This is a genomic window from Paenibacillus tepidiphilus, from assembly GCF_008635795.1.
GTDB classification, from domain to species: domain Bacteria; phylum Bacillota; class Bacilli; order Paenibacillales; family Paenibacillaceae; genus Paenibacillus_AQ; species Paenibacillus_AQ tepidiphilus.
In genome coordinates, this window is sequence record NZ_VWRQ01000004.1 from 1 (window position 1) to 57,533 (window position 57,533).

Here is a 57,533-nt window from a genome sequence, read left to right on the forward strand (position 1 = left end):
CACGTCCGTAAATTTATCCGGCGACTAAACCGCTCTTCCCATGAGGTCATTGATCGATTATGCGTGCGGTTTTAATCTTTTGTTCAACTTATATAGGTCTATGATTATGCTCCATATAGGTTGAATTAAGTAGCGATTTTCCAACTACAGTCTGCGAACAGGGGGCTGCTTATCGTTCATCATAATTATACAAATCTGGCCCCCAGCGGATTGTATAGCATTTAGCGGTATTCATCCGGTGATCGGGAGAGGGCAGCGGACAGAATTCCATAAATTTACTGAAGTCACTTTTCGACCTTATCCAGCTAATCTTAATTTCAACTTATATAGATACATTTTCTCCTGTAGATCCTGTACAGATCTGCTGAATTTATATTCAGTTTAAAAATGGCCGTTACTATTCGGGATATAAACAGTTTGTGTAGGAGGAATAGAGAATGAAGCAACCATTATCGGCGTCACGGCCGAAAGGGGAATGGGCTATCGAAGCCCGCGGGCTGGTAAAAGTGTTCGGGGACAACAAGGCGGTCGACGGGGTGGACCTGCAAGTGGGCACGGGTAAAATCTATGGGGTGCTCGGCCCGAACGGAGCGGGTAAGACGACGACGATCCGCATGCTGGCAACGCTGCTTCAGCCGGATCAGGGTACAGCAACGATCTTCGGACATAACATTGCCAAGGAGCCGCATGTTGTCCGTCAGCTGATCGGCGTGACCGGGCAGTACGCCTCGGTGGATGAATCGCTCAGTGCGACGGAGAATCTCGTCATTTTCTCCCGGCTGCTCGGGCTCGGACGCGCCGATGCGCGGCGCAAAGCGGCGGAGCTGCTGGAGGAATTCGGATTGGCCGAGGCAGCGAAGCGGCCGCTCAAGGCTTTCTCCGGCGGGATGCGCCGGCGGCTGGATCTGGCCGCAAGCCTGATTGCCCAGCCGCCGCTGATCTTCCTCGACGAACCGACAACGGGACTTGATCCGCGCACGCGTAATCAAATGTGGGATACGATCCGGCGTCTGGTGAGTACGGGATCTACCGTGCTTCTGACGACGCAGTATCTCGAAGAAGCCGACCAGCTCGCCGACCGCGTCGCCGTCATTGACCGCGGCAAGGTCGTGGCCGAAGGGACCGTCGACGAGCTGAAGGCCTCCGTCGGCACCTCATCGCTGCACTTGCGGGTGAAGCATCCGCAGCAGCTGGAACAGGCCCGCCGGACGGTGGAAGCCGTGCTCCGGGCACCGGCAGGCATCTCGGCGGAAGCCGCGAAGATCACTGCCCCGATGGGGGATGCCGATCAGGTGGCCGATCTGCTGATCGCCCTGCGCGAAGCGGGCATCTCCCTGGCCGAGATGAGCGTGCAGAAGCCGACGCTTGACGAGGTGTTCCTGACGATTACCGGCCATGGCGTGGAACATAATCAGGCACCGGATGCCGGTGCAGCAAGCACACTGGAGGGACAATACGTATGAGTACAATGATTACACCCGGTACCGAGCGCCGGCTCAAGAACCGCTCAGGCTTCGGCCAAACTGTGCGCAATTCACTGACGATGGCTTACCGCGGGCTTTTAAAAATGAAACGCACGCCGGAACAGCTGTTTGACGTCATCTTTCAGCCCATTGTCTTTACACTAATGTTCACATATATCTTCGGCGGGGCCATATCGGGCGATGTGCAGAGCTATCTCCCGCTGATCATTCCCGGCATTCTTGTGCAGACGGTCATTACCACTTCCATTGTCACCGGCGTCCAGCTCCGTGAGGATATGGAGAAGGGCGTATTCGACCGGTTCAAATCGCTGCCCATTGCGCGGATTGCCCCGCTGGCGGGAGCGCTGCTGGCCGATACGGTCCGCTATACGATTGCCACGACGCTTACCTTCGCCATGGGCTATGCGATGGGTCTTCGCCCCGAAGGCGGTCTCGGCTATGTTGTCCTGGCCGGCCTGCTCGTCATCGGCTGCGCCTGGGCGATCAGCTGGATCTTCGCTTTCTTCGGCGTCATCGCCCGCACCGCTTCCAGTGTCCAAGGGATCTCGATGATTGTCCTGTTCCCGCTCACCTTCCTCTCCAATGCTTATGTGCCGGTGGATACACTGCCGGGCTGGCTGCAGTGGTTCGCCAAGATCAATCCGATCTCGCATCTGGTGACCGCCGTCCGGGATTTGGTCAACCATGGAACAGCAGGAAGCGACCTGGTGATCTCCTTGATCGGTGCCGCCGTCATCGTGGCGATATTTGCGCCGATTACGGTGCGGGCTTACATGCGGCGGACGTAATGAGATATAGAGTTGTGGTTATAAAGAAATAACAGAGTCCCCACAAGCCAAGAGCCGCCGCCAAGCGGCTCTTGGCTTGTTGCCGTTTTCCGTAATTATTGGGGTAATTACTTTACTGTGCACCTGATGCGGCCCGGGTATTGTCTGCTAGAATATAGAGGATGCCGGTCATTCCGGCGAACCGGTATACTTGTAAGCGAATACATTTCGGAAGAAGGTTGTCTCAGATGGAAGAGAACGTCAAAGGTACAATGCTGGAGTCAGATCAGGAGTCAGCACAGGAGTCAGCAGCGGGTCCGGCTGCCCCTACAGACCCTGAAGAGCGGCGCAGCGGCTTCTATCTGCTCTATGAAGCGGATATTGAAGCCACCTCACGCGGCGAGGGGAGCCCGTCGCAGGAGGTCTATCTAGATAACGGTCGGCTGGCGGACAAAGCGAGATATACCGGCGCTGTCGGAGATGAAGGAATTTTGCAACTGCTCGGTAGCTGCGCGGGCCTGCGGGAGCTGGTGCACAGCATCGGGATAAGCGTCAGAGCGGACACAGCGGTCACCTTTGTGCTGCATAACTGGGGCAAGACGCAGATTTACGAAACAGGCACCCGTCTCGGCATCTCCTGTCCAGGGGATGGCACAGAGGTTATCATCAGACTGGCGGATATCCGCTGGTCGGAGGACGATGATGTTCCGGGGAAGCTGGGCTTCGAGTTTGAGCAGGCGGGTCAGTTAGGGACAGCCAGCGTGATCTTCTACTTGAACGACGGCTACGAGGTGCCTGTTCTGGAGAAGGAGCCGCCTGTGCCGTTCGGCTCGCCGGAATATCAGGCGATGATTGCGAAATCCCTGCTGCATGCGGGTAACAACCGCCGCCTAAAGCTGGCGCTGGACAAGGCGGACCGCGGCGAAGAGATGACGATCGCCTATATCGGCGGCTCAATTACCCAAGGGGCGGGAGCCAAGCCGATTCATACGGGCTGCTATGCTTACCAATCCTATTCGCGGCTGAAGGAGATGTTCGATCCTGAGGGCCGGGATCATATACGGTTCGTGAAAGCCGGTGTAGGCGGAACGCCATCGGAGCTTGGGGTGATCCGCTATGAACGGGACATTACGCGGGATGGAGCGATTACGCCGGATATTGTGGTGGTGGAGTTCGCAGTGAACGATGCAGGCGATGAAACGAAGGGCAACTGCTATGAAAGCCTGTGTCTCAAAATCCTGTCCGCAGCCCACCAGCCTGCCGTGATTCTGCTGTTCAGTGTGTTTGTGAACGACTGGAACCTGCAGGAGCGGCTGTCTCCCGTCGGGTATCATTACCAGCTGCCCATGGTGAGCATCAAGGATGCGGTAACACCGCAGTTCCGGTTATCGAAGCAGGAAGGCAATCTCATTTCCAAAAGACAGTTCTTCTACGACAGCTATCATCCCACTACGGACGGTCACCGGGTGATGGCTGATTGCCTGGTCCACCTGTTCACCGAAGCCGCCAAATGGCCGCTGGATGAGCAGGATATCCGTCTGGACCAGGAGCCGGTAATCGGCAATGATTACGCCGGTATCCGCCTGATCGACCGTAGAGATACCGGCAGCTGCGCCGTGATAGATTCGGGAGGATTCACGGAAACCGATGCGGAGCTGCAGATGGTGGAAATGGACGATCATCCGGACGGCACGCCGCAATTTCCGTATAACTGGATGCATACCCCCGTCTCCGGCCGTGACAGCTTCAAGCTGACGATTTCCGCGCGAAATCTGGTTCTGGTCTACAAAGATTCCGGAAGCACAGCCTTCGGACGGGCGGACATCTACGTGGACGGTGTTTTGTTTAGAACTGCGGATCCCCACGAGAACAACTGGACCCACTGCAATCCGCTCATTCTCTTTCAGCATAAGGAGCGGAGGGAGCACCGGATTGAGATCCGCATGGCGCCCGGCGAAGAGGAGAAATGCTTTACGATTCTGGGCTTCGGGTATACGGAATAACGTTTCATTATATAAATCGTGCTCTTCACATCAAGACGCGTTCCCCAGCAACGGGGAACGCGTCTTTGTATGGCTTAAGTACTTCCGGTTCCCAAGGAACAGTAGCTTAATTCACGCCCACTGCGGTATAAGCCTTGGTGATTGCAGTGACCTGGGCCGATCCGGCACCGTACAGCTCGGTTGCCGACTGGATCAGCGCCGTCCGTGCCGCCGAGAAATTGGATGAAGTGGTGAGGTAGTTAACGAGTGCATTGTAATAGATTTGTACCGCAGCGTCGCGGCCGATGCCGGTAATCGTCTGGCCGTTAAAAGTGCCGCCCTGGACTACCAGATAGAATGCCTTGTTGTTGATACCGCTGTTGGTATGCACGCCGCCGTTGTCGCTGGAGCCGGTGTAACGGTTGGCATACTTGTCAGGCTGGCCGTACAGCGTCGGATTGGACAGCGAACGCAGTGCGTCTCCCGCTACGCCCGGTGTGTAAATGTCATCCCCGACCAGCCAGCTGTCGGCTTCAATCGAATTACCGATAATGTCGGAGAAGGATTCGTTAAGTGCTCCCGGCTCGCCGTAGTATTCGAGATTGGCGGTATATTCTGTAACCCCGTGGGTCAGCTCATGGCCGACTACATCAAGATCGCCCGAGAGCGGTGCGAAGGTTACGCCGTCTCCGTCGCCGAAGACGATCTGGGTACCGTTCCAGAAGGCATTATTATACTTGGTATAGTAATGAACCGTCGATTTGATCTGCAGCCCGTTGCCGTCCAGGCTGTTGCGCCCGAACTTGCTCAGGTAATAGTCATACACCCGCTCTGCATACGTATGGGCATCCACTGCGGCGCCATCGGTCCAGGTATTATTGGTGCTGGTCAGCAGTGTGCCCGGTAAAGAGGTCTTGTTCTTGGCTGTATAAGTGACGATACCTTTGCCACGGGTGCTGTCATAGAGCTGGTAGGTGGAGCCGGATAACCGGGTCTGGAAGGTCTTGGTGTCGCCGAACACCCCGGGACCCGTAGCCGTTACATCCTGCAGGATGTTGTATTTGAACAGGACGCTGCCATCCTCGGCGGAGATGAAGTAGCGGATACGCAGCGGAAGAGGTTCCAGAACGTTTACTTCCGTTTTGTAGGCCAGCTTAGGGATATCATCCTGTACAAAATAATACAGATCCGCGCTTGGTGCCACCTGCGGCTCGCCAAGTGCGCCGTATTCCAGGGTGGCATCCGCAGCGGCGGCGGCGATCGCATCTGCGCCGGTCAGCAGGCTGATCTTGGCGAAGGTCTGCGGAATGTTCTGGTATACATCTTGTACAACGCTGCCCAGCAGGGAGGTAACGTTGCCGTTCTTGTCTACATGGAGGGTCTGGTCAGCGCCGTAGACCGGGATACCGCCGATGGTCTGGGCCAGCCGGTAATGCTTGGTGCCGGTAGCCTGATTGGTCTTCTGCTCTTTGATTTTGAATTGGCTGCGGACATTGTCCTGGGCGCTGACCTTAAGGTTCCCTTTCACACTCTCCAGATAAGTCCAGACCGTCTCGTCCGAACTGACGCCTGCCGGTGTTTTCCAGGATTGGCCCGTAATAGAGATAGGAGCGGATTCGGTGAACAGCTCAGCGGGAGCGTTCAGATCCTCGGTTTCGGCCGCAGTTCCGATGGATGCGAATGATCCAAAGGCCAAAATGCCTGCAAGAAGAGAAGCTACTTTCTTTTTCATAAATAATATTCCTCCGATCGAAATAGTTGGGATTAAACATAAAAAATTCTTGTAGGCATTAACTCTGACTGAGCCTGGGGAGCAATCTTTGGTGGCGGCTGGGCGACAGGACAACGGTTTACTTGCACTCTGAGGGCTGCGGAAAGCATCACTCCCTTCAAGGAATTGGATAATAATGTATAATAGCTCTATTAATTTGCTATTCTACTATCATTGTTTTGGTTTGTGAAGATAGATTCGCCAAAAATGTAAATAAATTCTATATAAATATGATCGTTTCGTGAATACTTCCATGCCATGGAATGAGCACAGGTGGAATAGCAGAGGGAAATGCTCTCTTTTACCGGCCTGCTCACTGGTATAATAGAGGAGTCATAAGGTTGATGAGGAGGAAATAATGTGGAGAGAAATCTACAATTGAAAACGCATGCATTATCCGGACTTACGAATTTGAAGGTTCACGGCAGAACGACGGCCAGCCGCAGTCCCCTGACATTGTTCTGGACCGGCAGTGCGCTGGAGATGAATGTGACCGGAAGCGAGCTGTGGATCGAAATAGAGGCGGACTATGATCTCTACGAGCCGTGGATCAGCGTTCTGGTTAACGCTGTACCTGTAAGCAGACAAATGCTGCCTGCCGGACGGTACTGGATCTGCGTATTCCGCGGGATGAATCCTGACGTGCCGAAGAATATACGCATTGTAAAAGATGTGCAGCCGATGAGCGCCGATCCCGTATGCTCGCTGCAAATTCATGCCGTGAAGTCAGATGGAGAATTCCTCCCGGTTACGGATAAGCCCTGCAAAATCGAATTTATCGGTGACAGCATTACCTCAGGGGAGGGAGCCATCGGCGCTTCCGTGGAAGAGGATTGGATTCCGATGTGGTTCAGCGCCATACATAACTACACCGCGATGACAGCGGAAGCCCTGAATGCCGATTACCGGGTCATCTCGCAGAGCGGCTGGGGGGTGCTGACTAGCTGGGACAACAACCCGCACGGCAACATTCCGGAGGGCTACGGAAAGGTATGCGGTCTGCTTACCGGCGAGAAGCATAAGGCGCTTGGGGCACATGAAGAGAATGATTTTGACGCCTGGCAGCCTGATGTGGTAGTGGTCAATCTGGGGACCAATGACGGAGGGGCTTTCTATTCACCGGCGTGGAAGGATGAAATCACCGGGGAGACGCACAAACAGCGGCTGAATGAAGACGGTTCGTTCCATCCGGCAGATTTGGCGGCGTTCGAAGCTGCTGCGGTGCGGTTCCTGCATCAGCTTCGGCAATATAACAGCCGCGCGCAGATCATCTGGGCTTACGGCATGCTGGGACTTCCCATGATGCCGGCGATCTACCGGGCTGTCGACGCTTACATCAGAGAGTCTGGGGACAAGAAGGTTACGGTGTTCCAGCTTCCCAATATGACCGCAGATACGGCAGGAGCGCGGAGTCATCCGGGTGTCCGGGCCCACCGGAAGACGGCGGATGAGCTGGCAGAGTATATCCGGGGAATCATTGGCGGCAGCGCCATTTCCTAGCTTGTTGAGTAAAATATTCGGCATTTCGCCCCTCTGGATTGTAAAGCATGCATAAAAATGATTAGAGCATAGTAAAAAATAGTAAAAATCTATATTCTTCCAAATGTTTCTATGTTATTCTTTGCTCAGCTTAGCTGACCAATTCATAGAAAGAGTGGAGGAATGAACATGGCTCATCGCTCACGCCCGTTACGTACAATCTGGTGGAGCTTGGGGATTGCGGCAATGCTGATCACCTCAGTTGGATTACCGCCGGCGCAGGTCAGTGCGGAGGGGCCGGCCGACCCGGCGCCCAGCATAACACCGTCTGTCCCGAACGGCAAAAAGATTCTGTTCGACAACACCCATGCGCAAACCGCCGGGGCGGCGGATTGGGTCATCGACGGCGCTTTCTCGGATTTCGCGAACGGACTGGCTTCCATCGGCTATTATGTAAAAGAGCTGCGCAAGAGCACCCCGATAACGTTGGCAGACTTGAGCGGGTATGACGTCTTCATCCTTCCGGAAGCGAACATTCCGTACAAGACCTCGGAGCAGTCTGCGCTGCTGAGCTATGTCCAGTCCGGCGGCAGTCTCTTCTTCATCAGCGACCATTACAATGCCGACCGGAATAAGAACCGCTGGGACGCTTCGGAGGTCTTCAACGGCTACCGCCGGGGAGCCTGGGCGAATCCGGCGCTGGGGATGAGCAGTGAGGAAGCCGGTTCCGGTGCATTGTCCGGTGTGGCCAGCTCCGATTGGCTTGCGGCGAATTTCGGCGTGCGCTTCCGTTACAATGCCATCGGGGATGTTACGGCCAATACTATCGTCACCCCGGCGCAGGCCTTTAACATTACCAGCGGCGTATCGTCCGTCGCTATGCATGCCGGTTCGACTCTGGCGATTACGAACCCGGCGAAGGCGAAGGGAATTGTCTATTTGCCGGCGACGACGGCTGCCTGGGCCAACGCCGTGGACCAGGGCGTATATAACGGCGGCGGAGTAGCGGAAGGCCCTTATGTGGCTATTGCCAAGGTAGGCGCCGGAAAGGCCGGCTTCATCGGCGATTCCTCCCCCGTTGAGGATGCCACACCGAAGTACAAGCGGGAAGAAACCGGTGGCACCAAAACGACATACGACGGCTATGAAGAGGCGGACGATGCCACACTGCTGCTGAATCTGGTCCATTGGCTGGCAACCCCGGAGAGCTATACCTCGCTATCCGCCGTTTCCGGTCTGACACTGGATACGGCGACCCCGCTCTACAGCTGGGAAACGCCGGCCAGCTCCGCCGAACCGCAGCCGGAACCCTGGGCTGCACCGGCGAGCGGGTACAAGTGGTATGAGCCGTCCACCTTCAAGACCGGCTCTTATGGTGCTGTTACAGCTCCGGGGCCGTTCACCTTCATTCACCAGGCCACGCTGCCTAATCAATACGAATTCACCGTGGAGGTTGTTGTTACCGGCTTGACGGCGGGCCAGACCACCTCCGGTTACAGCCTGGGCGTTTACACCTCATCGGGCACCCAGGTGGCCAAGGTACGTAACAGCGACGGTTCGTGGCCCGCTTCTTATGGCTACAGTTCAAGCTTTGCCTTAACGGCCAATGCGAGCGGCGTAGCTTCCCGGGTCCTGACAGTCAAGCTGAATCCAGGCGTCTCCGGCGCCGCCAGCATGCGCTTGCGGCTGAACAGCACCGCCAAATATACCAAGGCTGTGACGATTGGCAACGTGCCGGTAGAGTAACGTGAGATATACTATTTGAAACTCAATGGAAGGGTGATAACGATGATGCAGACCCAAACTATTATTATTAGTGCTGCTGCTAAATTCAACACAGGGAGGCACCTGGCGTAAACCTCCCGATCTAACTGGAGGGAACAAGTTGAAGCAAGATTATGATCAGAATTACTATATTAAGCGTTGGTATGCCGAAATTTACGAGCAGAAAGAGATTCAGACCGATGATGTAGCGTTTATCGTCAAGGCGCTGGGCGAGCGCCCGCTGAAGGTGCTTGAAGTGTGCTGCGGCGGGGGACGGATTGCCATTCCGCTGGCCGAAGCGGGGCATAGGGTAACGGGATTTGATGGAGATCAGGCGATGCTTGAGCGGCTCTCCATCCGTGCAGAGACCTTGGACAATCTAAACAGTTATCACGCTGACGCCGTTCTGGCGGATTGGGGAAGCGGGTATGAGGCCGTTATTCTGGCCGGCAACATCATGATTAACATTGAGACGGAGCTGGATTACCAGGAGGCGCAGCGGCTCTTCCTGCAGAAAGCGGCAGCCTGCCTGGTGCCGGGCGGGATGCTCTTACTCGACTTTAATCTGTTCGCCGATCCTGTCAGCGCCTTTACCCGCAAGGGCGAGCGGGTCCAATTCGAGGGTACAGGCAGTCTCGGCACCTACGGACGGATAACCGCACTGGATTCGGTATACGATTCCGGTTCACAGGTCGCGTCCGGAAAGAGTCGCACCGAGCTGCTGTTCAGCAGCGGTGAGCGATATGTAGCGGAGCGCTCCTGGAGCAAGCATATTCCGACGCTTGCCCAGGTGGAAGGCTGGCTGAGCGATGCCGGCTTCACCGGAGTGACGGTCTATGGGGATTATGAAGGCAACCCGGTCGGCAACGGGACACATCGGGCTGTAATCCTGGCCTGTCGAGGACAGTAGAAGGCATAGCAAATCATAGGAGATGTCAGATCATGCGCTGAGTCCCGCTGGAATATGCGTTGTCTCTGGTCCCGATTCCTGATATGGTAGGTATGCTGAGGCCGTCTGTGCGAGCAGACGGCAAATACATATTATGGAGTGATTGCGAAGATGCCGATGCTGGACATGCCGTTACACGAACTGAAAGCCTATCAGGGCCGTAATCCGCGGCCGGCGGATTACGATGCTTACTGGGAAGCCGCGCTGGAGGAGATGAGAGCAACCGACCCGCAGGTGGAGCTGATTCCGTCCGAATTTCAGGCGCCGTATGCGGAATGCTTTGATTTATATTTTACCGGGGTGCGGGGGGCACGGGTGCATGCCAAGTATATCCGTCCGAAGGGGACGGCTGCCCCTCATCCGGCGGTGCTGCAATTCCACGGCTACAGCGGGGATTCAGGGGATTGGCAGGACAAACTTCAATTTGCCGCCCTCGGGTTCTCCTATGCTGCGCTGGATGTGCGCGGACAAGGAGGTTTGTCTGAGGACAGCGGCGGCCATAAAGGCAATACGTTCCAGGGGCATTTCATCCGTGGCCTGGACGATGCGGCGGACAATCTGCTCATGCGCCATGTATTCCTGGATACCGCACAATTGGCTGCAATCGTCATGGGCTTTGAAGAGGTGGACGAGAACCGCGTCGGTGCGACGGGCTGGTCCCAGGGCGGTGCGCTGACGATTGCCTGCGCGGCGCTGGAGCCGCGAATCAAACGGGCGGCAACGGTGTACCCGTTCCTGAGTGACTACAAGCGTGTGTGGGAAATGGATCTGGCCAAGGATGCATACGGAGAGCTGCGGGAGTATTTCCGGAAGTTTGATCCGCAGCATAAGCGGGAGAAAGAAGTGTTTACGAAGCTGGGGTATGTCGACATCCAGCATCTGGCGCCGCGAATTCGCGCCGAAGTGCTGTATGGAGTCGGGCTGATGGACAGTATCTGTCCGCCGTCTACCCAATTTGCTGCCGTCAACAAGATTGAATCGCCGGTTCAAACCGAGGTGTATCCCGACTTCGGGCATGAAGGGCTGCCGGGTCTGCCGGACCGGATTTTCCAGTTCCTGAGTGAGCTGTAAACGAACTCATCACATCGTTCTTTTAGATGGGGCTGTCCCAAAAAGCCATGAAATGGCTGCTTGGGACGGCTCTTTTATTGGAGTAGGATCAACGTGAGCGCTTGGGTGGATGCTGCGTGAATGGACCGTCGTACCAATCGCTGTGCTCTCCAGATGAGACAAAGACGAACGCTGCCGCTTTAACGCGGGTCGTTCTGTCCTCTCCGCTTGGTCAAGCTCCTTGCCAGCGTGTCCCGAACAGAGCCAGAGGAGCCGGAAGTCCCGGCTCCTCTGGCATTTCTCGGGGGCAGTACATCGTACGGCGGCTGATGAAGTGACTATTGTACGGTTATGCTGTCCACATAAATAGCGGATTGCCCGCTGCTGCCGGCGGAGCCCCGGAACTCCACCCCGATCTCCTTGACATCGGAGAGACTTTGGATCGCGCCCAGGGACAGCGTCAATGTGGTGCCGCCCGAGGCGCCAATCGGAGTTGCCCCGCTGTCATACCAGGTCCATCCGGAGCCGGTCTTCACGTACAGCTTGGCTGAAAGTCCGCTTCCGAAGCTGCCCCAGCTCGCATGCTTTACCGCTGCTTTCAGCGTGCTTTTGCCGGATAGATTATGGTTGGCTGTTAAGAACAGGCTATGAGCAGAGTTGGCAGATAGCTGGATATCCGCTTTCAAAGCGGCTGCACCTGTGGATTTCCATTCGCCAGTGGTCCAGGGTCCGCCGGAAATGCCGCTTCCTGACCAGCTTTGCGTACCCGCTTCGAAATCGTACAGCGTCGTTGCCGTACCACCCGAACCGTTACCCGGATTCGAGCCACCCCCGCCAAAGACGCCGGATAATACAGAAGTCGCTTTGATGCCATTGCTGCCGTTCACGACGGCGTTACCGAAGGTGGTCAGTGAGCTGCCTGCCCAATCATTGGCCATATCGAGATAAGCCAGATCGCTGCTGTTGCCCTTCCAGGACCAGGCCAGCCAGCCGACGGCCTTCTCCCTGGAATAACTCATAATGGTGGCTTCGTCCACGTCGCCGTTTGTGTGCTGCCCGCCGAATTCACCGATGACCAGCGCCAGGTTCTTGTTCAGTACGCCGTCGATATTGGCTTTGACAGTAGCGGCATTCCCGCCGGCATATTCGTACATATGAATCGAGAACATCGTGTTCTTGAGCGTGTCGGCATTCAGCACCTCCGGGCCATAATTGATGACGGAAGCGGGATACTGTCCCCAGCCTGCCGAATCCACCATCAGTGTATGCGTGAGCCCGGCATTCCGCAGCTTCGGTATAGCCTGCTTATAACCGCTGGCCCAGGTTGCCCCGTCCCAGGTGCCATACCATTCGTTGGCGATATTGATGATGACACGGTCTTCTTTGCCGATCAGTGCGCTCTTAATACTGATCCAGTAATTCACAGCAGCGTCCAGATCGGAGAGACTGTCGCTGCCTGTGGCGTCATGCACTTCCAGGACGGCGATTAATTTGTTCTGCTCGCAGAGGCTGATAATATTCTTGACGGCATTCACATCATCCAGGGACCATTTCTTGCCGTTCGCGAGCACAATCCGGACCGTATTGGCTCCAGTCTTGGCGATGGCAGGAATGGCTGTAGCCAGCTGATCCTTATACCAGGTGTGAGCGTGGTTCACACCGCGCATCACGAATGCTTTTCCCGTAGCATCCATCAGCTTGGTTCCGCTTACATAAAAACCGCTTGCCGCTTGTGCCCTGTCCGGAACCCATCCAACTGCCGAGAACGCCAGGAAGAATACTGCCAATACCATCGACCACTTGCGCAATTTCACCAAATACCACCCCATCTTGATTAGTTTTATGTAAACCCCTGTCCTCCGGAAATTGCTTGCATCCACCTCCTTATACCGGGAAGATCAGGAGAAACATATATGTTCGCGCTTTCAATTATCGTTATTATATTAGCATTTAGTTAGGGCGAATAAGTATAACTATTTTATACAATTTAGCGATAAGTACATAAAATGGCATGAAAATTGATCAAATCCTTTGTATTTATGAAAAATAGGGTGGATTGCAATGCTAATTATATAATTAAATTATCAAAATGTTATTTTTATTAGGGTCATCTGTTGCTTGGAGATGACATAGAAGAGCTGTTTGAACTGTTATTCAGATTATCAACCGCAGTAGAAATAAAACAAGCCAGTCCGCCTCCTCGAGAGGTCTGGACTGGCTTGTTGATATGACTTTCGTCTCAGGTGATTGCAGCTTACTCTTCCGGCATTTCCCGGTCCGGCAATTGCGTGACATAGCTGTCGGAGAGGCGGAGCAGCTCCAGCGCCCGGTTGAATTCATCTTCGGTGGATTGCAGCGGCCCCTCACCGTCGCCGGACAGGGTGTAATGCTGGCCGTCCTCGAAGCCGCTGCCGGACAGGAACAGCTCTTCGTTGTTGACGAAGGAGCCGGTCGGCAGATAGTAACGCTGAGGCAGCAGGTTGTACGAAGTCTGGTTCAATAAATCCTGGCCAAAGTGGATATGGTTATCCAGCGAAACACCCAGCAGATTGGCAACTGTCGGCAGAATGTCGACCTGACCGCCCAGTGAATTCTGCACACTCGGGGTCTGGGCACCTGCCGAAGCGATGATCAGCGGAATGTTGATCAGATCGCGCTCCGTGTATTCATGCCCCAGAATTTCCTCCAGCAGCACCTTATCGTCATCCTTCAGCGAGAAGATCGGCAGTCCGCGATGATCGCCGTACAGCACGACCAGGCTGTTGTCCCATACGCCGTTCTCCTTGAGTTCGGCAATAAATTGCCCCAGGGCGTAATCGGCATAATTCTGGGCACGGATGTAATTCCCTACGAAGGTACCTTCATATCGCTCCGGCAGCGTCATCTGGTACTTATTCTCCGGAATGGTGAACGGGTTATGTGCCGACATGGAGATAACGTGAGAGTAGAAAGGGTTGCTTGCCGCATCCATCCGGGCCAGCTCGCCCGCCGTCTTCCGGTACAGCACTTCGTCGGAAGCGCCATAGAAGATGGTGTCGTCTTCGCCATAGTAGGCTTTGTCGTAAAATTGGTTAAAACCTACCGCCTTATACAGCTCCCCGCGGTTCCAGAAGTCCACTTCGTTCGTGTGGAAGGTGGCGGTATCATAGCCCTCGGCTTCCAGCAGCTTCGGTAAGCTCGGCAGCTCTTTGCCGGCGTAAATATCGGTGGCCGGGCCATCCGGCGGAACATAGAAGGATGTGTTAACAATAAACTCCGCATCGGAAGTATTGCCTTGGCCGACCTGCTGGAAGAAGCGCGGGAAGTACATGCTGCTGTCCGCCAGCTTGTTCAGATTGGGCGTAATTTCCTTGCCGTCGATCGACAGATGAAGCAGGAAGTTCTGAAAGGATTCCAACTGGATAATCACCAGATTCTTGCCTTTGGCGCTGCCGAACAGGACCGGACTAACCTGCGGCTGTATGCCCTTGGTGTCATTGATGAGCGTCTGCGTAATCTCGGAGAATTCGACAGGCTCTTCCTCGTCGTCCGCTAGCAGGGCGTAGGCTTCGTAGTTCAGAATGCCCATTTGCTCGGCCTGGACGGTCTCGTTCATACTGGCCTTGTTCGGAAAAATATTCATCATGCAGATGGCCAGTGAGATACAAAAGAGGGCGGCGACCACTCTGCGGTTGCTTGGGCGGGACATCGCTTTCTTCCAGCCAAGCGCCTTCTTGCGGCTGAACATAATGAGGCTCATTACAACAATATCCACAAACAGCAGCAGATACTGCGGATGTACGACGGCGAATATACTCTTTTTCACAGCGCCGACCTGCTTCGCCTGACCAATGACCTGCGACGTGGCAATAATGCCGAAATGGTTGTGATAGATAATCAAGGAGAAGAACAGAATGGTAATTAATAGATTGACCAGCATGTAAATATGAATCTTCCGTTTCGGAGCGAACCACTCGATCAGACAGAAGATAATGAGCACAAAAGGAATCTCCTTCAGCCACGTGCTCCAGGTGGGTCCGTCTTCAAACAGGTAGTACCAGGCAAAATAACTTTTCACCAGCATAATGACAGAAAAAAACAGTATTGCGGCTCCTCTCTTACCGAGAGTCCGTACATCCTTCAACCCCATTTGGTATGCGCATCCTTTTCTATATTTTTCTCTATTTAATTTATTCATTTTATTACAATCCGGCTTCCAGAATCAACTACATAAGATTACCCCTGATTCCTGCAAATAGCACCTCTCCGGGAGACCTAATTATATTATGAAAATCGGTTCATAGATTCCCTGGATAAACGTGCGTTTATGCAAGTTTGGGACCGTTAAGCGTGTGTGCACTAATTATCCCATGTAAGCTTCATATAATTCTTCAAAAGAATCGTAACGTACCGCCTCACGCCCGACCTTCTTATACTCTTCCAGATATCTCTCCATGATCTCCATAAAGCGGTCCCGGAAGGTGTCCAGATCATCGGCGGCAAAATGCTGCATGACATCGAATCGCGGGGTTCCCTTGTATAGCTGCATCTCATCCAGAAACTCCTGCCCGCTGACGGCGGTGAGGAAGGCATAGGATTTGTCCTTGATCCGTGTGCTATTGATGACTTTATTGCGCACATTGCTCCACAGCTCTTCATAAGTGCCCTTCAGATTGTCATAGGTGGGGATTGGATGCTCTACCAGTTCAGTATCCATTTGCGTATAAAGGGTGACGGCACCTTTCAATAATACCAGAGCAGCGCTTCTGATCGCATCGGCCGACTGGGCGTTTACGATGTCCATATAAGTCTTTTCAAATTCCTCCGGTACAAATGTCAGCGGCCGCAGCTCTTCGAGATACCGCTTGTAGCCGTGCTGAAAGCAGCTGTTGTTCAGGCAGTTTATAGCGTTCATTACTTCAAAAGAAAGCTTTCCCGCCGCATAGCGAACCGCGCCGAGTTCATCCGCCAGCATGGCATCCGCATAGAATTGTTTAGCGTTGTTGATGAAGGGCAGGGCTCTTTCCAGTGAGGCGGCGCCCACAGGCTTGGACAGTTCATTCAGGGCCTGCTGCTGGTAGGCCTTGAGCCGCTCCAAATCCTCCGGCTTGGCACTGTACAGAATCTTCATATTCGTCAGACTGGATACCATCGGGCTTTCGAGTCTTGCCTGTGCTTCAATGCGCGAATCCCACGGCGTACAGTAAATATCGTAACCGACATCCTCCAGGATAAAGCCGGCGGAGATGTTCCAGCCGTTGTCTGTATTGTTGATGATAATCAGATCCAGATCGCTTTTCTCATGATAATCACCCGTTGCGAACGAGCCGGTCAGCCCGATGATGGCAATATCCTCCGGGAAATCGCGTTTTGCCCGCTCGATGACCATGTTGATGAATTGTTCGTTCTTCCGGTTCAATTGCTTCACTATGCTTTCATTCACAGGTATTCCTCCTCAATACTAACGTCTGAATAGCCGCAACACGGCTTTATTATTCAATTTACCAGTAAACTGGAAGGGGGTGTAGTGGAAGAACAGTTTAAATAATTTTTGGTATGAATTATAATCCAATTAATTACATTAGGAGGGTGGAGGGCGGTTCTGGTTCTGATTTTATTTCTCTTAGTATTCATAATTGTTGGTCCATTGGCTATCGAAGGTGCGCTTAAAAAACAGCTGAAGAAAGATGAGGAAGTGATCCTCCGGCTGGACATAATTATCGACGAGTTGAAAAAGACAAGCCGTGACGTGCACTGATCACTCCTTAGATTTCCGCATGCCGGACATTTTTTACAAACATCGCGAAGTGTCCGCTACTTCAGGTCTTATACTACCTGTATGGATCTACGGTAAAAGTAAGAATTCATACAGGAGGACTAGCTGATGCGCAGTACCTATTCGAAAGAAGAAAAAAGCTGGATGATGTACGACTGGGGCCATTCGGCCTATTCTATCGTCATTTCGACGGCAGTGTTTCCGCTCTTTTATAAGGCGGCGGCTGAAGGAGCAGGGGTGAACGCTGCAGATTCTACGGCCTATCTCGGTTATGCCGTGGCGGTTTCAACCTTTATTCTCGCTATGCTGGGTCCGATTCTGGGCACAATAGCCGATTATCAAGGGTTCAAAAAAAGCTTCTTCGCCTTCTTCAGCCTGCTTGGCGTTACCGCTACTGCGCTGCTTACGTTTATTCCGCATGATAATTGGCAGCTGCTGCTCGCCGGTTATATGCTCATCGCCATCGGGTCGGCGGGCTCGAATGTGTTCTACGACGCCTTTCTCGTGGATGTCACCGACGATTCGCGGATGAATAAGGTGTCCGCCCGCGGCTTTGCTATCGGATATATCGGAAGCACGATTCCGTTTATGATCAGTATCGCGGTTATTCTGCTGGCGCAGCAGGAGGTGCTGCCGATCTCCGTCACGGCGGCGAGCCGGATTGCCTTCTTCATCACGGCCGTCTGGTGGGGGATCTTCACTCTGCCGATGCTGTACAATGTGCGCCAAACGCATTATATGAAGCGCGAGCCGCGGATTGTGGCGAACAGCTTCAGGAGCCTTATCGACACGCTGAAGCAAATCCGGCGGCACCGCACGATCTTCCTGTTCCTGCTGGCATACTTCTTCTACATCGACGGCGTCGGAACAATCATCACGATGTCCACCGCCTATGGAACGGATTTGGGGATCGGCTCGACGGACCTGCTCATTATTCTGTTCGTCACCCAGGTTGTCGCCGCCCCGTTTGCCATTCTGTACGGACGTTTGGCTGACCGGTTCTCAGGCAAAACCATGCTGTACGTCGGGATCAGCGTGTATATCGTCGTCTGTATCTACGCCTACTTCATGAAGTCTACATTCGACTTCTGGGTGCTGGCCATGCTGGTCGCCACTTCGCAGGGCGGCATACAGGCGCTGAGCCGGGCTTATTTCGCGCGGCTCGTACCCAAGGAGAATGCGAACCGGTTCTTCGGGTTCTATAACATCTTTGACAAATTCGCTTCGATTCTGGGGCCGCTGCTGGTCGGATTAACGGCGCAGCTCACCGGCAATACCAGTATCGGCGTCTTCAGTCTAATCATCCTGTTCGTAATCGGCCTTGTTCTGCTTATGAGAGTGCCGGGGCCGGAGGCGGAACAGAAGGCCGGCCTGGGCGGGGCACCGGCGGGTAAATCCGGCGTGTTGAACTAGACCGGGGAATACTCGGCGTTCCGGGTACCGGAAGCGCCGGAAGCGCCGGAAGCACCGGAAGCACCGGAAGCACCGGAAGCACCGGATATTCTCCTAATCGGCCGGAGGACACAGACCGGTGTAACAGCGGAAGTCCAGGACCATTGTTTGGTTCAAGGCTGCCGCTGTTTCTATATGCAGAGCGGGCAGGGCTTTGGTCATTTTTAATTTATAAGCGTTTGTTCCCTCGCGGCTGTCTTCCAATTAATTGTATAATATTAACTTATAGGGCTAATGTCTCGCCGTTAAAGATATCGTACCCGTGATTTTTTGTGATGAAGGAGATGAATTTATGACAGCCAATACCACTGTGGATCTGATCCGCATAGTAGAATACGATCCATCCTACGCCGGGGCGGTCGCAGAGATGTGGAACCGCAGCAGCGAGAGCTGGGGCGGCGGTACCGGACAACGAACGGAAGACAGCGTACGCCGGGAGATGGAGACCACCTCCAATCTGCATGTGTTTCTCGCCGTCGCCGGGCAAGATGTGGTCGGCTTTTGCAGCTTTGCCCATTACCGCCAGGATGAAGGCGCGCTATATGTCCCGCTCTTGAATGTCCGGCCCGATTACCACGGCCACAAGGTAGGCCGCAACCTGATTCTGCATGCCGTCCGCACTACCGTTGAAGCAGGCTGGCCGCGGCTTGACCTGTTCACCTGGGCAGGCAATACCAAGGCGGTGCCCATGTATAAGAAGTGCGGATTCTTCTGGGAAAAGAATGACAGCTATGTTCATCTGATGAACTTTATTCCTACCGTGCTGCAGACGGAAGCGCTGGCTCCTTATTTCACGGAGCTGGACTGGTATGCCGACAGCACACGCGAGGTGCCCATCCAGCCGGATGGCCGCCGGGAGCGGGGCTTTGATTTCCTCGACTACACTTGGCGCAAGGGAGATTTGGCTGTACGGGCGGAGTTCGAGAAGAGCGGCCGCGGACTGACTGCGCTCGATACGCCGGATTTTGAAATCTCCACAGAGATTGACGAACATGATCTGGTGTTCGGCTCCAACTATGAGGTGCGCTATCGCATCAAGAACCGCTCTGCGGCAGAGCTGCCGATTGCGATCCAGGGGGAGAACGACAAGAATATCCGGTTTGAGCTGTCGGTTGCTTATACGCTGGCACCCGGAGAATCACTGCTTGTGGAGGGTTCGTTTGAACTTGATCCGGTAACCGAGGAGCCGAATGAGAAGAAGACCCATCCGGTGGTCAAGAGTAATTGGCTTATTGGCGGCAGGCAGGCGCAGTTCCGGATCGGGGTGGCTCCGAAATTCCCGCTTAAGATGACGATGGAACTGCCGGTAAGGGAGCAGTATCCGGGTATTCCGGCGGAACTGTACCTGAATGTGGAGAATAATTTCGCATGGGATGCGGAATTTACCTTTGAACTGCCGGAGGAAGAGTTCGTGCAGTGGGGAAGCCGGTCCGTAAGCTTTACGCTTCCGGCTCAGGGCAAAATGTCTCTTCCTGTTCCCTACACACTGCGGACCTTCGGCCTCTACTCCAGAGAGGTTACGGTGACAGCCGTTCCTTCCGGTCAGAAGCCGTTCACGTTCACCAGCAAGCTGTCGGTGCTGATGAAAGGCATGCTCGGCCGCTTCGGCGGGGAACACGGTGACCAATGGGTCGCCGTTAATGGCGCTTACTCGCTGCATATGAGCAAGCTCGATAACGGGATGTGGATCGAATATCCCGGCTCCGGCCATAGCTTCTGGTGGGCGTTTCCGCGGCTGGGCAAGCCGTTCGCCGAAGAATTCTCCAAGAAGCGGGCCAAGGAAGTGCGGATCTATACCGAAGGAGAGGACCAGCTGCTTACAGCCCTCTATGAATCAGAAGAATTCCCGGGACTTACACTCAAGTCCGTGGTTGCGCTCTCTGCAAATGGAATTGTCAGGTTCCATAATGAAGTTTGCAATACCGGCGCTGCGGCTACGCACGGGCAAGTGTATACGATGATGAACTTCGGCTTCTTCGGCAAAAGGCTGATCCTGCCCTACCAGGACCGTTTCGTGGACATGGAGGATGCCTATGCCGGCCATCCGGAATTCTGGGACAGCAGCCAGCTGACGGAGAACTGGCTGTTCACGAAGGAAGAGAACCATACCTGCGGAATTTGCTGGGACGCTTCACTGCAGCTGCGGCGGCCGGAATACACGTTTGGGCTGGAGCATCCGCTCGGGGTGATTCCTGCCGGAGAAACTGTGCGGACCACGCCCGTGGTGTTTGCACTGAACACCTTCCGAGCATGGCCTGATTTCCGCGCCTTCGCCCGGCAACGGCAGGAGAAGGTCATTCCGGTGCTGGACGATCACCTGGAATTAATGTTGGGGGGCGGCAATCTGTTCGCGCCTGGGGGATTGGTTGCAGAGCTGAAGGATCGGAAGGTGCCTTCGCTTGCGGGAAGAGTCGAGCTGTATGTGCAAAAGGGCGGCGGCCCGGAGCAGCTGGCTGCTGAGCTTGAGCTGACCCGGGAGCAGGATACGCACACGGCGGGATTTAAGCTTCCAGCCGAAGCTGCGGACCTGGCAGACGCCGCAGGTTCCGGCGGGAAGGTCCGGGCTGTCTATAGAGGAGAGGACCGGATTCAGGAACGCACTGGGCTGTGGTTCCCGCAATCTGCATCCGCCGTCGAATATCGGATGGAAGAAGGTCCTGCGGGCACCGTCTACACGGTTAGCAACGGAGTGCTATCCATTGCGGCTGCACCGGAATTCGGAGCGGCGCTATATTCCCTGAAGCATCAAGGGGAAGAATGGCTGGACAGCTCCTATCCGGAGCCGGCTCCGCGATCCTGGTGGAATCCCTGGCTTGGCGGACTCGGCGCGGGCATTCCCGGACTGGGCGGCTTCAGCCGGCAGCAGGAGCCAAGAAGCGCAGCCTGGGTGAAGAAGCCGGATGCCCTCGGCAATGTCTGGGAAGGTCTGCAGATTACGCTCGCGGTCGAGAATAATGAAGCGAACAAAGGGATTACCGTTCACCAGCACTATCTCATGCTGCCCGGCGTTCCGGTGCTCTGTGTGCTGCATTCGGTGAGCAATGGCAGCGGGAAGACGCTGCCTCATTATTCGCTGCTCTCGGACAGTTACTTCCGTCCATCGCCGGTCTTCTCCGAAGGCTGGATGGAGCTTCCGAAGGAAGGCAGCTATGTTCTTGGAACGGTTGAGGCGGAATTTGAGCCTGTAAGTATCCTGCGGACCGGAGCGGTATCGCGGAAGGATATGCTGCATATGGTGAACAGCTATCCGAACCAGCACGCTTCCGTATATGTGAACAACCAAATATTCGAGCACAGCATCGATCACCGGCTTTCCATACGGGACGGAGAAACCGTCTGGACGCAGCCGTCCTTCCTGATCCTGGGAGAGAACCGGCTGAATTCGGAGGATGTACAGAGCCTCTTGAAGCTAAGCTTCGAACATAAGACTGACAATACTAACGACGATAAGGAGCCCGGCCATGCCGATCATTGATATTCACATTCATCTGTCAGACATCGACAGCTTCCACAAGACTGCTGCAGAGCTGTCCAAGGTTGATTACAGTGCAGCCGGCCTTCAGGTCGAATTTGCCCGGAATGATGTAGTCCTCGGAATCGGTATGGGGGTGACGGAGCAGACGAAGGGGGCTTTCCCCGACTCTGCTTCCCCCAATCCGATGGGACTCGACCTTGAAGAGACCGTTCCGCCGTTTCTCATGGAATGCGTCGGCATCAATCCGAACCAGCTCTCAGGAATTGGGGCCACGGCTGAGCTGGACCGGATTGAAGCACGGCTGCAGGCGCCGGAGGTGGCGGGCATCAAGCTGTATGCCGGGTATTATCACCATTTCGTGTACGATGCGATTTACGGGCCCGTGTATGAGCTGGCCGCCAAATACGGCGTGCCGGTAGTCATTCATACAGGCGATACGTATTCCATGAACGGCTTGCTGAAGTATTCGCATCCGCTGACCGTGGATGAGCTGGCATATCAGCAGCGCGGCGTGAACTTCATGATTTGCCATCTGGGCGATCCGTGGGTGATGGATGCGGCCGAAGTGGTGGCCAAGAATCCGAATGTGTACGCTGATCTCTCCGGCCTTGTGGTCGGCGACCGGCCGCATTTCGAACGGTTCATGAATGAGCCGCTGTTCATGGACCATTTCCGCCGGGCGCTGGTATACTCCGACCACTATGAGAAAATGCTGTTCGGCACCGACTGGCCGCTTGCGCCGATCGACCTGTACGCCGAGTTCGTCCGCCGGCTCGTCCCTGAGCAGCATCATGAGAAGGTATTCTACGAGAATGCCTTCGGGCTGTTCCCGCGCATCCGGGAGCGGATCGCAGCACTGTAAGCTGGAGACAGGCGAGTGATTGCGCCTGGCGATTTAAGCCTGAACAGACAAGCCATTCCCGCCGGAAGCAGGGGATGGCTTGTTGTTTGCTGTGGGGTGCTAGCTATGGCTTTGCTCCACCATAGAGCGGTGGGCACCTTAACTGCATCCCAACTGTAGCTAGGCAATATCTAACTCGCGAGAAAGGGTTGGAGATTACGCCGTTCAACCTTACACTTCACCAATTAAAGCATCGTACCCGCATTGCATCGGGAACATAGTGAAATTTCACGGACGCAGGAACTTCTTGTCCCACATACCTTCAGCTCATTCTGCCAGGCGATAGCGATAGGATTCACCATCACCATTGTCTGCGGCCGATCATTCCTACATGTAGTCGAAAAACCGACCACAATGTGCACCAGCGAAGGCAAAAATGCCAAATGTAGTCGAAAAACTGACCACAATGTGCACCAGCGAAGGCAAAAATGCCAAATGTAGTCGAAAAACTGACCACAATGTGCACCAGCGAAGGTAAAAATGCCCAATGTAGTCGATAAACCGACTACAATGTGCACCACCGAAGGTAAACGCGCCAAATGTAGTTGAAAAATCGACCACACCGCACAAACTATGCCACACCTAACGATAGCAGGACAGTATCTTAAAGTTCTCAGATTTGCTTTTTAAATGTTATTGGTTAGTGCTACTTAATCGTAGAGTTTGTGATGACTGGAGCAGATAGTTCGTCAAAATAACAAAATGGAGAAGCGCCAGGTGATGACAGAATCCAGTTAGAGTTGAGAAGTGCAACAGGAAGAGCTGACCGGGGGCGCCACACGTGGAGTTTTAAATTTGTCCTGGTCAAAATTTTAGCTTATGTCACTTCTTCTGTATTACTTTCTGAAACTTGTGGAGTTGTGAAGCATTAACCTTTATAATATGACAAGGATAATGAATAAAGGAGAAGTTGTTAAATCCATGAGTATACTAAATGTTGAACGTTTGAGCCACGGTTTTGGCGACCGTGCGATATTTACGGATGTATCCTTCCGCCTGCTGAAGGGCGAGCATATCGGCCTGATCGGCGCGAACGGCGAAGGTAAATCTACTTTCATGAACATCATCACAGGCAAGCTGCAGCCGGACGAAGGCAAGGTGGAGTGGTCGAAGCGCGTACGTACCGGTTATCTGGACCAGCATGCGGCGCTGACCCAGGGCCAATCGATCCGTGATGTGCTGCGCGGCGCGTTCCAGTATCTGTTCGATATGGAACAGGAAATGAACGACATGTACGGACGGATGGGAGACGTGACTCCCGAGGAGCTGGAGCAGCTGCTGGAGGATGTCGGCACGATTCAGGATACACTGACCAGTCAGGATTTCTATATGATCGATGCCAAAATCGACGAAACCGCCCGCGGACTGGGCCTGACGGATATCGGTCTGGATAAGGATGTCCATGATCTCAGCGGCGGGCAGCGGACCAAGGTGCTGCTGGCCAAGCTCTTGCTGGAGAAGCCGGACATTCTGCTCCTTGACGAGCCTACGAACTATCTGGACGAGCAGCATATCGTCTGGCTGAAGCGCTATTTACAGGAATACGAGAATGCATTTATTCTGATCTCGCATGACATTCCGTTCCTGAACAGCGTCATTAACCTGATCTACCATATGGAGAATCAGGCGCTGACCCGCTATGTTGGCGATTATGACTACTTCCAGCAGGTATATGAGGCGAAGAAGCAGCAGCTGGAATCCGCCTACAAGCGCCAGCAGCAGGAAATCGCTGATCTGAAGGATTTTGTTGCACGGAACAAGGCCAGTGTAGCTACACGTAATATGGCGATGTCCCGCCAGAAGAAGCTGGATAAGATGGATGTGATCGAGCTCGCCAAGGAGAAGCCGAAGCCGCAGTTCAACTTCAAGGATGCACGCACCTCCGGCAAGCTGATTTTCGAGACCAAGGATCTTGTCATTGGCTATGATTCTCCGTTGTCGCGTCCGCTGAACCTCCGTATGGAGCGCGGGCAGAAGATTGCTCTGGTCGGCGCGAACGGCATCGGGAAGACGACGCTGCTGCGCAGTATTCTGGGCCAGATCCCGGCGATCTCCGGCGACGTCAGACTCGGTGACCTGCTGGAAATCGGTTACTTCGAGCAAGAGATGAAGGAAGCGAACTACAACACCTGCATCGAAGAGATCTGGAACGAGTTCCCGTCGTACAGCCAATTCGAAATCCGCGCGGCACTGGCCAAATGCGGTCTGACGACAAAGCATATTGAGAGCAAGATTGCGGTCCTGAGCGGCGGCGAGAAGGCCAAGGTCCGTCTCTGCAAGCTGATCAACCGCGAGACCAATCTGCTTGTACTCGACGAACCTACGAATCACTTGGACGTTGATGCGAAGGAAGAGCTGGCTCGTGCGCTGAAGGCGTACAAGGGCAGCATTCTGCTGATCTCCCACGAACCGGAATTCTACCGTGAAGTTGTGACGGAAGTATGGAACTGCGAAGAGTGGACAACGAAGGTATTCTAATCATCTGAAGGCTCGAAATTGCAGGGAGCAAATTAAGATTGATGCACGTTGTTATGTGGCGCCTTTTATTGACATGAAGCGTTTTTCATTACAAGGTTGCTCTTTTTGTATTTAAGGCAAAGAGGTTGTCAAGTGACTGCTCACTTAGCAACCTCTTTGTTGAATTAATACAAATGATAATGAACACGTTCCGTCTGTTCTACAGTTTGTATTATAATTACACAAATCACTTGAAAAATATAAAATTTGGATATTTATTGGAGTATAAGCTTACATTGTCGATATTGAGTTGTCCTGCTTTTTCTAGTAACCAATCCTGCTCCAAAGTGTTGAGTGATTTATTACCTTCTAAAATTCTAATAACTTTGTCTAATATGATCCTGTCAGTAATTATCTTGCCGTTATTGTTGAATTCTACTGCATTTGGATCAAAATCCGATAAAGTTAGATCGGGTACACCTACCTCTTTATAAATAAAATTAATATTAATTCCCTCAATTCTCTTGCAGATATACTGCTCAGGCTCTATTCCGGACAAGGCATAGAACGTCATTACAGACGTGCGGCCTTGAACTATTGCCCCTAACTTTTCCCCTAATTGTCGAGCCCTGTAAGAGTCAACACTAATGTATTTCTTCTCGTGATACATTAGAGTCTGCTCCTGATCCTTCCACTCGAAATTCCCCCAAGATTTGTTATCCAAAAATAAGTTGGTGTAGTTTAGTAATATCAAGAACGAGGATAAAAATATTAATGATACGGCACTGAATAGTATTACAAACTTACGTTTATTTGTTCCTATCCTTATCATCAGTATCACCATACCTTGAAATGAATGACATTCAAGTTTCTCGGGTTTGTCTTGGGTAAGAGCAGGAATGACGTAAATATTATAAAAAAAGTTTGGCGCTCAACCTGAGCACCATACCGCAGCAAGCGCCTATTGTTTATAAGACAAAACCACAACCTCATTGGTTAACTTACTCTTCCATGAATAGCGTAACAGGGCGCATACCCAAGCCAGCACCAGCAAGGTTGCCCCAATAATCCAGACAATAGAGCTCCCCCCGGGAGTGAAGCCCAGCTTACGGGAGAAAGCACCGGGAAGTGTAGCCGTGAAAGTAAACACAACCGCACTGACGGACAAATAGGTGCGGATCCGTTCGGGTGATTTGGACAGCATGGACAATTCAGTCAGCATATTCGTTGCAGCATACGTGAATATGATAAATGCCGCCGCAAACCACAGAAACGGGATACTCAAATATAGCTCTAACAGGACCTTCTGATTTGCACAAATCGCATAACCAATTGCCAGAAGATTAAAGACTAGGACCGGACCCATACACAGCAGATAGGCAGAGGTGCTGAAAGTTCGGGTCAGCCTGGCAAGCTCAAGCTTGTTGGCGAGATAGTACTCGCAGCGGCCCGAGGTTTTCTCCGCAATGACAATCAGGCTGACGGTTAACATATTCAGAAAGAAGAAGACAGCGAGGTTCAGAATCAGAACAATGTAAACAGCAACATATCCGGCAGAGCCGGTATTGTTGTGGGCAATTTGAATAATGGAGTTCAATGGAACGAGCAGCGTAATGGCAACCAGGGACAGATAGGAGGGGTTCCTTAGGACATCTCTGCAATTCAGTTTGTGGATGGAGTGAATACCCATTACCTTGAGCCCTCCAATACCTCGAAGAATCTTGCTTCTAAATCTCCGGTAAAATCCTTAAGGTTAATCGTCTCCGCGACCGCTCCGTTAATCAGAATGGTGGACCAGTCGCTGATTTTCTGTACTTCCGCCAGATCATGCGAGGTAATGATCACCGTCTTTCCTTCCTCCTTAAGAAGCTCCAGCATGCCGCGCATGGCTCTTCTCGCTTCGGGATCAACGCCGGAGGTTAATTCGTCCAGCATCAGGATCGGCGTATCTTTAAGTAAAGTAATGAGCAGCGACAGCTTCCGCCTCATTCCCTTGGAGTAGGTGGCGACCTTTTGGTTTAGTGCGGTGTCCAGCTGCAGTAATCCGGCGTACTTCAGTGTAACTGCCGGGACTTGCGCCTGATCTATCTCAAGGTAACTGGCGAAATCCCGCAGGTTCTCCCTCCCGGTCTTGGCCTCGAATAAATAATCATGCTCAAGGAGCACAGACACCTCACGCGCATCTCCGGTGAAATGAATCCTGCCTGCATCCAGGGTAAGCAGACCCGTTATTAAGCGCAGCAATGTGGTTTTGCCGGCACAGTTCGGACCGACAATGGCATAAATACTGTTGTAAGGCACATGGAATGAAACATTTCGTATAATTTCAGCACCATTCAGACTCTTGTTTGCCCCTGACAAGACAATGGCGTTACTGTCAGCGTCTGAGGCTCTTTTATTGTATCCCATTTATACGCCGCTCCCGTTCCCCAAGATAGATTAGCTTCTCCTGCCCTCAAAAATAATATAAACTATGTACTATCAAAGCGTAATATTATTCCAGTTATACATGATAGTAGCTTCCACAACATAGCGGGGGGTGGATGAGAAGCGAGAAGTATGAGGAAGAAAGGGGCAAGCTGATGAAGCAATTAATAATCATTAACGGCCCGCCGGGCGTCGGCAAAACCACGGTCAGCAAAGAGCTGTACCAATCCCTCAATCAAGCGGTCTGGCTGGACGGGGACTGGTGCTGGATGATGCATCCGTGGGAGTTCTCGGCTGAGAACATCCGGATGGTGGAGACTAACATTACCTTTTTGCTGCGCAGTTATTTAAGCAATTCCGGATTTCAATATATTGTGTTCAACTGGGTGCTGCACCGGGAAGAGATCATCCACAGCATACTGGCCGGACTTCAGGATTATGAATTCGATAAGGCCCTCATTACACTGACCTGCTCGGAGGAAGCTTTGCGGGAGCGGATGCTTCAGGATAACCGGCCCCCTGAACAAATCACCGCGAGCTGCGGCAGGCTGAAGCTGTATGCGGATATGGATACATACAAGATCGATACAACCGGAAGCACAGCGCTGGAAACGGTGACGAAGATTAAAGAGCGACTGAAACTGTAAGTTATTTATCCGGAAAAGAGCTGATACCTCTTGAAGCAAAAAATCGGCGTGATCAGGTTCGGCGGAATTACTTTTATACTTGCGGGGGTGCTTTTTGGGGTCCACAATCTGCTGCTGTTACCCTTACCTGATCCCCCGGGGACAGATGTAGAACTGCTCGCCTGGATTCAGGAATGGAAGTTCAATCTCGCGATGGCGGATGAAGTGCTGATCTTTGCTGCGCTGCTGCTGATCCCGTCCATTGTCGCTCTGTTTCGTGTGCTGGTGAAGGTCGATCCCGTCAAAACCTGGCTGGGCTGCGGGCTCCTCGCCGTCACGATTCCCGTTTATATTATGCTGGATATCTTCCTGGGACGGACGATATACCCGGTCTTCGGACTTGAGCTCTCTGCGGATATCCACAGGCTGGTGCTCAGCCTCTATTATGGAGGCATGCACGCGGCAGCCATCATTATGTGTATATCTACAGTAGTGTTAAGTCTGGTTATCAGGCGGAGTACGCTGGGCAGATCGGTAGCTTATTTAGGGTTTTTGGCAGCAGCAGGTGACCTGATCGGTTCTTTTCCTTGGGTGGCAGGGAAGCCGCTCATCATGGTTTCACAGGTACTGTTCTCGGCATGGTTTGTAGTAGTGGGACTGAAGCTGGCGGTGAGCCGTGCAGAGCAGACCGAGAGGAGGAGCACCGTTGAACCGTTATGAGGGTATAGGTGTGAGTGCACTTAAATACGGGGCGTTAAATTTCGTACTTATCTTTAATCATCTACTGCTGTTTGCTATGGGACCGGATGGGGGAGGGACGGGCGACCGGGAAGAGGGGCTGGGACTTTATACCGTTCATTGGGTAATCCTGATCTGTGTTTTTGCAGGTTATGGCTTGTATGCAATCACTTCCGGAAGAACACACAAGCGCATAAGAACATTAACCGCTCTCCCTATATTAGTCTCCTCAGCAGGTATTGCAGGCCTGTTGATCTATTCCCTTAGCCAAAATAAGGACATATACGATACCGGGGGATTCTTCAATGAACTGGGTTCACAGGTGCTGCAGCTAAATGTGAATGCTCTAATGATCCTGATCTATGGCTTGATCGGGTTTGCGGTGCTGATTAGTATGATTGGGGTTGTAGCAAGAAGAAGATTCTCGATACCGGCTTTACTATTAAATGTATTATTGCTGGTCGTGTTTGTGAAGATTAGCTAAAAGCTTGGCTACAGAAAACAATAGCTTGTGAAGAACCGTTCCCGGCCGGAAACGGTTCTTGTTGCTGCGGCCAAACTGCTTATCCTTAGGTTAGACGTCTGGTTATGGCCCAGAATAGCAGGGCTATCATACTCACACCGGCTCCAAGCCAGCATACCCCGCTCCAGCCGGCATATGCGTATATGCTCGTCGCCGAAATTGAACCAATGGCACTGCCGATAGAGTAAAAAATCATATAAGCAGCTGTAAGCCGGCTCCTTGCTTCGGGACGCACATTAAAAATCATGCTCTGATTCGTTACATGTACAGCCTGCACGGCCAGATCCAGAAGGAGAATGCCGACAACAAGAGCTGTCAGGGAGTGCCCGGTATAGCTGATCGGCAACCATGACATTAGCAGCAGGGCCAGTGCTACTCCGGTTGTGAGTTGTCCCCGGCCTCGGTCAGCCAGCCGCCCGGCACGAGTTGCACCTAGCGCTCCGGCAGCTCCGGCCAGCCCAAACGCTCCAATCGCGGAATGTGAAAGGGACAGCGGAGGCAGGCTGAGCGGTAAGACAAGCGAGGTCCACAGGATGCTGAACGCGCTAAAAATAAACAAACAAAGCAATGAGCGGATACGCAGCACCCGTTCTTCTTTAAACAATAAGATCACAGAACGAAGAAGCTGAAAGTATGTAAGAGAACCTTTTGGCTGTTCATTCGGCAAAAGCCTGAGCAGGATAAGCGCAACGACAAGCAGGCACAGCGCTGAAAAAAGATAGACAGAACGCCAGCCTGCTAAATCTGTTAACACTCCAGCAGCGGATCTTGCGAGCAGAATGCCAATCACGACACCACTTGTTACCCTGCCTACGATTCGTCCCCGTTCCGAAGGTGCAGCCATCGTCGCTGCGTATGCAACCAGCGTTTGCGTGACCACGGCCAACAATCCTGCAACTGCCATCCCCGCAAACAGAATACCGGTACCCGGAGCGAAAGCTATGATAGTCAGCGCCAGTACGGACAATAACATTTGCCCTGGAATCAGCCAGCGCCTGTTGACGAGATCTCCCAGAGGCACAAGCAGCAATAAGCCTAACGCATAGCAGGCCTGTGTGACTGTAATGACGATGCCAACGGATGACCGGGCAATTCCGAATTCGCCGGCGATGACGTCCAGAAGCGGCTGGGCGTAATAAACATTGGCAACAGAAAGCCCGCAGGCTATGGCAAACCATAAAGCCAGCTTGTTTGAAATGAAGACAGGCTGCTGAGCGGCAGATTGCTTTTCTCTTACTGATATTTCGGTACCGGCCATTATTTATTGAGCTCCATTCTTAGCATATTCCAATATGTACTTAAGAGTATAATATACTATACGGTACAATAAGGGTATGCCTAAAATAACTCCTTATTTCAATAAAGTCAAGATACTCAGGAAGGAGTTTGACAATTTTAGATACAGTAAATATAATTTATTATATACTAGTTGGTATATTATGAGGAGGATACATAATGGTTCGGGTCCGGGAGTTTGATAAGGAGAAAGCGCTGGATGCGGCGATGCAGGTTTTTTGGGAAAAAGGGTTTGAAGCTACTTCATTAACCGATTTGACTATGGCGATGTCCATTCAACGACCCAGTCTATATTTGGCCTTTGGCGATAAACAACAGCTGTTTGAAACTGCCTTGCGAAAGTACACCCAGTGGCATGCCGCCACAATACGGACCAAACTGCAAAGTAAACCCTCCGTACGGGAGGCGTTCCGTGGATTCTTCAGCGATTTAGTTGAGGAAGAGTATGCTGGAGCAGGGACGCCGGGATGCTTTTGTATAAATACGATGGTTGAACTGGCGCCCCGGGACGAGAAATTCGAAATTATTACGCGGGAACATCAGACCTATCTCGCAGTCCTGTTTCAGGAAACCATTGAACGGGGGATTCATACAGGTGAGTTACAGCAAGACATAAGCGCCAAGAAGCTGGCACAAAGCTTGGTTGTGTCGTTAGTGGGGATTACCGTGATGATGAAGGCGCGGCCGGAGCGCACATTTATTGATAATGCCGTGGCAGTAACGTTATCATTGCTGTAAGCACGCTGAACACGTATGTAAAGAGGCCGTCTCTTGTTGAGACAGCCTCTTTGTGCTTCCTGCCAGTATACAGTTACTGCTTCGCAAACTGCGCTTCATCCAGATAGGCGTACAGCTGCTTCGCCGCAGCCCCGCTTAACGGTTGTATAGGCAGCGGCAAAGCAGACCCTGGAATGAGCCCCTTCCACTCGGCAGCTGCCGCAACTACCCGGAGACTGCCATGTTGGGTGAAGAGAGACCACAGGGGAGCCAAGGCTTGGGATAAGCGGAGAGCTTCATTGTGGTTCCCGTTCTGCGCAGCCCGTGTGATATCCAGACAAACCTCCGGAAACAATCCGGCCAGTGCCGAATACCAGGCTTGGCAGCCCGAGGCTAATCCCAGTGCAGCAGCAGCATCACCGCTGATCCCGAGCGTCACGTGTTCAGGCAGCAGAACGCGGAGAAGGTCCACCCGGCTCTTGGCCTCCGCTTGGCTGGGCGGCAGCGGCGGGATTTTGACCGATTGAACGTTAGGAAGCTGAGCAATCCGTCCCAGCAGCTCGTCACTGAAGCGGAAATGAGTGGTGGCGGGATTATCGTAGACGCATAAGGGGATGGACAACGTTCGGGTGACCGTTTCATATAACGTGAACACTTCCGCCTCCGTTAACGGCTGATACGAGAGCGGAGCGAGCAAGACTGCGCTGGCCCCCGCCTGCTGGGCATCCTCCGCTAAATGCAGAACGTCGCGGGTACGCAGGGCGCCAATGCTCACGATCACCGGAATATCTGCGGCATGCTCTACTGCTAGTTGTGTGACCCGTTTACGTTCTTCGCGGGTGAGATAAGCGTAGCTCCCTGTTGAACCCAAAGCGCCTATAGAGTCTACCCGGGCGGCAGCCAAACGCTCGATTAGACGGATGAACGATGCTTCATGAATGCCGGACACTTCGTCCATTGGGGTAAGCGGGAAGGCGGATAAGCCCTTGAACATGATGAGTCACTCCTTCTATAACAGGTGAACAGAATAACGCCCATTATAAATGGAAAGTCTTCAGGCGGACAGGTCCAATTCTTTATTTAAAAATAGTGCCAATCTGCCATTTTAACCGCTAGCTCGTTAATTACCGGGTTCTTGTTCCGCCTGCTTCGCGGCATCTGCCAACCGTTTGCCCCAGGCACAAAGCGGATCAAGCACAATCTGCAGGGATTTTCCGCTGTCCGTCAATTCGTAGACGACTTTTGGCGGTACTTCCGGGAACACGGTACGCAGAATAAGCCCGTCTGCTTCGAGCTCTTTTAACTGTTGAGTGAGCATTTTCTGTGTGACCGGTGACAGGATGCGCAGCATTTCCCCGTTGGGCTGCGGACCTTGCTCGCCCAGCAGACAGAGGATAGCGGTCTTCCATTTGCCGCCGATCCGCTCCAGTGTAGCTTCGGTGGGATTATGATATTGGTCCATGGTGATCGTCCTTTCTCTCCTTCATCGTAACCATTTGGTAACTATAGCACTATAAAGTGCGTACTTTTGTGCTCTGATTATATCGTTTATATTGATTCGTGTCAGTGCTATGCCAATTAGGGAGGAGCAATAAGATGAGCAAATGGGGAGTTGGAATCATCGGCGCAGGGGGCTGGGGCGGACAGGCCCACATCCCGGCTCTTGCCGCTAAGGATAATTATGAGGTAAGAGCGGTAACTGGCTCGCGTCTGGAAAGCGCACGGGCGGCGGCCGAGCTTCACGGTATCCGCTCTTACTACGCGAGTGCTGAGGAAATGGCTGAACAGGACGATATTGACGTAGTGGTGGTCTCTGTAAAAGTGCCGGCGCATGACCGGCTGATCCGGTCAGCTTTGGGTGCCGGCAAGCATGTCTACAGTGAATGGCCGCTTGCCCGGACCACGTCCGAGGCGGAAGCGCTGCTTGCACTCGCAGAACAACAGGGGGTTCAGCATATAGCCGGACTCCAGGCACGGGCTAATCCAACCGTCTGCTATGTCCGGAACTTGGTTCAAGAAGGTACGATCGGCCGTGTAATGGCAGTGAATGCGATAATTACCTTACCGGTATTTCCAACAGCGAACGGCGTAGTGGATCTGGCGCACGTCTATTTGCTGGATGCAGGCAATGGAGCCGATCAGCTGACCATTGGCGCGGCACATGTGCTGGATGCGATTGAGTTTATGGTATCCCCGTTTGCAGAGGTTGCCGGTACGCTGGATACCCAGTATCCGGAGGTCCAGGTACTGGAGACCGGAGCGGCGGTGACCGCGAATGCGCCGGATCATGTGCTGATCTCCGGCAGATTGGCGCAGGGTGCGCTGGTATCCGCCCAGTTCGTCAACGCGGGGGCACCCGGGTTTACATTGCGGATCATCGGCAGCGAGGGGGAGCTGGTAATTACGCCGCAGGACCAGCTGATGTTTCAGATGGACCGGCTGAAGCTGCAGCTCGTCCGGCCCACCGGAGATACGGAATTCCTGGGTACACCGGCGGACTATGATTTGAAGACGCAGCCTACGCCTCCAGGTCCGTGGCATAATGTTGCCCACCTTTACACCCTCTTTGCCGAGAGATTAGAGGGCAGTGCGGCGGAGGTGCCTGATTTCAATCAGGCTGTGCGGCTGCACCGGTTGCTGGACGCTATCCGCGAAGCAGCTGCGACGGGGATGCAGCAAAAGATAGATAACACCATATAAAGTTCGCAAAGACGCTATAAAGTTCGCAAAGACGCTTATGGCGTCTTTTTTATTGACCTGGGCGGGGATATATATTGTACAAAAGAACAATACAAAATGGTGGGGATGCAGAGTGGAAGTTCTGGAGTTTGAGGAGCTTCAAGTGTCTCGTCATAAGGGCAGGCTTGGTACATGCCTTGTGAATTGTACTCGGTTTTTCGTGTCCATTGGGCCCGTTTGTCGTCACAGTAGCATATTGTACTCGGTTTTTCGTGTCCATTGGGCCCATTTGTCGTCACAGTAGCATATTGTACTCGGTTTTTCGTGTTCATTGGGCCCGTTTGTCGTCACAGTAGCATATTGTACTCGGTTTTTCGTGTTCATTGGGCCCATTTACCGTCCCAGCAGCATATTGTACTCGGTTTTTCGCGTACGATTAGAAATGGTCAGACGTATTGTGTTGTTTGCCGCCTAAGCTGCTCCTCAAGTGGATTAAGCAGCAGCTGGCGACTGTGTGATTCCACATTTCCCCCCCATGGCATGTGGGTGCAATGGTTCAATTTGGTTAATGAACATCAGAACGAAAAGCTACAGAAGTTATGCACGGAAGTTAGATGGGAACAGGCATAACCATTGGTCAGCATCACGACTTTGGACAACCCCGGCTGGCGCATCAAGATTAATTTAGCGGAGACAGAGCTTCAAGACAAACATTTTGATGCAATTACACTTGAGTGAAGCGACGATGACTGGGTTCATTGTACAGTGGAGGATAGCTTTTTTTCGGCAGCAGGGGGCCTGGTAATCTGGAAGAGATGTTAACCCTATTTCGTAAATGGACGGCCTCTAATGAATAATGCTCTATCTAAATGAGAAGCATGCCGGAGCTCTATTTTGCCAAAAGTGGAGAGGTGGTTGAAGATGTATAAGGCATTTAAAACGCTATTAATATCCGCAATGGCTGTAAATGGCCTATCGTTTTTGTTTTTCTTCCTGCTGGCCAACCGATTCTTTGAATATGGGTTTATAATGGACGTGATTAGTACCGTAATCTTAACTATGTTTGGGATACCTTCTGTTGCCTTAATCATGGGCTCTATCTATTTATTGAAATTCCAATGGACACCTAAGAGTTGGTTAGGGTATGCAGGGTTATCTATCATCATTATTGCGCTTATTAGTATTGCTATCTATTTATTTTCATTTGCCTGGCGCGTATAAATGAGATTTGAAATCTATCAAGTACCATACGGAAAGGAGAACGGCCTAGTGGACTTTTGGTATCATGGAAGTCCGGCTCACCTGAACGAACTGCGCAGTGGAAGTACCATTACGGTACACCGGAATTTAGCACGAATCTTCTCGCATAAACCTGCAGTCGTATCTATTAATGAAGACGGGACTATTAAACATAATGGAGACAAAGAAGGCTTGCTGTATATTATAGCGGAGACCGTAGACCCCTCTCTGGACATCGAACTGCATCCGGCATCAACCATGGGAGAAGGAATGGAGTGGCTAACCAAGCGAACGCTGAAGCTGGAATTCATTGAGGCCGTAGGGCAACCGGATCGTGACGACTTATTGACCGAAGAAGATATAATGGAGTTGTTGAAATTACATAGATGACTATCCACATGGCTAGGGGGAAGCAGTGCGTGAGATATCTGACAAAAGAGTGGTACGAGCTTTGCCAGCAGAGGAGCCTGGAATTCGGCTTGCGGGCGCATCGCGGAGCGGGCGTCCACGACGAAGCGCTGTACAGGCGGCTGTATAAGCGGAAAGAGAAAGCATTTCTAAAGGAACGACGCGAAATGTACGATGTGGACCCCCGTTACCTGCTGGCGCATGATGGGGCTGAGATGATGCGGGTGGACCAATATTTCAGCGGTGAAGAGATTGCCGATGAGGATAAACTGATATACCGGATGCCGGAAGAAGAGAAAGCGCGGATACATCACCTGATTGCCCAATATGATGCCCGGCCTGCTTTTGATGAAGTCGCCTGTAAACAAGAGTTTCAGCAGAGGCAGGAATGGGGACTGGAAATACATGCTGAGCGGCTGCCGGGCGAGATTTTGCAGCAGATTGCAGATTTGCGGGTATTTACGCTGGGCTACTGCACGAAGGATATGCTGCGCCAGTTGAAAGTGGTGAGCAGCGAGAATGTAAGAAAGACGGATCAGATCTCACAGGAATACCGTCAGGCACAGCAGGCAGAACCGCTGCCCGAGGAGCTTCGCAACCATTTCCATTTTCATGATTGTACAGTGACAGAAATGCTCTCCGGTGATGATCTTGTAATCCGCCTCGACACTCAGGGAGGCTTCACCCAATTGAATAAGATTACGTTTGTAGCACCGGATATCATCAAGCAGGATGAAGGCATTGAGGGGAAATTTTGGCTTTATAATGAGCTCTATCGTACTGATGACGGGTATGAGGCGCATGTGCTTTTGGACGGTAAGGAGATGGCTGAATTCATTGTACGATGCAGGGATATTATCATTGAACAAGAATGATACATTACTGTCTAAATCGCTCACCATAAAGCAAGCGCCGGGCCACGGGAATACCGCGGATTCCGGCGCTTGTTCTGCTACCTTTTCCAGGTATACACGAAATATAAAGCAAGTGAAATTCCGCAGCGGACCAGCACATGCAGCGGCTGGATGTGACCTTGGAGCATATAACCGTTCCGCAGCGCACAGCCCAATAATCCTACGAGTCCAATGGGCAGAAAGAGCGGATGAAGCGGAGTGCAGAGCAGAGCCACTGAGCTGAGTACGTTGGCGGCAGTAAGTGTCAGACCGAGGCTTGGGTACTTGATGATTGCAGCGGCGGCCATTAGCAGTGCATACAGAACGATGAAGAGAAGGGCCATCTTTTTCCTCCCCGTAATGATGTAGAAATTCGTCATCTTAATCCTCCTTGCGGTGAGCTATAATACGAGTTAATCATATGGGGTTAACCCCATGGCAAGGGGGGATGACGGTGCGGATTGGTGAGTTTGTCAGGGAAATGGAGACAACGGCGGATACCGTGCGCTACTACATGGAGCTTCATTTGCTCAAGCCGGAATTTAAGGAGAAACGCTATTGTTTTGGAGATCAGGAAGTGCGGGACTTCCAGGCCATCGTTCAGCTTAAACAGTGGGGCTTGGCGGTAAAGGACATTCAAAGGCTGTTTCAACACAAGGAGCAGTCGGGCTGTGGTGCCACTGGGTTGTTGGCCTATGCCCGTGAGCTGTTACTGCATAGAGTTCACATGATTGATTGTCAGGTGGCAGAGCTCGGCAGACAGCGGGATGACCTTGTGGAGAATCTGGCGGAGGTGGAGCAGGTGCTGAAGCAGATGACGGAGGTTGGGGATGGAATTGATAAATAACCCCTGACGAATTCAGAATTCATCTGCTTCCCGTTGAAGCTAAAGGCTGCTTGTATCCACCGCAGGACCGCTATTAGCAGTCTTTTTATGCGTGAGGAACAGACTGGGGACGAAGATTAGCGCAAGGACAACGGCGGAAACCAGGAATCCGGCATGGTAACCCTTCAAATTAAGAGCCGCCGTAGGCTGCAAACCATGGATGTAGGCGGCGACAACGGTTGCGATAACAGCCGAACCAAAGCTTGAACCAAGGTTCTCGACAATAGTAATACCAACCCCGGCTTCGGGAAGCTGCTTGCTGTCCAGACCGGAGTAAGCGCCACTCGTCAACGGAATGCTGATGCCTCCGACACTGGTACCACGGATGAACAGAACCACGGAAATCCAAAGCATGCTGGTTTGACCGGTGATAAAAATCAGCGGAATCGTACCTATTAACGAAAGGGCAAGACTGGCCATAACCACATTTTTTACGCCAAACTTATCAATCCATCTTCCAAGCAAAGGACGGGTAACAAGCATTCCTATGCCCTGAGGGATTAAAGCCAGCGCCGCCTGAATGGCCGTGAAATGAAGGATGCTCTGGAAGAACAACGGGAGGATGAGCATAGGGCCCAGAATAGCGGCATTGGCTAAAAATAAACCGCTGCTCGATGCCAGATAGTTCTTGTGTGCAAACAAATTGAGCGGAAGTACGGTCTGGTTACTTCGGATGGCATTATATACAAAGTAGATTGCAGCTAAAGCAAGGCCAGTACCTGTCCAAATAATGGTATTCCTGTTGTTGAAGGACGCGTAGTCCGCTGCTTTTGTAATTCCGTAAATCAGTGCAGCACTCATTAAGGACAAATTGACAATCCCGAATAGATCGAGCTTGCTGTCTTTGTTGAACGGTTCGAAATCGGGAATGCTTCTCATCATAAGCGGCACAGTAATCAGGACGATGAACACGTTAATATAGAAAATCCAATGCCATGATGCGCCTTGAACGATAAAGCCTCCGATTACAGGACCTAAGATAGGGCCGAAAATCATCGGTGTACTGACAATGGCCATAACTCTTCCGATGTTTTCTTGTCCGGCAGTCTTCACTAAAAGGGTAAACATAAGTGTAGTGATGATCCCTGCGCTAAATCCTTGGAGTAGACGGAAGACGATGAAGGTGGACACATCCCGGCTCATTCCTGCAGCTATCGAGATAGCTCCGAAAGCAATAACCGCGCCGATAAATATTTTCTTGCCGTTAAATTGGTTCATGAGCCATCCCGATACGGGAACAGTAATTGCGAGGGCCAAAATATAACCTGTAATGGACCATTGTATGATAGCCAAAACATACGCAATAAAAAAGCAGCCCGCTCTCATAAGAGCCGGACTGCACGCGGTTTCATGTTCCTTGTTAAACTTATTCTACTGGGTCAATCTCTAAGCCCTGCTTCTTTATTTCTGCATCCAGGTGCCTGCTGTACTTAGCTATGAAGCTAAGCATACTGTCATATTGCTCCTCGGTCACCTGCTCAAAGACGGCTTTATCCCGTTCCTGAAATTCTTTGTGAAGTTCATCATGGATGTCATATACGGCAATTCCTTGCTCCGTAAGCTTGAAATAAATTTCCTTCCTGTTGTCCGGCTTCTGATAGCTTTCAATTAGCCCCTTCTCGATCAGCTTCTTCGTTAATTTACTGATGGCACCCTTGGTCATATAAAAGGACTCGGCAAGCTTCGTCACGTTGGAGTCCGCATTCCTTCCGATATATTCGATGCAATGGACTTCAGAAGGCTTATAATCCTTAAGAATATCTTCCATCTTGATTTTATTCAGCCAGCGCATCTTGTTGAATAAGTCCCTGAATTCCGTCATGACCTGGTCTTGTTTATTCACGGCCTGTCCTCCCACCCGCTTGGAACGTTCATTAGTATATATTATACCCGATCCAAGCGGGTGGAAAGAATGTACACCGCTCGGGTAAACAGATCTGGTCAAACGCATTATAAGTGCAGAGAGTGCTATGCTTATTTAAAAAAGATAAGAGGTGCACTGTGACGATTGCCAAAGCAGGAAAATTCATTCTTATTAACGTTATCCTGCTCGTTATGATCTTTGCTTTGCAGAGTTTGTATAACTTCCTTACCTATGATCTGAGCGGCCCCATGACATGGGTGCTGAATCAATCCGGGTCCTTAAATGCCAATGGGGATTTTATTCGGACCATTTCCTGGTATCTCTTGCAAATCGCGGTTACCTGCCTGCTCATCCGGTTCATCCTGCACCAAGGGTTACGAGAAGCCGGGTTTAACACGTGGAATGTGCAGCTTAGCAGGAAATACATCCGATATTTTGTGGTGCTGTTCCCATTCATTGTGGCGGCATGCTTAATGCTCATTTATTTCACCCTCGGTCCAGACGCCATCATAGGGCAATATGCCGGCCGGGATGCTGTTTATGCTGTTAAGGACATCGCGGTGTATGGCACATTGCCGGGCTTAGGCGAAGAGCCGTTCTTCCGGATATTCGTCATTCAATTCTTGTTGATGTATGGATTCAATAAGCGCCCTTCACTGGATTCAAAAGCGATACATACGATTATCCTGTTGTCGGCAGTTTATTTCATGCTTGGGCACATCCATATCGGGTGGTCTCCCTTGTCCCTGCGGTATAATGTCATTCAACTGATCACAGCCTTTGTGCTGGGTATCTTCTATGCCGTCACCTATTTGCGTACCCGAAGCATTCTGGCCGCTGTGGTCTGCCACAGCTACTCCGACTTCGTGATCTTCCTGATGGGGTATCTTGTGTATTTCTATCATCAGTAGCCGCCCAAACGGAAAGGGGATAAGTTCATGACTGTATCCATACCAGCCCTCGTATTCACCGTCTTGATCCTGCTAACCATTATGTTTCAAGCCGCCTTGGCACTCGGCGCTCCGTGGGGAGCCTGTGCCATGGGCGGGAAGTACCCCGGGAAATTTCCGGCGCCGCTGCGGTGGGCATGTCTGGTGCAGATCGCAATATTAGCGCTGCTTGCGCTTATTGTGTTGAGTAAAGCAGAGATGCTTCTGCCTGGGTGGCGCGGAACTGCGGATTGGGCGATCTGGGTTGTGGTCGGATTTGGTGCGCTCTCTACGTTCTTGAATCTGATTACGCGAAGCGTATGGGAGCGGAGAATCTGGGCGCCGGTAGCTGCGCTGATCCTGATTACCAGTCTGATGGTGGCTGTTGCGTAGGCTGTTCTGCCGAGCCACTGAGGCAGATATTTCTGAAAGGATAAAGACAATCAGGAAAGAAGGCGAACCATGAAGCGGGGTATAACGTTTAAGCTTCCCCATCAGGATGGCCATTTTCTGGCGGACATGCTGAAGCCGGTGGATGTGGCTGCATACCATTGGTACAACGGTGGAGAGGAAGCCTATTACGTGGAACGTAAGGATAACGAGGACCATTCCCTTTTCCCGGAGCAGGTCTTTGGGATGGATGGGGCTGAGCTGAAGGAGATTATCGGGAATAACGATTATTATGCTTTCTTTGTCGATCTCAAAGCTTTTCCGAAGGATAAAGAAGTCGTCGATGTGCGGACTTACGAGGAGTACATGGACAGTGACTGCCTGCTTGTGCTTTTATTAGCCGACAGTGAGTACGTTACAATCTATTGTAAGGATCAAGCGAAGCTGAAAGCCTTATATGACAATGCGATCTCTCAAGGCTATAACAAGGTTGAGTACGTTACCGACGATAATGATGCCAGAACAGGGTTGTCTGTGTGGTAGGTAGAGTCTTTTTTGGAAAAGTTGTTAAAAGGCAGTCCTGAGGTGGAAACATGCATCCTGGACTGCCTTCAATTTATTGAACTAGACGCTTCCGATATAGTCCGAGAGATTCTCCAGACTCGACCTCAAGCCTTCGTCATGATCTTCCTTCCGGATCCCTTCAGGCACATTCTCACACAAGATGGTAACAGCAGTGCCCTCCGCAACGGCTGCTAACGACCAGGTCATCGTCATCTCTCCCGCATATGCAGGGTCATCAGACTCGAATTCAATCAGCTGTACCACCCGTTGATCCGGGGAGAATTCCAGGAATTTGCCCTCGACAACATCCGTATCCTCCGTGGTCTTACCCTGCGTTGAAGCGTCCATTTCCAGATAGGTCAGAGCCATCCGATAAAATCCTCCAACCCGGGCGTCGAACTCCAGCATCTCGCCTTTCATTCCCTTGGGTGGAAGCCACACAGCCAGAGCTGCAGGGTCCACGAGGGCCTTGTAAATTTGTTGCGGGGTGGCCTGGATGATCCGTGTAGCCTTGTCGGTTCTTTTCTTTCCGGGGGTGTTTGTCATGGAATGAACCTCCTTTATAAGTAAGCATAGCCAAGTATAGAACAAGAGTAAATCCATCTTGACCCTGACGTATAGGGGAGGCTTTATACTGAGCAGGGAGGGATGTATTGTGATTCCATTGGCAAGAAATCAGTCAGCAGGGCGTTCGCACAGGGGCGCTATCGCTATTCTGGGCTGGCTGAGCATGACATTGGGGTTATTTGCGGCTTCGGCTATCGGACAGTGGGTACGGACAGCGGGCGGAACGGAAGAATCCGTGCGTATCCTCCAGGCCCTGGTTACAGGCTCGACAATTGTACCGGTGGTTTACTTGACTCAGCTCCGCTTTGGTGTCAGGCTGAACTTATTGCCGGTATCGACGGGAAGCTTGGTCCACTTGTTGTGCGGTTTCGGGCTGCCACTGGCTATGACCGGTGCAGGATTCTTGATTGCCGCCTCTAAGGATTGGATAACAATTACAGGTTGGCATTGGACACCGGAGCTGATCTCGGCAGTGCTAATGAATCTGTTCATAGCCCTGCTGTATGAAGCGTTGCCGGAGGAGCTCACGCTTAGGGGACTGGTTTACAGCGGCTTACGGCTAAGGCTGCCTGCTGTGCTCGCTTATTTCGGGCAAATGATTCTGTTTGTGCTCGTACCGTTGACTGTACTGTTCTTGCAGAAGTTAACGGGGATGCCCGCCGGTAATACGTTTACGGCAGACTATGTCATACTTCTGCTCGGCTTCGGTCTGACCCTGCAGCTATGGCGCAGTTTGACCGGATCGTTATGGGCTTCTGTAGGCTTTCATTTAGCCTATCTGACCCTCTCCCGATTTGTGGTGCTTCCACGCGGCTATGCGGCTCTGACTTATACGGAGCAGGAGGCGGGAACAGGCGGGCTGTTTATTTTATTTGGTATGACTGTACTGGGTTCGGCGGGTGTACTGATTGTGCTCCTGCTCGGAACAAGGTTGCTTCTAGGCCGGAGAGGAAAAGAGGCGGATTAAATGTACACAGTGGGCCAGTTGGCCAAGCAGACCGGAGTCTCTGTCCGTACACTGCATTATTATGAGAAGCTCGGGCTTCTGCACCCCTCACGGGGAGAGAGCGGCTATCGTCTATATGCAGACAGCAGCATCATCCGGCTGCAGCAGATTACGGTTCTTAAGAAGATGCGCTTCACCTTAAGTGAAATCGCTGAAATGATTAGCCAGTCCGGCGGCGAAGCCGGAAGCCCCGCTGAAGTCTGGGAGCGGTCCTTGGAGCAGCAAGTAGCCATCGTCCGACAGCAGCAAAAAAACCTGCAAACGGTAGAGCATCTGCTCCGCTCGGCACAATACGCCATCAGGGCAACAGGGCAAGTAAATACTGCGGAGCTGATGGGCTTCATCCGTAAGCTGGAGCAGTTTCCGGCACCGGATACCGGCAGGCTGGAACGTTATTTCAACGCAGACGAGCGGGCGGAGCTGCCGATCAATGATTTTGACAATCCACTGGTGATGGAGTGGGCAGACCTTCTGCGTGACATTGAGCAGCAGCGGCAAGAACCGCCCGATTCTGCAGCTTCGCAGCAGCTGGCGGCCCGTATTGTACAGTATGAACTACAGCTGTTTAAAGGCAATGAGGAACTGGCGGACAAATTCTGGAGCTACATCACCCCTCAAGAAGGACAAGATACCGTTATATATGGAATGACTACAGAGGTTATGGATTATATCGAGGAGATTCTGGGGATTTATTATCGTAGTGAAAGTAATGGGGATACTATATCCTCTCGTTTCCGCAAGTAAAATCAAGCCAGAAAATTTCCATTCCTCTATATTGATTATAGAGTGGTTGAAACGGGGTGAACGGACGAATGTACGAGTGGCACAAGCAAATCCAAATCATCGTAGATGAAATTGACGAGTGTATCAAGCATCGCAACGGGGAAGCAATAACGCTGCGGGTTCTATCCCGCAAGTTAGGGTATTCCGAATTCCATACTACGCGAAAATTCAAGGAAATATCGGGTATGCAATTCAGGAATTATCTGCGGCACCGGAGATTAGCCTTTGCACTGAAAGAGGTTCGGGATAGTGAAAAAAGCATGCTGAATATTGCCTTTGATTATGGGTTCTCATCCCATGAGGCGTTCACCAGAGCTTTCAAGGGAACCTATGGCGTGACGCCAAGTGAATACCGGAAGAATCCGCTGCCCATCGTCCTTCGTACCAAAATCAATCCGTTCGACCGCTACTTCTTCGGATTCGGGGAGATTGGTATGATAAAATCTACAGAGGATGTTAAAGTTTATTTTGTAACCATTCCCGCACACAAATTTCTGCACATTAAGAACTATGAGAGTAACGGATATTGGGATTTCTGGCAAAAACAAAGCCTTATTCCCGGGCAGGACTGCGAAACCATCTGTGGCTTACTCGACAGCATCACTGGCAAATTGGATGATGATGGCGGAAACGAATCGAACGCCGGCAGCGGTCAGATCATGGCGTACATTAATGACCCGGACGGCAGACTCTGCGATTGGGGGATTCCGCGCACAGAGTGTTATGGTGCACGACTTCCTTCTGAGTATCAAGGCGAAGTGCCACCTCAAATGCTTATGATAGATGTTCCCGAAGCCGAGTATATCGTTTTCGAGCACGGGCCATTCGATTATGAGCAGGAGAATCGCAGTGTGGAGGACAAGATGGAGCAGACCATGGCGGCTTTTGATTTTGCCGGTACCGGTTACTGCTTTGATGCTTCCCCCGGCAGAATCATTTATTTCTATCATAATCCGGAGCGGTTCTGGAAATACATCAGGCCAGTGCGCAAGTCATAAGCATGAATAAGCACCCGCCCTATGCGGCAGGTGCTTGATTACATAGGCAGGCCAATCTCATAGGCAAAGGGAGATGTGCACTTGAAGAGGAAATATGGAGACCGTTCAGACTGGAATCGTGTACTGGAAAGAGAATATGCCCAGTCATACCTAGAAACGGATCTTTTTAAAGGCTACGTATCACTTCTGAAGATAGCCAAAGTGAAAGAGCCATTGTACGTAAAATACTTTGACCAAAATATTTGCCTTGTAAATGACGGGTACATATGGCTTCAACAATTCCCTTTGGGTAAGCAGCATTCAGTGACTACCATGTTTGACGAGAGAGGGCAGATTGTGCAGTGGTATATTGATATCTGTTCTATGAATGGTGTGAGTGAGGATAACGTGCCTTGGATGGACGATTTGTACTTAGACATTGTTGTGTTGCCATCAGGAGAAGTCATCCAGAAGGATTCGGAAGAACTCGATGAAGCCTTGCTTCATGGCACCATTGACCAATTTCTATATAACCTCGCAAGACAAGAGGTGAATTTGATTAATTCCCTTATCAAAGACGGAAGCTTCACCTTGCTGCAACTTTCAGAGGAACATAAAGATATGCTTTTACAAAAGATTCAAAAGTAAGCCTGAGAGAGCTGTTTGGGGAAAATAAGACCAGACAACTATATAAGCTGGCCTGGATATAGAACAAGCTCTGTGGGGTAGCCACTAGAGCTTGTTTTTGTTGTGAGGGTGTTATCCTTTTGTGCCGGGATAGCGCTTGGGGGTGTCCGTCTGACCCAGAAGGTAGTCGATGCTCACATGGTGGAAATCAGCCAGAGTGATTAGCACAGCGCTCGGCACATCTAAGTTCCCATTCTCATAACGGGAATAGGTAGTCTGACTGATATGTAATAATTCAGCCATTTGCTGCTGTGTCAGGTCTTTGTCTTCGCGCAGATTGCGGATTCTTGAGTACATGTCATCACCTGTGACAAGTTTACCTCGGGTAGAGATCTATATACTAGTGATCTTTTCGCTAAAAGAACACCTTCTGCAGTTGGATAAGGTATGCTACAGCTTGGGGCTGTTTGTAGAACTGAGCATCGCCATGTTAGGAGGGGAATCATGAGCAGAGTTTTGGAAGACATATTTTATGGAAATCTTAGACCTAACGAGAATATACATCCGAAACATTCCGAATACCAGGAGCTTAATCGCAAAATTTCATCTTTAATTGAGAACTATCACAAGAGGCTACCGCCGCATGAATATGATGAGCTTGAACAGCTACTTGATTTAATGGGCCAGACGACCTCCATGTATTCTGCTGCCGCGTATACGGAAGGTTTCCGGCTGGGGGTGAGGATAATGATCGAGGTAATGGGGGCGGGGGAGAAGGAGGAGTCAGCTTCAAGGTGGAATTTATTTTGAAATCCAATAAGTTTTAATAGATAGAAGGTGAATTTATGGACAGTATCTCTGCTCAGCGCCACATGTATTATTTGCATAGTATTATTATTATGTGGGAAGCCTATGATGGATAAACATAATAACTTTTTTAGAACAGGAGCGGGAATGCGCTGCGCTCTGGTTTTTTCATTAGAGAATATTTCTCTATTAATCATCAAACCGAACGAGGTCGCCCATAAGCTGAAGAGATTGACATGTTGATAGGTGGAGATATTCACCCGTCTGCTTTGCTAGGTACAGCCACAATCCACAAAAAATTCGCCAACTTAAAGGGGCTTACCATGAAACGGTCAATGAGCGACAAAAACAACGTGTTAAGAAGGGGAACTATCACGTTCAATACGTCTCCATTGGCTTGCTTTGTTAATTTCCACCTTTTATTGACTTCGTAATAAAACTTACGCTGACAGATAATATTGTGAAAATAACCACCCAAATGAAAAAGGACTTATTAAAGACGGTAAAAGTTAGTGCTGTGAAAACAATAAGGGTTAATAACGGCATTACGAACCATTTTTTAATCAAAATAAAACCAACTATTGAAGTGACCACAACGATTACTGGACAGATTAAAAAAATTAAAAGAAATTCCAACATTGTTACCCCCTTTATACTTTCTATCATTATATACTTTTCCCTGTAAGTTCACGCTATCACTTTTTTATTGGTGGCTCTATATAAAGAGCAGATTTATTTGCATGATAAATTCGGGATGACTTTACCAAAGGATACCTAAGTTATATTCAAAGGTCATACGGGGCAATGGGAGGTGGCTTTAAGTTACATATTTATAAGCCCCATTCTGAGATTATGAAAAACATAATTACAGGAACTGATGTATATGATTTCAGCTATAATAATGTGGTCATTGGAATTCTGAATAGAGAAGATAAGATATATTCATAAGACATGTGAAATAGCACACTCCTGTGGAGTGAATGAAGCTTCTGCCAATAGTTTGGCAGGAGCTTTTTATATCGCGGGAAAAAATTAATAACCCATTGACATTGGACTTTACTCCAATGTTATTGTAAATGCATGGAAAAACAATACTCGATCAAAGAGGCTTCACAGCTGCTTGGTATTCCGAAGGATACGCTTCGGTACTATGACCGTATTGGAATCGTATCGCCGTCCCGGGAACATAATGCGTACCGCAGGTACTCGAAGGCTGATCTCGTCGAATTGATGAATGTCCAAATCATGCAGTACGCGGATTTTTCGCTCGAAGAAATCAAAGGGAGGTTTCAGTTTCACAGAATGCAGAGTGTAGACCCCGCTTATCTACAGGAGGTCGCTGAATTTCTTGATGCCAAACAAGCAGAAACGCGCAGGAAAATTGCCCATCTTGAAAAGGTCAGCCAGTTGCTCGGCGTAGCCGCTGAAACGCTAAGAGACTTTAATCCGGAAAGTGACCAGCGGCTGGCCGGACTCGTTCGGGAGATTTACCGGGATCTTCATCAGCATGAGCCTGAAATTATTAAGGAGGATTGTGATGGACATCAAAATTAACAATTATTATTACCTGATGGCTGGCGTGCTTGCGATATTGTTTGCCGTAACGCACGCTTGGAACGGGAAATCCGTTGTACTGCCGGTGCTTGCTGTAACTGATATACACCTGGACATACAGATCATATTCAGATATGTCTGGCACATTATCACCGGAGAGAATCTGGTCTTCGGTATTATATTCATGATCCTGTCATTTCAAAGGGAGCAATCGAAGCCCCGGTCTGCTGCATGGACGATTGTGACACTTCTGCTTATCCGTCTGATGGTCATTCTCGGCGTTACGGCATATTATGATGCTTCGGCACTTGCGGATACGTTGATAGATTCGATTGCCATCCTAATCTATGTTGCTATCATCCTGCTGGGCATAAGAGGCCGGAGACCAATGGCCACTAACGAGTAGGGAAGTGTGAAGTGTTAAATTGCATTTCACTAACAGTGATCTGCTCAGAATTAACAGGGTATGCTTCTCCTAATTGTCATCAGATTCTCAAACTATCTTATACTATATTTTCCATAAATATGTTATTCTGATGGTAACAAACGGATAATTCCTTTTGTGGATTAGAACATGCGGAAAGGAGGGCATTCGGCTCTTCATACAACATATATTTTGATTTTTTGTAACCGTTTTCTTTCTGTGCAATCACAATATTAACGGAGGTTTTGACATGCTGGCTAAATTGAAAAAATACGGAGTTTACAGTCTGGCGCTTGTGCTGCTGGCTTCGGTAGCCTTGACTGGTTGGGGTGCCCGGGCATCTGCGGCGACACCGATTACATCGGATTTCAGATCCCTTACGGCTACGCAAATTGTCGGCGAAATGGGCTCCGGTTGGAATTTAGGCAATCAGCTGGAGGCATCCATCAATGGTACACCGAGCGAGACGGCTTGGGGCAATCCCGTTATCACTGCAGAGCTGATCAAGAAGGTGAAGGCAGCAGGCTTCAAAACCATTCGTATCCCCGTCTCCTACTTGAATCTTATTGGAAGCGCTCCCTCTTATACGATTAATTCAGCATGGCTGGATCGTGTGAAGACGGTAGTAGACTATGCCTACAACGAAGGCCTGTATGTGGTCATTAACGTTCACGGGGACGGGTACAATACCGTTCAAGGCGGCTGGCTGCTGGTGAACAGCAGCAATCAGACGGTCATCAAAGAGAAGTACAAGAAGGTATGGGAGCAAATTGCCAACAAGTTTGTGGGTTATGATGAACGGCTTATTTTTGAATCAATGAACGAGGTGTTCGACGGTACTTACGGCAATCCGAATTCGGCTTACTACGCCAACCTTAATGCGTATAACCAAATCTTCGTGGATACGGTCAGACAGACCAGCGGCAACAATAGTGCCAGATGGCTGCTGATTCCGGGCTGGAATACAAATATTGACTACACTACCGGCAATTACGGTTTCGTTCTGCCGACGGATACCTACCGGTCTTCAACCATCCCCAGCTCTGAGAAAAGAATCATGATCTCCGCGCACTACTATTCCCCTTGGGATTTCGCGGGTGAGGAATCAGGCACGATTACGCAGTGGGGGGCTTCGGCCACGAACCCATCCAAGCGGTCGTCCTGGGGACAAGAGGATTACCTGAATTCGCAGCTGCAGGCGATGTATAATAAGTTCGTCACCCAAGGCTACCCTGTAGTGATCGGTGAGTTCGGTTCCATCGACAAAACAGCCTATGATTCCACGAACAACGTGTATCGGGCAGCGTATGCAAAAGCGGTTACGGCAGCATCCAAGAAATACAAAGCCGTGCCGATCTATTGGGACAATGGCCACAACGGCCAGCATGGCTTCGCTCTGTTCAACCGCTCGAACAACACCGTGACGCAGCAAGGCATTATTAATGCGATTATGCAGGGCATGCAATAATCCTAAGATCTTTAAGAAGACGGCGGGCCTGTTAGCAGGCTGCTGCGCCGTTTTCTTTTTTATAGGCGAGAACATTATTGTTGGAAGGAGTATAATTGATTGGGAAGAAATTATTGTAAATAATGAGTGGTGCACTTTATGAAAATATAAACTATGATTTTGAGATTATAATAAGTGAGCAACACCTAAATAGAGGATTGTTTTTAGAAATGGCTGTTTTACGAATCATTAATAGATTGTCTAGTTAGAAGGAGAGGAAAAGATTGTTTGGAATTTTCCGTAAAAAGAAACCTGAGAAATGTTACCACTGTAATGGTATTGGGAAGAAAATAACTGTAAACTGTCCTCATTGTAGAGGGAAATCTTATGGTGCCTATACAAAAACCTGTAATAATTGTAAGGGAACAAAAAAGTCTAGATGCAGAAATTGTAGTGGAACCGGAAGGTATTGGGATCGCGGTGAAATATTCGGCTGTAGGGAGTGTGCCGGGCAAGGGTTTATTGCGTGTAAAAGCTGCAATGAAAGCGGTACAGTATCTGGCTATGTAGGTCGTTGCTCTCATTGCAGCGGTACCCGAAAAGGCAGATTTGAAATTAAATGCGAAAAGTGCATGGGTAGTGGATATATTTACACAAAAGAAGCTGTTATACATAATAATCGGGTTGAGTTTTTTATTGAGTTGAAGAATTCTAAGACATTGGGAATTATAGCTCTGGTAATAGCTATTTACTTCCTTTTAAGACAATGAATCTTGGTTTTGACTTGAGGATTCGTATACAAAGTACGTCGATTCATAATAATCAATACCGTCCGCTGTAATATGAATGGCGAGCAAATCCTCACCTACTGATGACACGTCAATCAGCTTCTTGCCCAGCAAATAATGAACAGCCTTATGGCGTTCGTTGTCTGTGAATATTTGAGCTTTTGTTCCTACCAAGCCTTCGCGTCTTCCACTTGAAAAAGCTTCGGGACCTCCGGAGAAATAAAGGTCGTAGAGTTCCGCTAATATTTGCAGCCGGAGATTTTTTCTCGCGATTATTTGTTGAATGTTGGCCATAGTATCCTCCTTAGTAGACGGTTGCACCGTAACCCATTGTAATAATGGTTCCGGTTCGTCAAGTATAGTAGGTGAATCGTTCTCTTGTACAGTAATGGCTGGTCAAATATACAGTATACATAGAGACTGAATTGAGGGATTTGAATGAGAAATAAAAAGTGGATTACTCTTGCAGTAGTCCTCTCGCTGATTATAATGGTGGCTCTATATGTCGGCTACCCAAAGAATAGTAAAGAGCTCGATTATTTTCACGACGAGTTTGGTTTGCAATTACCGAAAGACACTAAAGTATTGTTCAGCCAAAAATCATATGGGGCCATGGGAGACGGGTACCGGCTGTATGTATATCAGATCCCTGCTGAGTCAATGAAGGATTCCATAGGAAAGGAAGCATTAACGAATTGGTTTGAGCTTCCGCTACCTTCAGATTACGTGGCTACACTCTCACAGAAAATCGGGGGTATTACTGATGAAGAAACAGCGAGTCTCGTACCTCTTGCCGCAAACAAGGGATATTACACCATTCGAAACAATCAAACCAACGCTTTGATCACGGGAACGGATGTATTTGATTTCAGCTATAATAATGTGCTCATTGGAATTCTGAGTGCGGAAGATCATAAGGTTTATTTGTTATCGTATGACATGTGAGTGGTACAACACGCCATAACTCTGTGGAATGGTATCCTTGAATATCTCAGTTTAGATTAATGAAAAATAAAAAGTCACTTCGTAGAAGTGACTTGGTCGAGATATTATGTATTGTCATTGTTACTGGTAGGCTCTATGTCTTCCGGTAGTATAATATATATTTCTAATATTGCTGAGTTGACCTTGAATAGTATTAATATTGTTTACTAATTTATGGTCAACCGTTAAAAAACTAATTCCATACAAATGAGCAAGGGATGCATTGACTGCATCCGCAGCTCCAAGATTGTTAGTAATTTCAATTTGCTTTAATACGCTGTCTTTATCCCCATCTAAGATATTAAGAACTCCTTGTTGAATTAAGTCATAAATTCCCCTCATTATCGTATCTCTTGTAGCAATTTTGTCAGACTGATTGAACTTGCTGGCTTCAGTAGGAAAAGCCTTTAAAAATTGATCTAGAGGATTTTGGGCGAGATTCGAGATCTCATTAACGATAGTTGGATTTACAAACAAAAAAAGAACGTCTTCGTTTCCGAACACGTAAGTGTCAAAGAGATCTCTGATTGTATCATAGTATGCATCATACTCATTATAATAGGCATAAAGTACGCCAGTATCAATTAAAATACTTTCTTCGTTTTCGAATCCCTTAAAATGATTGTTGAAATTAATTAGATTCATATTTCCACCAATCCTTGACCTTATTCATATCAATTTTTGATGTTGCACTTCCCATGTGTTTTTTAAGTATTTCTTTTTTACTTTTGGTTAATGCGGAGTATTTAGACGTATCTAATTTTTTAATAGCTGTCTGCATATTCTTTTCCTCCTCGGATTGCTCTCGATTCATTAGCTCACACCTCCAATTTCCAAACGGATAATTGATAAGTATGTCCGATGAAACAGAAATTATGCTTTAATCTTGTCAAGAGATTCATGAAGATCGCTGTGAGCGACTCTGACGTGAATTTAGTATACCATCACAGTTCCGAAATTGGTAGAATTTTCTTGACCATTGCTATTCATTTACCATATATAGGTCACAGTTGAATCCTTAACTCTGAGAATTTCTATTCGTCGTGTTAATCAATTAAGAAAAATACTTTTATCAGTTATCTCGGAGTAAAATACAAAGAGAAGGAAATTTATGTTAGAAGGAGGGTTTAGCCTATGGAACAAAAGAAAATTGGAGCAAGCGATTATCTGGCATTAGGCTTGTATGCTTTTGCAGGATTCGGCTTTGAGGTTGTACTGTCCATGCTTTTGCCTTCGATACTCGGTGTTGGAAGCTCTGAGTATACGCTCATCCATCATTGTATACATTGGGTGCTTACATGCATTTTGTGGGGGAGTATGGCACTATTTTTAATAAGGCTTTCAAGGAAAAAGTACGCCTTTGATATTATGAAGTTAAACGAAGCGCCGGACTCCAAGGGATGGTTACTTGCGGTTGTGACTTCCGTTGCAGCTATTGCAGTTACCACTATTGTATGGGGTGGATTTAAGCCGGTTCAAGAATACAAGGGCATTATTGAATCCGTTGTTCAAAATATCTATTACTTGTTCGAAGCGGCCTTGATTCTGCTGACGATTGCTTTTGGGCAAAAATTTGGTGAAACGCTTTTAAAAAGAGGGAGTTTGCCGTACGGAGGAATTTTTCTAGCGCTCACCTGGGGACTCATACATATTTTGCTCCAAGGCAGTCTAACGGGTGTTTATGCTTTCTTCATGTCTATTCTTTATGGCACTGTATACATATTGTTAAACAAGAATACCCGATATTCATATCTGATGATCGCAATTATATTTATTTTATAAGCAATAACTGCGAATTATATTAAGCGGGGTGAGTAGCATAGCGAATTTAAGAAATGAGATAGCAGAAGCAATTGGAATTCTATCTCCTAGTACCACAACTCCTATTGAGCATAGAATACTGGATTCCACCAAGGAAGATGGATATACAAGACACTTAATCGAGTATAATTCTTCCGGAGACCAGGTCACTGCTTTTCTTTTGCTGCCGGAAATCCTTGATAACAATCCAGCTATTCTCATCCATCACCAGCACAACAGGGAGCATCATTTAGGAAAGAGCGAGGTTTGCGGTTTAGCCGGGAATCCTTTACAGGCTTTTGGCCCTGAACTGGCGAGAAAGGGATTTGTTGTGTTGGCTCCTGACTCCATATGCTTTGAGGACAGACGTAAACATGCACATGGAATAGAACCTCTTCCGGATAGCGGTGACTTTTGGCAGCATTATAATGAAATGTGCTATCGTATACTGAATGGCGATTATCTGATGAAAAAAGTGCTGAATGATGCTATGAATTGGATAACGTTACTTTCGAATCTGACTTATGTTGACAATCAAAGAATTGGCACACTTGGACATTCATATGGTGGCAATACGGTTTTATTTCTTTCTGCGTTAGATGAACGAATCGGTTATAGCTGTGCAAGCGGCAGTGCTTGTACTTATGAGAACCGCATGCTACACAATGTGGGGATTGAAATGGCGAGCGTAATTCCACACTTCCACAGCAAATACGATATCTATGATTTAGTATCTTGTATTGCACCAAGACGGCTGCTTATTGTGTCTGCGGATGAGGATAAATACTCAAGAGATGCCCCAACTATCGTTGAAAAAGCCAGCCCAGCCTATTCAGAACTGGAAGCTTTACATCATCTGCATCACAAGAGGTATCAAGGGGGACATGGATTGACAGAAGAAAGATTCGATTACATTATAGAGTGGCTTGATTCCAATGCGAAGCATTGTGAAGAATAAGCATTTTCTACATATTGAAAGTAAATAAATTCTGAACCGAGGCCTCACTACATTCTGTGAGGTTTCTTTGTTTTTCGAAAAATTCCAAATTGGTTAAACTAACCCTAGACAATACTTTACCCAAATCAGCCGAAATGAGGGGATGCCCCATGACAACCCACAAAGTACCCAATAGATTAGCCAACGAAAAATCACCTTACCTGCTACAGCACGCCCACAACCCAGTGGATTGGTATCCTTGGGGGGAGGAGGCTTTTGCTAAGGCGCAGGCGGAGAACAAGCCGATCTTTCTGTCAGTTGGATATAGCACTTGCCATTGGTGCCACGTAATGGAACGCGAATCCTTCGAGGACGAAGAAGTGGCGCAGCTGCTTAACAATCATTATGTAGCGATCAAGGTCGACCGCGAGGAGCGACCGGATATTGATGCGCTCTATATGTCGGTGTGCCAGGCGCTGACCGGAAGCGGCGGGTGGCCGCTGACGGTGTTGCTGACGCCGGAGAAGAAGCCGTTTTATGCGGGGACGTATTTTCCGAAGCGGAAAATGTTCGGGCGGATCGGGCTGATGGAGGTGCTGGAGCAGATCCGCAGTAAATGGGAGCAGGACGGTGAAGCACTGATCCAGTACGGGAATGAGCTGATGCAGGAGCTGCAGGCGTTTGAACGTAAGAATGTGGCGAATGCAGGCGGCGACGGCAGCGGAATTCCCGGCGAAGAGCTGCTCCATGAGGCGTACAAGCTGTACCAGCGGCAGTTCGACGAGGAATACGGCGGCTTCGGCCAGGCGCCGAAGTTCCCGACGCCGCATAATCTTTCGTTCCTGCTGGCGTACAGTCAGGCCTACAAGCAGCCGGAGGCGCTGCGGATGGTGGAGAAGACGCTGGAGTCGATGTACCGGGGCGGGATGTACGACCATATCGGCTTCGGGTTCTCCCGGTATTCGACGGACCGTGAATGGCTGGTGCCGCATTTCGAGAAGATGCTGTACGATAACGCGCTGCTGGCCATCGCTTATCTGGAAGCGTATCAGCTTACCGGAAAAGCGCTCTACGCCGACATTGCGGAGCAAATCTTTACGTACGTGAAGCGCGATATGACCTCGCCGGAAGGCGCATTCTACTCGGCGGAGGATGCCGACTCGGAAGGCATCGAAGGGAAGTTCTATGTCTTCACGCGAGACGAGATTGAGGAAGCGCTGGGCCTGGAAGACATGCACTCTTATTGTAATGTCTACGGCATTACGCCGGAGGGCAATTTCGAGGGAGCAAACATCCCGAACCTGCTGCGCGGATTGCCGGAGGAGCAGGCGGAGCTGAAGGAGCTGAACCCGCTTGGCCTGAAGACGCGCACCGACGAGTGGCGCGAGAAGCTGTTCGCGTACCGGGAGCAGCGGATTCATCCGGCCAAGGATGATAAGGTGCTTACCTCCTGGAACGGCCTGATGATCGCGGCGCTGGCGAAGGGTGCCAAAGCGCTGCAAAAGCCTGAGTACGCCCAAGCCGCAGCCGCTGCGGCGGACTTCATCTGGACGACCCTGCGGCGGGAAGACGGGCGGCTGCTGGCCCGCTACCGTGACGGCGAGGCCGCCATTCCGGCATATGTCGACGACTATGCCTTCCTGCTCTGGGGATTGACCGAGCTGTATGAAGCGACGGGTCAAGCCGTGCATCTGGAGCGGGCCATTGCGCTCAAGGATGGGTTGCTTGCGCTGTTCGCCGACAAGGAAGGCGGCGGCTTCTTCTTCACCGGCCATGACGGGGAAGAGCTGCCGATCCGCTCCAAGGAGCTGTATGACGGAGCTATCCCGTCCGGCAACTCTGTAGCGGCTAGACAGCTGTGGAAGCTGTCGGTCATTACGCAGGATGCGGAGCTGAAGGCCATTGCCGAGCGGACGGCGCAAATGCTGGCAGCCGCGGCGGCGGAGTATCCGCCGGGCTACTCCATGTATTTGCAGGCGCATCTGGCGCTGGTCTCCGGCGGCCGCGAGTGGGTGCTGAGTGGCAAGCGCGGCGATGCCGTGCTGCACGGCATGCTCTCCCAGGTGCAGCGGGCGTACCAGCCTGATGCGGCGCTGATCGTCAACTGGACGGATGCCGAGGACGGCGGGGTGCAGAAGCTGTTGCCGCATCTGGCCGACAAGCCGGCGGTGGACGGGCAGGCCACGGTGTACGAATGCCGCAACTTCGCCTGCCGCCAGCCGCTGACGAATCCGGAAGCGCTGAAGGAGCTGCTGGTGCGGGACTGAGGGGTATGCGAAGGTGGCGGAAGTGAGCAGGGATTGCGGTATGCTCTATAGCAAGAGCATGCCGCAAATAATTAGAACATGAAGTGTTGTTACTATGCCAGGTAAAGCCGGACAAAGACAGGCAAAGCCGGCCAGAAATCTACACATGCTCCTTACTCGCTGCCAAGTCACACATATAAAGTTCAAACGTACCGTTCAAACTAGTGCAATGACCAATTCAAATCTAAGGATGATATGCGCAGGCATCTCCAGTTCTTATCGCAACATAGACGGTGCATAGCTACAAGTGGATGCGGTCAAAGCACTAGTTCGATTTTCGCACACTAATTTTGCCGTTTTGACGGATTTTAGCGATCTAATTCGATTATCGCCACTTAATTTGGACGATATGGGCGTAATCTTCATTTTTCGTCCATATTAAGTGGCGATTTTCCAATTAGATTGGAGATTATCTCCATTCGTGTGGAATTAGGTGGCGAATTTCCAACTAATCCAGCTACGGTTAAGCGGTTATGCGGACAGAGGAGTCTAACGGAACTAGTGGAGACAAGGAGCAGGATAAGAGAGCGTGTGGGAACATGTAGGAGCAAATGATGTTATTGGGTAAAATATAGGATCGCGTACAAGAAAATAGGCGCATTAGCCGCATAGAGCCCGATAGAGTGGAATATTGGCGCCTAGAGAACCATAAGAGTCGGATAGAGGAGCACAGCCTACAAGCTGCTGCTCCTTTTGTCATTCCATAAAGCCTTATATAGCCCCAAATTGCAGGCCAGTTCCATTCTCTGCCTCCTCACAGCAAGCTCTTCCCCGCGTAGAATAGCAATAAGGTCTGCGAAATTTGCAGACTTTTGTCATTCTCCCATAAATCATACTTGACTAGGTGGGATTATGGGATTATTATATGAAAAAAAGCTAGGGAAACTGAGATTTTCAGAAACGAAATGCTAGGACTTGGTTGTAGTTACATAGATTCGCCAACGTATATTCATAATTGTATACAATTATACAAATATATCGCCGACACGCCACCATGCGATGAGGGGAAGTAGAGGAATGATGAACCGGTCACGGAGATTGTCCAAGGATAATACTTACTA

Annotated in this window: 56 protein-coding genes and 2 pseudogenes (1 of these 58 running past the window's edge); 39 read left to right on the forward strand and 19 right to left on the reverse strand. The window is 50.4% G+C overall.

Features of this window, described 5'->3' with window-relative positions; all coding sequences use genetic code 11:
* Positions 1-437 precede the first annotated feature (437 nt).
* The 3 genes from F1379_RS05895 to F1379_RS05905 all read left to right on the forward strand — a co-directional run bounded on the left by F1379_RS05895 (position 438) and on the right by F1379_RS05905 (position 4,254).
* Positions 438-1,463 (forward strand): ATP-binding cassette domain-containing protein, encoded by a 1,026-nt coding sequence (locus F1379_RS05895; protein ID WP_150267409.1) that lies wholly within the window; start codon positions 438-440, stop codon positions 1,461-1,463.
* Entirely contained in the window at positions 1,460-2,272 is an 813-nt protein-coding gene (locus F1379_RS05900; RefSeq protein ID WP_150267411.1) for an ABC transporter permease, read from the forward strand. The genes F1379_RS05895 and F1379_RS05900 overlap by 4 nt, the downstream gene beginning before the upstream one ends.
* Positions 2,273-2,499: 227 nt before the next feature.
* Complete coding sequence (locus F1379_RS05905; protein WP_338046094.1) at positions 2,500-4,254, forward strand: SGNH/GDSL hydrolase family protein; 1,755 nt, start codon at positions 2,500-2,502, stop codon at positions 4,252-4,254.
* Between the two features lie 106 nt (positions 4,255-4,360).
* Here F1379_RS05905 and F1379_RS05910 read toward each other — a convergent pair whose 3' ends face one another.
* Positions 4,361-5,965 (reverse strand): M4 family metallopeptidase, encoded by a 1,605-nt coding sequence (locus F1379_RS05910; RefSeq protein ID WP_150267413.1) that lies wholly within the window; start codon positions 5,963-5,965, stop codon positions 4,361-4,363.
* Positions 5,966-6,364: 399 nt separating this feature from the next.
* Here F1379_RS05910 and F1379_RS05915 point away from each other — a divergent pair, with 399 nt between their 5' ends.
* From F1379_RS05915 to F1379_RS05930, 4 genes are all read left to right on the forward strand, one after another.
* Positions 6,365-7,504 (forward strand): SGNH/GDSL hydrolase family protein, encoded by a 1,140-nt coding sequence (locus tag F1379_RS05915; RefSeq protein WP_150267415.1) that lies wholly within the window; start codon positions 6,365-6,367, stop codon positions 7,502-7,504.
* Between the two features lie 168 nt (positions 7,505-7,672).
* Positions 7,673-9,229 carry a DNA-binding protein gene (locus F1379_RS05920; protein ID WP_150267416.1) on the forward strand — a complete coding sequence of 519 codons (1,557 nt, stop codon included), beginning with the start codon at positions 7,673-7,675 and terminating at the stop codon, positions 9,227-9,229.
* Positions 9,230-9,368: 139 nt separating this feature from the next.
* A complete protein-coding gene (locus F1379_RS05925) occupies positions 9,369-10,157 on the forward strand; it encodes a class I SAM-dependent methyltransferase (protein WP_162551085.1) in 789 nt (262 codons plus the stop codon).
* A gap of 150 nt (positions 10,158-10,307) precedes the next feature.
* Complete coding sequence (locus tag F1379_RS05930; RefSeq protein ID WP_150267420.1) at positions 10,308-11,267, forward strand: acetylxylan esterase; 960 nt, start codon at positions 10,308-10,310, stop codon at positions 11,265-11,267.
* A gap of 317 nt (positions 11,268-11,584) precedes the next feature.
* Here F1379_RS05930 and F1379_RS05935 read toward each other — a convergent pair whose 3' ends face one another.
* The 3 genes from F1379_RS05935 to F1379_RS05945 form a co-directional block, all read right to left on the reverse strand.
* A complete protein-coding gene (locus tag F1379_RS05935) occupies positions 11,585-13,060 on the reverse strand; it encodes a glycoside hydrolase family 5 protein (RefSeq protein WP_239004577.1) in 1,476 nt (491 codons plus the stop codon).
* A gap of 440 nt (positions 13,061-13,500) precedes the next feature.
* Entirely contained in the window at positions 13,501-15,375 is a 1,875-nt protein-coding gene (locus F1379_RS05940; protein WP_150267425.1) for an LTA synthase family protein, read from the reverse strand.
* A 213-nt stretch (positions 15,376-15,588) separates the two neighbouring features.
* Complete coding sequence (locus tag F1379_RS05945; RefSeq protein ID WP_150267427.1) at positions 15,589-16,668, reverse strand: nucleotidyltransferase domain-containing protein; 1,080 nt, start codon at positions 16,666-16,668, stop codon at positions 15,589-15,591.
* Between the two features lie 441 nt (positions 16,669-17,109).
* Here F1379_RS05945 and F1379_RS05950 point away from each other — a divergent pair, with 441 nt between their 5' ends.
* The 4 genes from F1379_RS05950 (at position 17,110) to F1379_RS05965 (ending at position 25,307) form a co-directional block, all read left to right on the forward strand.
* A complete protein-coding gene (locus F1379_RS05950; RefSeq protein ID WP_150267429.1) occupies positions 17,110-18,414 on the forward strand; it encodes an MFS transporter in 1,305 nt (434 codons plus the stop codon).
* A gap of 331 nt (positions 18,415-18,745) precedes the next feature.
* On the forward strand, positions 18,746-21,928 hold the full coding sequence (locus F1379_RS05955) for a GNAT family N-acetyltransferase (protein ID WP_150267431.1): 3,183 nt from the start codon (positions 18,746-18,748) through the stop codon (positions 21,926-21,928).
* Positions 21,915-22,790: an amidohydrolase family protein gene (locus F1379_RS05960; RefSeq protein WP_150267433.1), complete on the forward strand. Its 876-nt coding sequence runs from the start codon at positions 21,915-21,917 to the stop codon at positions 22,788-22,790. The genes F1379_RS05955 and F1379_RS05960 overlap by 14 nt, the downstream gene beginning before the upstream one ends.
* A gap of 960 nt (positions 22,791-23,750) precedes the next feature.
* Positions 23,751-25,307, forward strand: coding sequence for an ABC-F family ATP-binding cassette domain-containing protein (locus F1379_RS05965; protein ID WP_150267435.1), 1,557 nt, complete (start codon positions 23,751-23,753; stop codon positions 25,305-25,307).
* 226 nt (positions 25,308-25,533) lie between these two features.
* On the opposite strand, the gene F1379_RS05970 is transcribed toward F1379_RS05965, so the two are convergent.
* From F1379_RS05970 to F1379_RS05980, 3 genes are all read right to left on the reverse strand, one after another.
* Positions 25,534-25,956: a hypothetical protein gene (locus tag F1379_RS05970; RefSeq protein WP_150267437.1), complete on the reverse strand. Its 423-nt coding sequence runs from the start codon at positions 25,954-25,956 to the stop codon at positions 25,534-25,536.
* Between the two features lie 291 nt (positions 25,957-26,247).
* Positions 26,248-26,976: a hypothetical protein gene (locus F1379_RS05975; protein WP_150267439.1), complete on the reverse strand. Its 729-nt coding sequence runs from the start codon at positions 26,974-26,976 to the stop codon at positions 26,248-26,250.
* On the reverse strand, positions 26,976-27,695 hold the full coding sequence (locus tag F1379_RS05980) for an ABC transporter ATP-binding protein (RefSeq protein ID WP_150267441.1): 720 nt from the start codon (positions 27,693-27,695) through the stop codon (positions 26,976-26,978). Before F1379_RS05980 ends, F1379_RS05975 begins: the two co-directional genes overlap by 1 nt.
* 134 nt (positions 27,696-27,829) lie before the next feature.
* Between F1379_RS05980 and F1379_RS05985 the strand changes: the two genes are divergently transcribed.
* Genes F1379_RS05985 through F1379_RS05995 form a run of 3 tightly spaced genes read left to right on the forward strand, consistent with a single transcriptional unit; the run spans position 27,830 to position 29,561 of the window.
* Positions 27,830-28,360, forward strand: a complete 531-nt coding sequence (locus F1379_RS05985; protein WP_239004578.1) for an AAA family ATPase — start codon at positions 27,830-27,832, stop codon at positions 28,358-28,360.
* A 30-nt stretch (positions 28,361-28,390) separates the two neighbouring features.
* Positions 28,391-29,059, forward strand: coding sequence for a hypothetical protein (locus F1379_RS05990; protein WP_150267443.1), 669 nt, complete (start codon positions 28,391-28,393; stop codon positions 29,057-29,059).
* Positions 29,046-29,561, forward strand: a complete 516-nt coding sequence (locus tag F1379_RS05995) for a hypothetical protein (RefSeq protein WP_150267445.1) — start codon at positions 29,046-29,048, stop codon at positions 29,559-29,561. The genes F1379_RS05990 and F1379_RS05995 overlap by 14 nt, the downstream gene beginning before the upstream one ends.
* A gap of 85 nt (positions 29,562-29,646) precedes the next feature.
* On the opposite strand, the gene F1379_RS06000 is transcribed toward F1379_RS05995, so the two are convergent.
* Entirely contained in the window at positions 29,647-30,858 is a 1,212-nt protein-coding gene (locus F1379_RS06000; protein WP_150267447.1) for an MFS transporter, read from the reverse strand.
* A 197-nt stretch (positions 30,859-31,055) separates the two neighbouring features.
* Between F1379_RS06000 and F1379_RS06005 the strand changes: the two genes are divergently transcribed.
* Positions 31,056-31,634: a TetR/AcrR family transcriptional regulator gene (locus F1379_RS06005; RefSeq protein ID WP_150267449.1), complete on the forward strand. Its 579-nt coding sequence runs from the start codon at positions 31,056-31,058 to the stop codon at positions 31,632-31,634.
* A gap of 73 nt (positions 31,635-31,707) precedes the next feature.
* Here the strand turns inward: F1379_RS06005 and F1379_RS06010 are convergent, their stop codons facing one another.
* Together F1379_RS06010 and F1379_RS06015 are read right to left on the reverse strand one after the other, a co-directional pair.
* Positions 31,708-32,607 (reverse strand): dihydrodipicolinate synthase family protein, encoded by a 900-nt coding sequence (locus tag F1379_RS06010; RefSeq protein WP_150267451.1) that lies wholly within the window; start codon positions 32,605-32,607, stop codon positions 31,708-31,710.
* A 126-nt stretch (positions 32,608-32,733) separates the two neighbouring features.
* On the reverse strand, positions 32,734-33,075 hold the full coding sequence (locus tag F1379_RS06015) for a winged helix-turn-helix transcriptional regulator (protein WP_150267453.1): 342 nt from the start codon (positions 33,073-33,075) through the stop codon (positions 32,734-32,736).
* Positions 33,076-33,209: 134 nt separating this feature from the next.
* On the opposite strand from F1379_RS06015, the gene F1379_RS06020 reads away from it, so the two are divergent.
* The 5 genes from F1379_RS06020 to F1379_RS06040 all read left to right on the forward strand — a co-directional run bounded on the left by F1379_RS06020 (position 33,210) and on the right by F1379_RS06040 (position 36,814).
* Positions 33,210-34,313: a Gfo/Idh/MocA family protein gene (locus F1379_RS06020; RefSeq protein WP_150267455.1), complete on the forward strand. Its 1,104-nt coding sequence runs from the start codon at positions 33,210-33,212 to the stop codon at positions 34,311-34,313.
* Between the two features lie 612 nt (positions 34,314-34,925).
* Positions 34,926-35,030, forward strand: a complete 105-nt coding sequence (locus F1379_RS30680) for an Imm53 family immunity protein (RefSeq protein ID WP_150267458.1) — start codon at positions 34,926-34,928, stop codon at positions 35,028-35,030.
* 183 nt (positions 35,031-35,213) lie between these two features.
* The gene (locus tag F1379_RS06030; protein WP_150267460.1) at positions 35,214-35,513 is read left to right on the forward strand and encodes a hypothetical protein; all 300 of its coding nucleotides are present in this window, start codon (positions 35,214-35,216) and stop codon (positions 35,511-35,513) included.
* 48 nt (positions 35,514-35,561) lie between these two features.
* Positions 35,562-35,921, forward strand: a complete 360-nt coding sequence (locus tag F1379_RS06035) for a hypothetical protein (RefSeq protein WP_150267462.1) — start codon at positions 35,562-35,564, stop codon at positions 35,919-35,921.
* A gap of 29 nt (positions 35,922-35,950) precedes the next feature.
* Entirely contained in the window at positions 35,951-36,814 is an 864-nt protein-coding gene (locus F1379_RS06040; protein WP_150267464.1) for a DUF4085 family protein, read from the forward strand.
* Positions 36,815-36,891: 77 nt separating this feature from the next.
* Here the strand turns inward: F1379_RS06040 and F1379_RS06045 are convergent, their stop codons facing one another.
* On the reverse strand, positions 36,892-37,212 hold the full coding sequence (locus F1379_RS06045; protein ID WP_150267466.1) for a hypothetical protein: 321 nt from the start codon (positions 37,210-37,212) through the stop codon (positions 36,892-36,894).
* 74 nt (positions 37,213-37,286) lie between these two features.
* On the opposite strand from F1379_RS06045, the gene F1379_RS06050 reads away from it, so the two are divergent.
* Positions 37,287-37,679: a MerR family transcriptional regulator gene (locus F1379_RS06050; RefSeq protein ID WP_162551086.1), complete on the forward strand. Its 393-nt coding sequence runs from the start codon at positions 37,287-37,289 to the stop codon at positions 37,677-37,679.
* 39 nt (positions 37,680-37,718) lie between these two features.
* Here F1379_RS06050 and F1379_RS06055 read toward each other — a convergent pair.
* A pseudogene (locus F1379_RS06055) lies at positions 37,719-39,011 on the reverse strand (DHA2 family efflux MFS transporter permease subunit); the annotation flags it as partial.
* Between the two features lie 73 nt (positions 39,012-39,084).
* On the reverse strand, positions 39,085-39,540 hold the full coding sequence (locus F1379_RS06060) for a MarR family transcriptional regulator (protein WP_420850480.1): 456 nt from the start codon (positions 39,538-39,540) through the stop codon (positions 39,085-39,087).
* 179 nt (positions 39,541-39,719) lie between these two features.
* Here F1379_RS06060 and F1379_RS06065 point away from each other — a divergent pair, with 179 nt between their 5' ends.
* From F1379_RS06065 to F1379_RS06075, 3 genes are all read left to right on the forward strand, one after another.
* Positions 39,720-40,493: a CPBP family intramembrane glutamic endopeptidase gene (locus F1379_RS06065; protein ID WP_150267474.1), complete on the forward strand. Its 774-nt coding sequence runs from the start codon at positions 39,720-39,722 to the stop codon at positions 40,491-40,493.
* Positions 40,494-40,520: 27 nt separating this feature from the next.
* Positions 40,521-40,904 carry a hypothetical protein gene (locus F1379_RS06070; RefSeq protein WP_150267476.1) on the forward strand — a complete coding sequence of 128 codons (384 nt, stop codon included), beginning with the start codon at positions 40,521-40,523 and terminating at the stop codon, positions 40,902-40,904.
* Positions 40,905-40,973: 69 nt separating this feature from the next.
* Complete coding sequence (locus F1379_RS06075; RefSeq protein ID WP_150267478.1) at positions 40,974-41,444, forward strand: DUF2691 family protein; 471 nt, start codon at positions 40,974-40,976, stop codon at positions 41,442-41,444.
* Between the two features lie 81 nt (positions 41,445-41,525).
* Here the strand turns inward: F1379_RS06075 and F1379_RS06080 are convergent, their stop codons facing one another.
* Positions 41,526-42,011, reverse strand: a complete 486-nt coding sequence (locus tag F1379_RS06080; RefSeq protein ID WP_150267480.1) for an SRPBCC family protein — start codon at positions 42,009-42,011, stop codon at positions 41,526-41,528.
* A 109-nt stretch (positions 42,012-42,120) separates the two neighbouring features.
* Between F1379_RS06080 and F1379_RS06085 the strand changes: the two genes are divergently transcribed.
* The 4 genes from F1379_RS06085 (at position 42,121) to F1379_RS06100 (ending at position 45,446) form a co-directional block, all read left to right on the forward strand.
* Positions 42,121-42,999, forward strand: coding sequence for a CPBP family glutamic-type intramembrane protease (locus F1379_RS06085; RefSeq protein WP_150267483.1), 879 nt, complete (start codon positions 42,121-42,123; stop codon positions 42,997-42,999).
* Positions 43,000-43,782 (forward strand): MerR family transcriptional regulator, encoded by a 783-nt coding sequence (locus F1379_RS06090; RefSeq protein ID WP_150267485.1) that lies wholly within the window; start codon positions 43,000-43,002, stop codon positions 43,780-43,782.
* Between the two features lie 68 nt (positions 43,783-43,850).
* A complete protein-coding gene (locus F1379_RS06095) occupies positions 43,851-44,819 on the forward strand; it encodes a helix-turn-helix transcriptional regulator (protein WP_150267488.1) in 969 nt (322 codons plus the stop codon).
* Between the two features lie 75 nt (positions 44,820-44,894).
* Positions 44,895-45,446 carry a ribonuclease FAU-1 family protein gene (locus F1379_RS06100; protein ID WP_338046098.1) on the forward strand — a complete coding sequence of 184 codons (552 nt, stop codon included), beginning with the start codon at positions 44,895-44,897 and terminating at the stop codon, positions 45,444-45,446.
* A 111-nt stretch (positions 45,447-45,557) separates the two neighbouring features.
* On the opposite strand, the gene F1379_RS06105 is transcribed toward F1379_RS06100, so the two are convergent.
* Positions 45,558-45,782, reverse strand: coding sequence for a helix-turn-helix domain-containing protein (locus F1379_RS06105; protein WP_150267492.1), 225 nt, complete (start codon positions 45,780-45,782; stop codon positions 45,558-45,560).
* 147 nt (positions 45,783-45,929) lie between these two features.
* On the opposite strand from F1379_RS06105, the gene F1379_RS06110 reads away from it, so the two are divergent.
* Complete coding sequence (locus F1379_RS06110) at positions 45,930-46,235, forward strand: DUF6809 family protein (RefSeq protein ID WP_150267494.1); 306 nt, start codon at positions 45,930-45,932, stop codon at positions 46,233-46,235.
* A gap of 218 nt (positions 46,236-46,453) precedes the next feature.
* Positions 46,454-46,623: pseudogene (locus tag F1379_RS06115) on the forward strand (IS1595 family transposase); the annotation flags it as partial.
* A gap of 14 nt (positions 46,624-46,637) precedes the next feature.
* On the opposite strand, the gene F1379_RS06120 reads toward F1379_RS06115, so the two are convergent.
* On the reverse strand, positions 46,638-46,898 hold the full coding sequence (locus F1379_RS06120; RefSeq protein ID WP_338046099.1) for a DUF2651 family protein: 261 nt from the start codon (positions 46,896-46,898) through the stop codon (positions 46,638-46,640).
* 414 nt (positions 46,899-47,312) lie between these two features.
* Between F1379_RS06120 and F1379_RS06125 the strand changes: the two genes are divergently transcribed.
* The 4 genes from F1379_RS06125 to F1379_RS06140 all read left to right on the forward strand — a co-directional run bounded on the left by F1379_RS06125 (position 47,313) and on the right by F1379_RS06140 (position 50,227).
* Positions 47,313-47,786, forward strand: a complete 474-nt coding sequence (locus tag F1379_RS06125; RefSeq protein WP_150267498.1) for a MerR family transcriptional regulator — start codon at positions 47,313-47,315, stop codon at positions 47,784-47,786.
* A complete protein-coding gene (locus F1379_RS06130; RefSeq protein WP_203457048.1) occupies positions 47,770-48,192 on the forward strand; it encodes a hypothetical protein in 423 nt (140 codons plus the stop codon). Before F1379_RS06125 ends, F1379_RS06130 begins: the two co-directional genes overlap by 17 nt.
* Positions 48,193-48,460: 268 nt before the next feature.
* On the forward strand, positions 48,461-49,678 hold the full coding sequence (locus tag F1379_RS06135) for a glycoside hydrolase family 5 protein (RefSeq protein ID WP_150267500.1): 1,218 nt from the start codon (positions 48,461-48,463) through the stop codon (positions 49,676-49,678).
* A 366-nt stretch (positions 49,679-50,044) separates the two neighbouring features.
* Positions 50,045-50,227, forward strand: coding sequence for a hypothetical protein (locus F1379_RS06140; protein ID WP_150267502.1), 183 nt, complete (start codon positions 50,045-50,047; stop codon positions 50,225-50,227).
* A 188-nt stretch (positions 50,228-50,415) separates the two neighbouring features.
* Here the strand turns inward: F1379_RS06140 and F1379_RS06145 are convergent, their stop codons facing one another.
* Positions 50,416-50,739, reverse strand: a complete 324-nt coding sequence (locus F1379_RS06145; RefSeq protein WP_150267504.1) for a hypothetical protein — start codon at positions 50,737-50,739, stop codon at positions 50,416-50,418.
* Between the two features lie 144 nt (positions 50,740-50,883).
* Between F1379_RS06145 and F1379_RS06150 the strand changes: the two genes are divergently transcribed.
* Positions 50,884-51,390: a hypothetical protein gene (locus F1379_RS06150; RefSeq protein WP_150267506.1), complete on the forward strand. Its 507-nt coding sequence runs from the start codon at positions 50,884-50,886 to the stop codon at positions 51,388-51,390.
* A 120-nt stretch (positions 51,391-51,510) separates the two neighbouring features.
* Here F1379_RS06150 and F1379_RS06155 read toward each other — a convergent pair whose 3' ends face one another.
* The gene (locus tag F1379_RS06155) at positions 51,511-52,074 is read right to left on the reverse strand and encodes a PIN domain-containing protein (RefSeq protein ID WP_150267507.1); all 564 of its coding nucleotides are present in this window, start codon (positions 52,072-52,074) and stop codon (positions 51,511-51,513) included.
* Entirely contained in the window at positions 52,061-52,243 is a 183-nt protein-coding gene (locus tag F1379_RS06160; protein ID WP_150267509.1) for a hypothetical protein, read from the reverse strand. Before F1379_RS06160 ends, F1379_RS06155 begins: the two co-directional genes overlap by 14 nt.
* A 320-nt stretch (positions 52,244-52,563) precedes the next feature.
* Here F1379_RS06160 and F1379_RS06165 point away from each other — a divergent pair, with 320 nt between their 5' ends.
* From F1379_RS06165 to F1379_RS06180, 4 genes are all read left to right on the forward strand, one after another.
* Positions 52,564-53,211, forward strand: a complete 648-nt coding sequence (locus tag F1379_RS06165; protein ID WP_150267512.1) for a hypothetical protein — start codon at positions 52,564-52,566, stop codon at positions 53,209-53,211.
* A gap of 28 nt (positions 53,212-53,239) precedes the next feature.
* Positions 53,240-54,187: an alpha/beta hydrolase family protein gene (locus F1379_RS06170; protein WP_162551087.1), complete on the forward strand. Its 948-nt coding sequence runs from the start codon at positions 53,240-53,242 to the stop codon at positions 54,185-54,187.
* Positions 54,188-54,336: 149 nt separating this feature from the next.
* Positions 54,337-56,433 (forward strand): thioredoxin domain-containing protein, encoded by a 2,097-nt coding sequence (locus F1379_RS06175; RefSeq protein WP_150267516.1) that lies wholly within the window; start codon positions 54,337-54,339, stop codon positions 56,431-56,433.
* 1,056 nt (positions 56,434-57,489) lie between these two features.
* Positions 57,490-57,533: the beginning of a GntR family transcriptional regulator gene (locus F1379_RS06180; protein ID WP_150267518.1), read on the forward strand. It continues 625 nt past the right edge of the window; only the first 44 of its 669 coding nucleotides appear in the window; its start codon is at positions 57,490-57,492; its stop codon lies off the right edge, out of view.

What these genes read in the sequence shown, in the direction of transcription:
- F1379_RS05920 (WP_150267416.1), top strand. Translation starts at nt 7,673, where the DNA reads ATGGCTCATCGCTCACGCCCGTTACGTACAATCTGGTGGAGCTTGGGG.
- F1379_RS06045 (WP_150267466.1), bottom strand. Translation starts at nt 37,212, where the DNA reads ATGACGAATTTCTACATCATTACGGGGAGGAAAAAGATGGCCCTTCTC.
- F1379_RS06030 (WP_150267460.1), top strand. Translation starts at nt 35,214, where the DNA reads ATGTATAAGGCATTTAAAACGCTATTAATATCCGCAATGGCTGTAAAT.
- F1379_RS05980 (WP_150267441.1), bottom strand. Translation starts at nt 27,695, where the DNA reads ATGGGATACAATAAAAGAGCCTCAGACGCTGACAGTAACGCCATTGTC.
- F1379_RS05940 (WP_150267425.1), bottom strand. Translation starts at nt 15,375, where the DNA reads ATGGGGTTGAAGGATGTACGGACTCTCGGTAAGAGAGGAGCCGCAATA.
- F1379_RS06130 (WP_203457048.1), top strand. Translation starts at nt 47,770, where the DNA reads ATGGACATCAAAATTAACAATTATTATTACCTGATGGCTGGCGTGCTT.
- F1379_RS05985 (WP_239004578.1), top strand. Translation starts at nt 27,830, where the DNA reads ATGAGAAGCGAGAAGTATGAGGAAGAAAGGGGCAAGCTGATGAAGCAA.
- F1379_RS05900 (WP_150267411.1), top strand. Translation starts at nt 1,460, where the DNA reads ATGAGTACAATGATTACACCCGGTACCGAGCGCCGGCTCAAGAACCGC.
- F1379_RS06060 (WP_420850480.1), bottom strand. Translation starts at nt 39,540, where the DNA reads ATGACGGAATTCAGGGACTTATTCAACAAGATGCGCTGGCTGAATAAA.
- F1379_RS06010 (WP_150267451.1), bottom strand. Translation starts at nt 32,607, where the DNA reads ATGTTCAAGGGCTTATCCGCCTTCCCGCTTACCCCAATGGACGAAGTG.
- F1379_RS06150 (WP_150267506.1), top strand. Translation starts at nt 50,884, where the DNA reads ATGAGAAATAAAAAGTGGATTACTCTTGCAGTAGTCCTCTCGCTGATT.
- F1379_RS05955 (WP_150267431.1), top strand. Translation starts at nt 18,746, where the DNA reads ATGACAGCCAATACCACTGTGGATCTGATCCGCATAGTAGAATACGAT.
- F1379_RS06160 (WP_150267509.1), bottom strand. Translation starts at nt 52,243, where the DNA reads ATGAATCGAGAGCAATCCGAGGAGGAAAAGAATATGCAGACAGCTATT.
- F1379_RS06120 (WP_338046099.1), bottom strand. Translation starts at nt 46,898, where the DNA reads ATGATAGAAAGTATAAAGGGGGTAACAATGTTGGAATTTCTTTTAATT.
- F1379_RS06140 (WP_150267502.1), top strand. Translation starts at nt 50,045, where the DNA reads ATGGTGCCTATACAAAAACCTGTAATAATTGTAAGGGAACAAAAAAGT.
- F1379_RS05910 (WP_150267413.1), bottom strand. Translation starts at nt 5,965, where the DNA reads ATGAAAAAGAAAGTAGCTTCTCTTCTTGCAGGCATTTTGGCCTTTGGA.
- F1379_RS05970 (WP_150267437.1), bottom strand. Translation starts at nt 25,956, where the DNA reads ATGTATCACGAGAAGAAATACATTAGTGTTGACTCTTACAGGGCTCGA.
- F1379_RS05905 (WP_338046094.1), top strand. Translation starts at nt 2,500, where the DNA reads ATGGAAGAGAACGTCAAAGGTACAATGCTGGAGTCAGATCAGGAGTCA.
- F1379_RS05950 (WP_150267429.1), top strand. Translation starts at nt 17,110, where the DNA reads ATGCGCAGTACCTATTCGAAAGAAGAAAAAAGCTGGATGATGTACGAC.
- F1379_RS05930 (WP_150267420.1), top strand. Translation starts at nt 10,308, where the DNA reads ATGCCGATGCTGGACATGCCGTTACACGAACTGAAAGCCTATCAGGGC.
- F1379_RS06175 (WP_150267516.1), top strand. Translation starts at nt 54,337, where the DNA reads ATGACAACCCACAAAGTACCCAATAGATTAGCCAACGAAAAATCACCT.
- F1379_RS06075 (WP_150267478.1), top strand. Translation starts at nt 40,974, where the DNA reads ATGAAGCGGGGTATAACGTTTAAGCTTCCCCATCAGGATGGCCATTTT.
- F1379_RS06145 (WP_150267504.1), bottom strand. Translation starts at nt 50,739, where the DNA reads ATGGCCAACATTCAACAAATAATCGCGAGAAAAAATCTCCGGCTGCAA.
- F1379_RS05960 (WP_150267433.1), top strand. Translation starts at nt 21,915, where the DNA reads ATGCCGATCATTGATATTCACATTCATCTGTCAGACATCGACAGCTTC.
- F1379_RS06015 (WP_150267453.1), bottom strand. Translation starts at nt 33,075, where the DNA reads ATGGACCAATATCATAATCCCACCGAAGCTACACTGGAGCGGATCGGC.
- F1379_RS06080 (WP_150267480.1), bottom strand. Translation starts at nt 42,011, where the DNA reads ATGACAAACACCCCCGGAAAGAAAAGAACCGACAAGGCTACACGGATC.
- F1379_RS06105 (WP_150267492.1), bottom strand. Translation starts at nt 45,782, where the DNA reads ATGTACTCAAGAATCCGCAATCTGCGCGAAGACAAAGACCTGACACAG.
- F1379_RS05895 (WP_150267409.1), top strand. Translation starts at nt 438, where the DNA reads ATGAAGCAACCATTATCGGCGTCACGGCCGAAAGGGGAATGGGCTATC.
- F1379_RS06070 (WP_150267476.1), top strand. Translation starts at nt 40,521, where the DNA reads ATGACTGTATCCATACCAGCCCTCGTATTCACCGTCTTGATCCTGCTA.
- F1379_RS06125 (WP_150267498.1), top strand. Translation starts at nt 47,313, where the DNA reads ATGGAAAAACAATACTCGATCAAAGAGGCTTCACAGCTGCTTGGTATT.
- F1379_RS05965 (WP_150267435.1), top strand. Translation starts at nt 23,751, where the DNA reads ATGAGTATACTAAATGTTGAACGTTTGAGCCACGGTTTTGGCGACCGT.
- F1379_RS05975 (WP_150267439.1), bottom strand. Translation starts at nt 26,976, where the DNA reads ATGGGTATTCACTCCATCCACAAACTGAATTGCAGAGATGTCCTAAGG.
- F1379_RS06135 (WP_150267500.1), top strand. Translation starts at nt 48,461, where the DNA reads ATGCTGGCTAAATTGAAAAAATACGGAGTTTACAGTCTGGCGCTTGTG.
- F1379_RS06110 (WP_150267494.1), top strand. Translation starts at nt 45,930, where the DNA reads ATGAGCAGAGTTTTGGAAGACATATTTTATGGAAATCTTAGACCTAAC.
- F1379_RS06005 (WP_150267449.1), top strand. Translation starts at nt 31,056, where the DNA reads ATGGTTCGGGTCCGGGAGTTTGATAAGGAGAAAGCGCTGGATGCGGCG.
- F1379_RS06095 (WP_150267488.1), top strand. Translation starts at nt 43,851, where the DNA reads ATGTACGAGTGGCACAAGCAAATCCAAATCATCGTAGATGAAATTGAC.
- F1379_RS06155 (WP_150267507.1), bottom strand. Translation starts at nt 52,074, where the DNA reads ATGAATCTAATTAATTTCAACAATCATTTTAAGGGATTCGAAAACGAA.
- F1379_RS06020 (WP_150267455.1), top strand. Translation starts at nt 33,210, where the DNA reads ATGAGCAAATGGGGAGTTGGAATCATCGGCGCAGGGGGCTGGGGCGGA.
- F1379_RS06000 (WP_150267447.1), bottom strand. Translation starts at nt 30,858, where the DNA reads ATGGCCGGTACCGAAATATCAGTAAGAGAAAAGCAATCTGCCGCTCAG.
- F1379_RS06165 (WP_150267512.1), top strand. Translation starts at nt 52,564, where the DNA reads ATGGAACAAAAGAAAATTGGAGCAAGCGATTATCTGGCATTAGGCTTG.
- F1379_RS06090 (WP_150267485.1), top strand. Translation starts at nt 43,000, where the DNA reads ATGTACACAGTGGGCCAGTTGGCCAAGCAGACCGGAGTCTCTGTCCGT.